The organism is Kordia aestuariivivens (assembly GCF_014397005.1).
GTDB classification, from domain to species: Bacteria; Bacteroidota; Bacteroidia; order Flavobacteriales; family Flavobacteriaceae; genus Kordia; species Kordia aestuariivivens.
In genome coordinates this window covers 1-57,671 of the sequence record NZ_JACGWS010000019.1, presented here as the reverse complement: position 1 = coordinate 57,671, position 57,671 = coordinate 1, and the positions used below count along the sequence as shown (strand labels likewise).

The window sequence follows — 57,671 nt, the reverse complement described above, 5'->3', positions numbered from 1 at the left end:
GATCGTCATTTAGGAAGCCTACCAATACTTCATTTCCAATTTCTGGCAGAAAGTGTACACCGTATTCTTCTCCTGCGTGCAAGCTTAGTACACGCGCCCAAACGCCTTCTTCTTCAGGACTTATGATGGGTAATTTTACTTGTATTCTGTGTTCTTCTTTTGGATCGCCTTCTAAGGCAGAGACAACTCCGATTTGCAATCCGCTAATAGCTGGCAACATACCAGAAGCTGGTAATTGACTTACTTTATAGGTTTCTGAGAACCATTCTGGATCTAATCCGAATTTTGAAGTTGTTGTCCAGTTTCCGTTAGTTATGGTATGATGTACGCCGCTTACAAATACGTCACCGTTGAAACGATCGCTCATTCCTGCAAGTGTGATCATGGTTCCTGGGAGAATTACTTCTGTTCCTTGTACTTGCACTGTTCCGCAGATTTTAGCCAATTGTTGATACATGCTTTTTCCTTCTGCCCATGACGTTAGTATTTCGTCAGGAATGTCTCCAGTATGTGTTAGTGCAATGCTACTGCTTCCAGCAACTTCTGCTAATGCACCAGAGTCTAGGTTTCCAGCCGAATTCAAGCCGCTATTTTCTGCTGTTTTTGTGATGACTTCTTGATCAGAATAGTTCCAAGATGATGCTTCAAATGTATCGTATTGATTTCGTGCGTCAATTTCGGCTTCAAACGAAAACACATTGTCTCCGTAGGTTGCTGTATATACACTTCCCGCTGATAATTCAGGCGGTTTTATAGCTATATTTCCATCTTCCACAAAACACATCATATTGTTGATTTGTGCTCTACATTGAATGAAATCCCAATCTGTTGCTTGGTATTGAACAATTTCATTGTGCATGTGCGATGTTGCTTCTGCGCTTCCGCTTAAACCGTTTTCACTGATAATTTCATCTATAACATCGCTTTCCGTTACTTCATAGAAGATTTTGTTTTTGCGTCCAAGCGTCATTTTGAATGCTTCATCTTTACATTCAATCAGTAAGTAACTTGTTTTAGCAGTTGCTTTTATAGCATGTTTAGTGATGATTCCTTCAAATATTGGTGCGTCTTCAAATTCATATCCTGCTTCAATTACTATTTTTTCTCCAGGCGCAAATTCGGCTGCATTACTTGCTTCAAATTCTTGTATGGTTCCGTCTCCATCTACTAATAGTAATGTCGCTGTCGGAATGCGATTGCAAGCACGGTGTACCGTAATCGTTTTTACACCAAAGCTCGCACTGACATCAGTTTTGGCATCGCCAACTAAAATTTTGTACGTAACTAAGCTGTTTTCCTGTGTGGATATGTCAGCAACTAGACTCATGCGCTTTGTGTTTTATCTAATGGTGGAAATATGAGTTCCGTTCCTGGTGTTAGATTTCTGAAATTGAGTAAATTGTTTGCTCTGGCTACTTCTAGGTAATATTTTGAATTCCCATAGATTCTGTATGCCATTAGTGGCAATGTATCGCCTTCTTTTACGGTTCTGATGTGTGTGAGATCGGGAGAAGATTTTTTCTCCTTCGCTAATCGTAAAACTTCACTTGTGCTTTGTTTACACGTAAGTGTTGCAAGTGCTCGTATTGGAAATCCTTGTGGATTGAAGAGTTTGTAGTCAATTTCTAATTTTGTTAGAATACATTTGAGTTCTAAAGCTCCCCAATTTATTTGTAGTTCATAAGGTTTGTGAATGTCACCTTGATAGACTACAAATTCTTTTATTTTTTCAACTTCTTCTACGATATTGTTGTTTTCAGCTTCATCATCTTGAAAAGGAATAAACCCTGAAATGTCTGCCGCAATGCTACTAAGTGTATCTGCCAAGTTGAGTCCGACCACATCAAATATTCCTGTGGAATCGAACAGTAGTTTGAAAGAGTAATCTCCTGGTTTTACTTTGACAAATTTTGGTGCTTGACCACCAGAGTTGTTTTGCTGATCATCGTTATATTCAACAGTGTATGATTCTTTGTAACCATCTGGATTGATCAATACTTCAATTGGTTCACCTTGTGGTGCTCCATCTTGATCCAGTTTGGATATAATCATTTTTTCTAATTCTCCTAAAAAAGCCATGTTATCGTTCTTTTTTATTTGTCATTATTTTTGACACTGCGTCGATGATTTCGCCAGAAGTCCAGTTCGTCCGTCCTTCTTCTACTTCAGGCGTTTCTTCTTTCTTTTGAGCATTTACGTTTACCTTTATCCGCAAGTTTTTTATTTCTATTGCCATTATATTAATGCTTTAAAATAATTATACTTGAGTTCTAAGGTTTCTATGAGGATGCTATTGGTTTCTGCATTGAATTCTCCTAATTCGTATTTGATAGGATATGCGCCTACCACATTCCATGTTTTTATTGGAATATGATTTTCGCTTAGTAACATTACGATTAGATTCAATGGCTTAAAAGCAAAGCTTTCATAGGCATCTTCACACCATTTTGTGAGTGATGAAGGCGCACTTTTTAATCCTCGTTTTAGCGTAAGCGTACTGAATTTTAATCCTTTTGGTATTTCATGGACAAATCTATTTTCTCCGCCTTCGGCAAAGGGTTCTGTTTCTACAGTAACACTTAACCCAGATACTGATTGAAAACTCAGATCTACAGGGTTTGGCAGTAGCCCATTGAAATAAACTACAAAGTGAAAGCCCGAAACCGGATATTTAAAACTGTCAAAAAGTGCCATGTGGATTATCCTTCATTTACAACTGTTAGACCTTCGTGTACTAGTGTGATTGATTCCACTGCTACTTCGCTTGCTTCTGCTTTTAAATCCGTTGATTGAATTTTCATAGCCCAAGCATTTAGCACTTTCCAAACTACTACTGGTGCATGGTTTTCGTCTAGTAGACTGATGGTGATATCACGACGTTCTGCGGTGTTTAACTTGTTAGTTTTCATCCACTCGTAAAATTCGTTATCGCCTTTGAAGACACCTCTTTTTAATACAATATCTGTGTATTTGATCATTCCTGGCATGTTAATTTTACTGTATTCAGGACTCGACCCTTCTCTATATTCTAGCTTTTCGAATTCAAAATCTAACCCAGTTACTTCTTGAAAACCGATTTTAGTTCCTCCCCATTCTACTTGGAAGTGAAACTTTGGTAATGGATATACTGCTGACATAATTTTATGTTTTTAAATGTTTTGTTTTATGCTTTTTTTATGAAAGCCCTATTGGGCATTTGGCATGCTTCAACTAAAATTTATTTATGATTCTTGCATTTTGTGAGAGAACTTCAACACGATGAATTCTGCTGGACGCACTACTGCCATCCCGATTTCTACATTCATAATTCCGTTGAGGATATCTTCTGCTGTCATTGTTTGGTTGAGTCCAACTTTTACATAGTATGCATCATCCGTCGTAGCTCCTGCTAACGCACCTGCTTTCCATTGATTGGTTAAGAAATTTTCGATCATTGATCGGATACGAACCCACGTGTTTGCATCATTTGCTTCAAATACGAATTGATCACTTGCTTTTTTCACAGATTCTTCGACCATGTTAAAGAAGCGTCGTACTGATACATAACGCCATTCGTTGTCGTTTCCAGCGAGTGTTCTTGCTCCCCAAACCATCACGCCTTTTCCTGTGAAGGAACGAATTGCATTGATTGATTTTCCTGCAGTTGTATCTACATTTAAACCATCTTGAATGTCGTTTGTGACACGAACTGTTGGTTTTACCACATAGTTTAATGATACATTTGCGGGTGCTTTCCAAACGCCTCGTGTACTATCTATTCGTGCATATACACCTGCAATTGCGCTACTTGGCGGCAATTCCATTGGTAAGTTATTGATCGCTGTTTTTATTTTGTTATAGGTAGCATTGTCCTCAGCTTCTAGTGAACTTAGACTTCTACCGTGCATTGATCCGTTGTTGGTATCTTTTACAATTTCAGTATCAATCGCAAGTTTTAAAGCATCCCAGTTGGTAATGACATCATCAAATAATGTTGGAACGCCATCTGCTGGTGTGCTGTAATCAAACGTCGCATCAAGGAAACCTTCAACTACTTCTAAAATGTTAGAATCATTGTCTTCAACAATCCCTTCAACTTCAGCTTCATCGCCTCCATCAGCAATTACAGTGTTTAGTGAGTTTGTTAGTTTGCGAAGTTCATCGTATTTGTCTTCAATGGTATCATCTGCTTCAAATAGATCTGTTAATGCATCTATTGCGGTTTGCAACGTAGCTAATTCGCCCACAGATAATTCGCCTTCTAAGGCAGATTTTGCAGCGCTACCTTCTACTTTTGCTTTGTTTTTTAGTATGATTACTTCTTCTAAGCCATCTAATAAGTCTTCTAATTTTTCAGCTAAGGTTGCTGGTCTTGGCGAAGCAAAGTTTTTGTTATTATCATCTGCATCACCAATATTGAATCCTTCATTAGGTACATCAGAATCGTCATTGTATAGATAGTCTAAAACATCTGCTAGTTTTCCTGAGAAACCATCCGTTAAGAATGTTCCTAAGTTTTCTAAGACGCTATCTACTTTTCCACTGAAACTTGCATCAATTGACGTTAAGTTTCCTGTGATTTCATCTGCAGCTCCGGCCGCTTCATGATTGTCTATGTGTTTGATGATGATTCTTTCTGCATCAATTTTATAGTTTAGGATGGTTTCTAAGTGTGGATAGTATACCGCTCCATATTTTGCAAAGTCTTTTTCTGAGCTTATGACTCCTCTAAGATCTATAACGTTTTGATCTACACTCGTACTTCCGTCGTAACTTAATGAATCAATGATCGTAAATCGATCTTGTAGTTTGTTACATTGTGCTAATGCTTCGTTGTATAGTCCATAAAATTCAGCAGGTAACACTCCGTCAGCTCTTGTTGCATCTGGAAATAAGAGCAATGTTGGTTCGTCAACTTTTGCTACTTCATTTAAACCATCTGTTAATTTTACGGCAGTTACAATACCACTGTAATCTCCAACGGAGGTTATGTAACATGGTCCACCACCATTTGCAAAGTATAATTGTAATGAATAATACATTATAAATGGTTCTTTGCTTTTTGGTTGCGTTACGACAATGGATTGATTCCCATCTACATCGTCCGTAACGTTGACTTCAATTGTCGTTTCTGATTTAGCTCCTCCGAAAAATCGCTCATATTCTAATAGCGATGTGATTCGTGTTGGAACCATACTTAGGTCTCCTTCAATTTTGTTGGTAGCTTTTTCTGTATATCCAATAAATGCAGGAATAGCCGTTTCAACTTGTGCGACCGAAGGCGGAAATTTTACAATTTCCTCAATGTAAACCCCTGGTGTTTTTAATGTACTAGCCATAATATTTATGATTTAAAAAGTTTTGTTAGTATTATATTATATTATTTTCAAAAGTTAAAGTGGTCGGTGTTTCTATGTTTGCCTCTTTTATGTTCAATTGCAGAATTGCGTCTGGTTGTATGCGTTCGTTTATGTTATTGTTTATGGTAATGGTTCCTTCTAAGTCAGTAGCACTGTATACAACAAAATCTTTGAGTGCTAAATCATTCCAATTGGTTGCGTTTCTATATTCTTGATCCGCAATTGCGTAAAATTCTAAGTCAAAGTCTACAACGTCAGGAAGCCAGTTTGAAAATGTACGATCTGGCGATGTTGATACGTATCCAACAATTCGTTTGTCTATGACTTCTTCTCCATCAATGATTAATACTTCATCAACCGTTTCAGCTACAAATGCTTCTTGCTTTTTATAGATGACGACCAATCCTTCAGGAATCATTTTTATAACAAGTTTATATTTTGCTATGAGTGCTGCTGTTTCCTTACTTGGATATATTTTTACATGTTTTTCAGTTTCCAACCCATTTGTGTGCTGTAATTTTATGGTTGCCAATGGCGCGTATATGTAATTGAACCTACTCATTTATGTTTTTCTTCCGCTCCGATGGAGGTAATTACAGATGTTAATTTTTCTATGTCTCTTTCGAGTGCTGAAACTCTCGCTTTGTATATGACGCTCGGAATTTGCTTTCCTCCTAACATTCCCCATATATTATTGAGCTGTTCAAAACTTGGTGAACAGAGTTCCATGTTGAGTTCTATATCATCTTCATCAGCCTCAAACGCAAATTTTCTTTGATGTTGAAAGAATTTTACGGTTTTATAGATGACCGCCACTGCTTTGTCATATTGTAGCGTACAAGAGAATAGTAAGTAATAGTTTAAGTGGATTTTCGGAAAACGTTTGTCTAGCTTATATGTTCCTTCACTTTCAACTAATCGTTTGTTTGGAAAGTTTTTTAAGGTACTTTCTTCTTCTATTCGCACAATAGTTACCAAGAGATTGTCTCCGTCAAAATTATTTTCGTCGGATTGAGTATCTGCAACGTTCTGCGCTCCTAGTTTTACAGTAATTCCCTGTAAGGTATTGATGTAAGTAGCGAGTCCATCGGTATTTAGCTTTTCTACGAATTTGTTGATCATTTTTGCTTACTTGATTGCTCTGTACTGATTTTAAAACAAAGCTATCGATAGTAATGCCTTTTTTATAGAGTCTATTAGCTAATTCCGCACAGGAAAAACACGGTTTTATTTAGGGAGAAAAAATGATTTATTTTAGGTAAAACACGGTTTTTTGTATTTTTTTAGAAGATTTCACATGAAATAATATGCTTATTTACAAGGATTTGGTTCGTTATGAAACAAAAAAATCGCTTCAATTGAAGCGATTTTTTATAATTGTATTTTATGTATATTGTTTACTACTGTTAGATTTCTTTTTGCAAGACCTCCCAAAGTGCTTCTGAGACTTTTTCAGGTTTTTCATCACCGTTTACAGTAACAATATGTTCACTTTCTTTTAGTTTTTGAAATGCTTTTTGGTATTGTGATTGTACTGCTTTGAGATTGTCTAAGGTTTCGTAGATTTCTATTGTTTCACGATTTGCGTTGATACGTTTCATGGCAACTTCTGGAGAAACATCTATAAATATGTTTACATCAGGTTTTAAGATTGAAGCAGCCATTTTGTTAGATGCAATCACCCAATCCATATCTATATGTGCGCCGTGATAGGCATAAGATGAGAAGTAGTAACGATCGGTGATGACCGTGTAACCGTCCGCTAGTTTTTTGAGGATTCCGTTGGTTTCGTGTAAAATATGATCGAGTCTGTCTGCCACAAATAGTGCTGCAATGACTTTTTCATCGGCTTTTTCTTTGCCGCCAAGAATGCTTCGGATCATTTTTCCGATACGCATATCCGTAGGTTCAAATGTTAGGTATACTTTGTGTCCTTGAGCTTCTAGGCGTTTGGCAATGTTTTTTGCTTGCGTACTTTTTCCGCTTCCATCAATGCCTTCAATCGCAACGAATATGTTTTTCTTCATTAAGTTTTGCTTCTAGCTGTCAAAAATAAACATTAAATTATAGCAAAGTAGCATCTTAAATAAAATTACTTTTGAGATGATCTTTAGAAAACTATATTTTAAAGTGTTTTATTTAGCGAATGCGTTTTTTAGGGGATTTTGTTGATTGTTTTTTCTGATTAAAAATCTGGGGACAATTCTATTAATTTTTTTTGAATTCCGTAAATAACCAATCCGGCTACGTTTTTAGATTCTGTTTTTAGTAATAGATTGTTTCTGTGCCCTTCTACCGTACGTGGACTAATGAATAGCTTGTCGGCAATTTCGTTGGTTGTGTATTGATTGCAGATAAGTTCTAAAATTTCTTTTTCCCGCTTTGTCAATAGGTTGTTGTCTAAATCGCTTTTGATACGTTTGCTTTTTGCGGATAGTAAATTTTCATGAATTATTTTTAATACGCGTTCGTCATAGTAAAATCCTTTTGCGAATACTTCATTGATCGTGTGTACGACCACTTTTGGGGATGTGTTTTTGAGTAAGTATGAAGATGCTCCAACATCAATCATGTTTGTAATAAACGATTTACCATCATAACTTGTGACAGCGATTACTTTGATTTCTGGATATTCTTTTTGTAGAATTTTAGTGCTTTCAACACCATTTAGCAATGGCATTTTTAAGTCCATCAATACTACATCGGGTTTCTCAGTAGCTACTTTTAACTTTTCGATTAAATCTGCGCCATTTTCAGCTTCAAAGACAATTTCAAAGTTTTTAACTCTTGTAAGTATAAATGATATTCCTGCTCTGAATAAAGCCTCATCATCGGCAATAGCTATTTTTATAATTGGTGTATCCATGATGTTGTGTATTATAGTGTAATTTCTACTTCAACTCCTTTTAATTTTTCACTTTTATAAGTGATTTCTCCTTTTAGTAAAGAGACTCTACTTTCTATGTTTCTGAGTCCTAATCCTTTTTGTATTCCAATGGTACTCGTATCAAATCCTAGTCCATCATCTCGGTAAGATAAGGATAAGTTTTCTATTTCTGATTTGAAATTTAGTGCTATTTCTTTAGCTTTTCCATGACGCATAGAGTTATTCATTAGTTCTTGTATAATTCTGAATACATGTAATTCGTCATCTTTGGACAGTCTTTCCGCTTCATATTCAATTATAGATATAACATTTACTTTTTTACTCTTGCTAAATTCGTCACATAGTTCTTCTAATGCAGCTCCTAAACCAAATTTTTCGAGTATTGGCGGTAATAAGTTGTGTGCAATTTTCCGAGAGCTTTCAATCGTTTTGTTTGTCACTCGAAGTATATGATTGATAATTTCTTCTGTTTCTTTTGGTGTAACACTTTCTTCTTCTATCAAAAAGTTAGCACTAAGTGAAACTACATTCAGTTTTGCGCTAATATCATCATGCAAGTCTTGTGCTATTCTATTTCGTTCTGCTTCTTGCGCTACAATCGTAGCTTTGAGCATTTCTTTTTGATGGTTGAGTTCTAGTGTTTTCTTTTCGAGTTCTTTTTGAAGAAGTTTTTTTCTGGACAGATAAAAGAATAATATCAGTGTGAGTCCCATTACTAATAATAGTATGACACCAAAAATTACAATCGTTATGACGCCATCTTCTTCTAAAAAGAGTTTATCCATTACATACTTTTATTTGATATATTATTTTTTCTAAGATCATGAAACCATTGTGTAGTAATAATTATTTGAAATACTAGATAGATAAAAGCATTTAGTATCCACAAAGCAATTTCTATATCACTATCTAGTTTTAATCCAATATTTGCAATTGAAAATAATAAGATAGTTCCAAGTAAATAGATCAGTATCCCACTATTTACTAGATAAAGTTTTAATTCACTATCAGATATATAATGAAAAAAGTAAATTATTGAATATAATATTAATACACTAGATGTTACAATAATTCCAATTGTATTATACTCGAAAAACAATTGAGGAGTCCAAGCATATTGGACTCCTAAAATTGTTGATATTATAGCTAGTGCAATCAGTATTAATTTTCGCTGCTTTTTACCTTCAAAAATTGCATAATAAAAAAGACTGAGCATTAAGAATTGAGCGACCAAATACGTGTTCGCAAGAAATATGTTCGTTATTTCCAATTCAAATAGAATAGTGCCTATTACTTGATTGATTGCCATAAGCAACAAATAAATAGACAAATATCTATAAGCACAATCTTTAGATATTATAAATTTTGAATATAGTACAGCGTTTAACAATAAGACTACTGTTGAGCTATAAGAAAAAATTTCCAATAATGACATTCGTTAGACTCCACCATTTAAAACATTTGCTTTCCCACACTGTTGTGGACAAGGTAATGTATGGTCATACACAAATTGACCATTGGCTTCGTCAATCATGTCATTACCACTAGCATCAACAGCTACAATAAGAAGGTGATTTTCTCCTTCACCATCAATACCTAAATATCCTCTCATATTCGTAATTCCTGCTTCCAACATAGCTTCAGTAATGTCACCCATCGGAATTAAATACCCGTTAACATCTTGCATAACTTTTCTATCTCTCCAGTTCTGTGCCCATATAGCAGCTGTTGCTAAAGGGATCGCTTCAGGAGGATAAACAATTCCGCCTTTTTGTTCACTAAAATTTGATTTCATAATAGTATAATTTTTGTAGTTAGTATGGCTTAAAAATAGTAAAATATATTGTTCTATTTTCTACATTTCTTACTAAAAAGAAAATTTTCTTTTAATAATTACGTACTTCTACCTGTTTTTCATTTTGAGTGATTTGCACTCTAAAATATATACCTATAAAGCTATATATTTGGTTCGTAGCATTTAATAAAAAAACGCTATATTTATATTTTTAACCTTATAAACTATATTTTTATGGATCCATTTATCGGACAAATCGTTATGTTTGGTGGTAATTTTGCACCAAGAGCTTGGGCATTTTGTGACGGACAACTGTTAGCAATCTCGCAAAACACAGCGTTATTTTCAATTTTAGGTACTACTTACGGTGGTGATGGTAGAACAACTTTTGCTTTGCCAGACTTAAGAGGAAGAGCTGCTATTCACCCAGGAACAGGACCAGGACTTTCAACTATTAAATTAGGACAAAGAGGCGGTGCTGAGTACCACACATTGACTGTTAGTCAAATGCCGAATCACGCTCATAGTGGAGCAACTATGAAAGGTTCTATTTCTGTTAATGAAGAAGATGGTGTAGAAGATGATCCAGCTGGAAGAAATTTAGGTGTATCATCTGCGGGAACGCCATACAACACTAATACAAATGATAAGTTAATGGCTCCGAACTCAGTATCGATCTCAGGAAACACATTGGCAACAGGAGGAAACCAATCATTTTATATGAGAAACCCATTTGAAGGAATCAATTATATTATTGCATTGTTTGGAACATTTCCATCTAGAAACTAAGGAATATTTAAAATTTAAAATTATTAACATTAAAAATATATATTATGAATCCATTTTTAGCGGAAATTATAATGTTTGGAGGAAATTTTGCACCAAGAGGTTGGGCATTTTGTGACGGACAATTATTATCAATAAACGCAAATCAAGCATTATTTTCTCTTTTAGGAACTACTTATGGTGGTGATGGAAGAACAAGTTTTGCACTACCTGATTTAAGAGGAAGAAATCCAATTCATCCAGGAACTGGACCAGGACTTTCAACTATTAAATTAGGTCAAAGAGGAGGTAAAGAGGAAATAGGATTAACGGTTTTAAATTTACCTAATCATTTTCATAATGCAGGTACTCTGAAAGGTACTATCATGTGTAATGAAGAAGATGGTGTAGAAGATGATCCTGCTGGAAGAAACATCGGTGTGTCTTCTTCAGGAACACCATATAATAACAATCCAAATGATAAAGTTATGGCTGCAAATGCAGTTGGTATCTCAGGAAACACATCAGCTGCTGGAGGACAACAACCATTTAATAGTAGAAATCCTTTTTTAGGAATCAATTATATTATTGCAATGCAAGGAACTTTTCCTTCTAGAAACTAGAAATTTCTAACATAAATTTTAATACTTCTAAAGTAAAATGTAAAAATTTTCTTTAGGAGTATTTTACTTAAACTTACTATTAATATCCCTTAGTGCTTATAACATTAAACTAAAATTTAGTATTTTTGCACAAACACTAATTCTAAATATTGACATTATGAAAATAAAATTACTTACTATATTGGTTGCATTACCAATTTTTTTAACAACAAATGTTACATTTGGCCAAACAACTTTGGCTGCTGGTGACATAGCTGTATTTCTAAATCAGGCAGATACTCCAGATGATTTTGCATTTGTAACTTTTGTAGACATTGCTGCTGGAACTGGAATTTATTTTACTGATTGTGGTTCTACTACTTCTGGATTTATTGCATGTACAGAAGGTGCTTTAAAATATGTAGTTCCTGCTGCAGGATTAAGTGCAGGAGATATTGTAAGGTTCAGTGCTAGTGGAGATTTTTCAGCATATTCAGATGCATTAATAACTGGAACACTTTCTTTGGCAACAACTGGAGATCAAATTATTGTTTTCCAAGATGCTGCAAGCGCAACTGGAGGAACAAATGCTTCTGCTAATCCTACATTTATTTTTGTAATAAACAATGCATCTACATTGTTTACTGGGAATCCACCTGATTCAAATGAAACAAATTTGCCTCCAGGCTTAAGTGACACTGGGTTGCCAAGAACAGCTTTAGGAGTTGGTGCTGGTACTGGTGTTGATGTTGAATTTGACAATACAGTATACACTGGAACTTATGATTTTTCTGGGTTTGCTACAACTGCTGAAGCAATATTAGCTGCAAAAACTGCAATGACAAATCCTGCAAACTATACAGGAGCGAATCTTATAACTACTACGGCATATGCTAATGCTGTTGCAGCTATTCCAAATAGTCCAGCTGCATTAAACTTAATGACTTTATCTAACGATGAGTTTTTAAGCAATTCATTTGCTGTGTATCCAAATCCATCGAATGGAAATATTACAATCAGAAACTCAGGTGTTGCATTACAAAATGTTACGATTACTGATTTGAATGGTCGTACTATGGGAACTTACGAAATGAACGGAGTTACAGGAAATGCTGATTTAAGTTTAAACTTAAATACTGGAATGTACTTCATGCAGTTAACATCTAACGATGCTTCAACAACTAAGAAATTAATTATCAAGTAATTCTTGATATTTTATAAAAAATTGAAAAGCGGATACACTAGTATCCGCTTTTTTTATGCCTTGTTTTGAGATTATTTATGGAGAAATATACTTCTAGCTGTAACTTCAAAAGAAGCTTCTCTCCTTTCCCTATTTGTCTTTTTTGTTGTGTACAATCAAACCCTGATCAACTCAAAAATAATTATTGTAGCGTTCATAATTGGTTGTATTAAAAGACTAATTTATAATCGCAACGAGAACCTTCTCACGGAAGTGCACAACAACTTAGTATTGAAGAAATTAAGGGAATTTTTGATGTGTTTTTTAAATATAGAGAAATTCAAATTTGAGTATCACTAAAAAAACGAGCACTGTAAAAGCACTCGTTTGTATATATTGTATGTTGTAAATTTTAGTTTTTACTAGCAATCCATTCGTCAACTAAATCGCTTAAAACGTTTAATGGAACTGCACCATTGCTGAGTACAACTTCATGGAACTCACGAATGTCAAACTTTGCTCCTAGCTTTTCTTTGGCATTTTTACGAAGTTCAATGATTTTGTTCATTCCAACTTTATAAGCTGTTGCCTGACTTGGCATTACGATGTGACGTTCTACCATTTTTACAGCATCAGATAATGCATTTGGTGTATTTGTTACGTAGTAATCAATTCCTTTCTGGCGTGTCCATTTTTTGGTATGAATTCCTGTGTCGACAACCAATCTACACGCGCGCCACAATTCCATTGCCAAACGTCCGAAGTCTGAATATGGATCGCTGTAAAAGCCCATTTCTTTCGGAATAAACTCTGAGTATAATCCCCAACCTTCAACATAGGCAGTATAACCACCCAATTTTCTGAACATTGGCACATTTTCTAATTCTTGCGCTATGGCAATTTGCATGTGATGTCCCGGAATTCCTTCGTGATATGCCAACGCTTCCATTTGGTAACTTGGCATTGCTTTCATTGCGTACATGTTTGCATAGTAGGTTCCCGGACGCGAACCATCTAACGCAGGCTGCTGATAGAATGCTTTTCCAGCAGATTTTTCACGGAATGCTTCTACAGCTTTTACTCTAATATCAGCTTTTGGTTTTGTGATAAATAGTTCGTCCAAGCGTGATTTCATCGTATTGATGATTTCCGTTGCTTTGTCCATGTATTCCTTTCTTCCTTCGGCTGTTGCCGGAAAATAGAATTGGTTGTCATTCTTCATGAATACGAAAAACTCTTGTAATGAACCTTTGAATCCAACTTGATCCTTTATTACTTTCATTTCATTGTGAATGCGCGCTACTTCATCCAATCCAAGTTTATGAATTTCAAACGCCGTCATTTTGGTGGTGGTCGTTCGTGCTAACGCATTGTTATAGAATTCTAATCCGTTTGGAAATTTCCATGCGCCATCATCATTGGTTGCAAGCTGTTTTTGTTCTTTTAGTAGTACTACCAACGAACTGTATGCAGGTTTTACAGCGTTTATAAGTGCATCTTTTGCCTGTTTTTCTAAGGTTTTACGATCAGCTTCTTCTAATTCTAAAGTTGCGATTTTAGAGGTGAAATCTTCCCAAAGTGTACTATTTACAGTACTTGCATCAAATGGTTTTCCTTTGACAATGTTTTCTGAATCACTAATAATATGATCAAACACGAATTTAGGCGGCAGTATTCCTGCTTTTTCGCGTTCTTTTAAGTTTGCTTCTAATTGTGCGAATAAATCTTTTAAACCGTTTAAACGTGCGATATACGCTTCTGCATCACCTTTATCTTTTATTTGATGCATATTGATTAAAAACGCAGGAATTTCGGCTTGCATTCCGTGCATTTGATTCAATGGATAATTGTACAATCTGTATCTATAGTCGTTGATGTGATTGCTCATACGTTGCATGTACAACTTATAACTTAACGCAGCAGATTTGTCCAAACCAGCTACATCAACATTTTCATTCAGCCATTTTAACCGATCTTTTGCTTTTTGAAGATCCTTCGCTTCCCCTGCTGGCGAAATATCATTCCATTTGTCATAATCAGTTTTATCACCAATGTAGGTTTGCATTTCTGGCGAATCTTTTAAGTCAAGCTTAAATTGTTCCTGAAACCAATCATTCAAGCGTGTTGAATGTTCTGTAACATCGGCTTCTGTATACGTTTTTTCACCTTCTTTTTTTTCGCCTTCACAAGCGACAAAGCCAGCTAGTATCAATACTAACACTATACTTTTCGTTACTTTTTTCATATAATAGGTTGGTTTAGTTTTCTTTCTTGAATTTATCAATGCCGTCTTGTAGCCACTTTTCATACGTTACAGGATCTGGTGTGTAAGCAACAGCTTCTGTTAAGTCGTTTCCGTTTACATCTTGTATTACATATAACGGTTGTGCATTGGTATTGTAGCGAACTTGTTGAAATTCTTTCCACTTATCTCCTATTGTACGCACTCTATTTCCTGTAAGTTTTGACTCGTATTGCTCTTCTTTGGGAAGCTTTTTCATATTATCTGCGTACAAAGAAATCAATACAACATCATTACGAATCATGCCAAGAATATTTCCTTCTGTCCACACTTGCTCTTCCATTTTACGACAATTTACGCATGTTTTCCCTGTAAAGTCAATCATGACTGGTTTGTTCACTTTTTTAGCGTATTCCAATCCTTTTTCATAGTCTAAAAAGGCAATGAGTCCGTGCGGTCCTTCATGCGAAACTTCTTCTTCTATTTTTAGTACATTTTCTTTTTTTACATCCGAATAATTTACACTTGCTTGTACTCTCTTCTTGTACCCGACTCCATACGGCGATTCGCTATTTCCGTTCATCGGTGGCGGAAAACCACTAATTAATTTTAACGGCGCGCCCCATAATCCCGGTAACATATATATGGTAAATGCTAAAGTTAGCATTCCTAAACATGCTCTTCCCACAGATATTTTCTGCAAAGGACTGTCATGTGGCAATTGAATTTTACCGAATAAGTACATCGCTAAAGTTCCAAAAATCGCAACCCAAATTGCTAAGAATACTTCTCTATCTAAAATGTGTAAGTCTAAAACAATATCAACCATTGATAGGAACTTAAACGCAAATGCCAATTCCAAAAACCCTAACACTACTTTTACGGTATTTAACCAACCGCCCGATTTTGGTAAGGAATTCATCCAACCTGGGAAAACCGCAAATAATACAAACGGAATTGCAATAGCACATGAAAAACCAAGCATGCTTATAATTGGTGTAATTCCTCCAATGGTTGCGGCTTCTAACAAAGCGGTTCCTGCAATTGGAAATGTACAAGAAAACGAAACTACGGCTAAAGCCAACGCCATAAAAAAGATTCCGATAATTCCACCTCTATTCGATTGTTGATCAACTTTATTCATCCAAGAATTTGGCAACATAATTTCAAATGCACCCATAAATGAGAATGCAAAGATGAGCAACACAAAAAACATGATTAAGTTAAAAGGTACACCTGTAGACAAGTCGTACATGAAGTTAGAACCAAATAATGCAGACATTGCCGTTCCTAATCCTGTGTAAATAACAATGATGAATAATCCGTAGAGTAATGCATTTTTAATTCCCGCTGCTCTTGTTTTACTTTGTTTGGTAAAGAAACTCACTGTCATAGGTATCATTGGAAACACACAAGGTGTTAGTAATACTCCAAATCCTAAGAAGAATGCAATGAAAAACGTTGCCCATAAACTTCTTTGTGATTTGTCTTTATCTTTTCCCGCTTTACTAACTACGGTAGCTTTCTTTATGTCAAACTTAATCTCTTTTACAGTAGGTGGCAGACATTTTTCATCGTCGCACACCATAAACAATACTTCCGCAGTAATGTGTTGCGTTGTTGCATCTGTTACTTTAATCTTTTGTGTAAACGTTGCTTCTCCTTCATAGAAAGAGATATTTTTTTGAAATACTTTATCAAATACTTCTTTGGTTTTCGATTCTTCAACTTTCCCGACAGTTGCATATCCTTTGCCAGCTTCTAAAAACGTGAATTCTGTTGGAAATGGGCCATCATCACCATAACTACGTTGTGAATATAAGTGCCATTTGTCTTCTACGGAAGCTTTCATGACCAATTCATATTCTGTTTCAGATAGTTTTTTCACTGTTCCTTTCCATTGTACAGGATCAAATACTTTTGGTTGTTCGTTTTGAAAAACAGTTTGGGTTGGCGTTGCTATTGCTGCTTCTTGTTTCTCTGCTGCTTTTCCAGATCCAGGAAGTTGAAAGGTAAATTCTTCATCGCCCAACACACATTTTTCATCATCGCACGTCTGATAAATAACTTCCGAAGTAATGGAAGTCAAGTTCGGATTAGTGATTTTTACTTTTTGTGTAAATGTAGCTGTGCCTTTAAAATAGGTTAATTCCGCCTGAAATACTTTGTCAAACTTTGTAATTCCTTTGCCTTCTTTATTTTTTCCAACTAATTTAAAGTCGTTAATTTGCTGAATGGAATCGTACATGAATTCTGTTGGGAATCCACTATTTTCAGCTAAATACTGAGAATATATACGCCATTTATTTGCAACTTCTGCTTTGTAAATTAAGTTGAATTCTGTATCCGAAATTTTTTCAATTTCCGAAGTCCATTGCACTGGATCGTCAATTTGTGCATTCACAGCAAAACTGGACACACATAAAAGTAGTAACGTAATTAGTTTTTTCATTTGTAAAAAAGTGTTGTTTTAGTTGTCAAATGGAATTCGCTAAGCGTATTTCATCGCAATGTAAACTTAATAATTGTATTTGTTGGCTTGGTTAATTTATAACGGTTATCGGAACGTTTTCCAATGATCCAAATAATAGTTTCTTCGCTGCACAGCAGCCATTGGTTTTCCTTATCAATCAGTGAGTACTTTTCATCTTTAAAGTATTTGCTTACTTTCTTTTTCCCTTTCATTCCAACTGGATAAAAATAGTCTCCATTTTTCCATTTTCTTACGATTAAAGGAAACTTTAACATCTCTTTTTCAACATAGAAAACGTTTTTTCCTTTGTCTGTGATGTTCGCAACTTCTTCAATGTGTAACCGAATTGGTGTTTCTATGCTAGATTCTAAATCGTTTATCACCACAACTTCGGATGTTTCTTCAATTTTATTGTGCTTTTGTAGCAAGAGGTATTTTCTATCTTTTATCAATCGATAATGCTCTGAAAACAATTGCTTTCCGCTTTGTCCATCAAGTAATGACTTCAAATCATTTCGGACAGTAAAACCATAATTTCGCATCAATTCATAAAAATAGGCTACTGGATATGCTGATTGTTGCACTGCTTTTAGTTCAATTTTGAAATTTCCGTCTGATACTTTTGCTACAAGCTTTTTGCGAAATGTTGAAAGACTGTGACTGTTTATTATTTTGCTTTCGCGTAAATGTTCTTGCGTTGCCTGAAAGTTTGCTAAGAATGTTGGATGTAGTTCCTTTAAATGCGGCACAATATCATGTCGAATTTTATTTCTTAGATATTTTGTAGAAGCATTGCTGCTATCTTCTCGCCATTGCAATTTTTCTTTTTCTGCGTAGTGTTTGATTTCACTTCGCGTGAAAGGTAACAACGGACGTACAATGTTTCCGTTTCGTTCAGGAATACCTGTCAAACCATCGATTCCAGTTCCGCGTGACAGATTAATTAAGAAGGTTTCCAGCGCATCATCTGTGTGATGAGCTGTTAAGATATAATCGTATTGAAATTCAGTTGCAAGCTCTTGAAACCACTCATACCGCAAGTTTCGTGCTGCCATTTGAATGGATTCTTTCTGCGCATTCGCGAACGTTTCTGTATCAAATTTCTTTACAAAAACCTCAACATTTAACGATTCTGAAAATGCTTTTACAAACGTTTCATCTTCGTCACTTTCTTCGCCGCGCAATTGAAAATTACAATGTGCAAAACCGATCGTGTACTTCAATTCATAAAACAGTTTTGCCAACACAACGCTGTCCAATCCGCCACTAATAGCAATTAGCAGTTTCTTGTCTTTTAAAAACGGTAGATTCTCAGCAATATGTTTTTCTAAATTTCCTAGCAAACGAATAGATTAAACAGAGTAAAACCCTTATGATTCATACGATTCCCAAAGATAATTAAATAGCCGAATTATCAAGAAAAACGACCTGAAAATGTTTTTACTCCAACACTTCACGCATCGCTTTTGCCTTTATCAAACATTCTTCGTATTCTTTCTCAGGAATGGATTTTGCCGTAATAGCGCCGCCCACAGAATAGGAAACGTACTTTTTGGTACTATTGTATAGTATAGATCGAATGACGACGTTGAAATCGAAATCATTATCTGGTGTAAAATAACCAATGGCGCCCGAATAAATGCCGCGTTTGGTTTCTTCTAGGTTTTCAATGATTTGCATTGCCGAAATTTTTGGAGCGCCTGTCATGCTTCCCATTGGAAAGGTAGTTTGCAAGATTTCCACCGGATTTTGTGTTGCTGAAACTTCCGAAGTGACCGTAGAAATCATCTGATGCACCTGATTGAATGTGTATACTTTACACAACTCTTCTACCTTCACACTTCCTTTGATAGCGGTTTTCGCAAGATCATTTCTTACTAAATCGACAATCATCACGTTTTCTGCACGTTCTTTTTCATCTTTTTGCAACGCTGCTGCTATTTCAGCATCTTCTGTTGGATCTTCTAAACGTTTTGCAGTTCCTTTGATCGGTTGCGACGTAAGTTTTGTCCCTTTTTTCTTGATATACCGTTCTGGCGAAGCCGAGAGAATGTATTTGTCATTCAATCGCATGTAGGTTGCAAAAGGTGGTTTTGAGATCGAATTTAGATGTGTATACGTTGATAATGGATCAATTTCTGAATCTTCTGCGTAAAATTCTTGACAAAAGTTTGCTTCATAAATATCCCCACGATGAATATGTGATAATAAGGTCGTTACTTTTTCGTGATATTCATCTTTGTGAATACGGAGCTTTATTTTTGGTCTGTGTTCCTTATTAGAATCATCATGTGTAAAGACTTCTTGATCTATTTTAGTGTTGAGGATTGTTTTAATGTCTTCATCCAATTCATCATCAACCATTCCTAAATAGTGAAGTTCTAGCGTATTTCCTTTGAGTAAGAATATTTTTTTAGGTTGAAAGAAATACAATTCCGGAAAATCTAAACCATCATAGTTTTGAGAGATTAAGTTTTCGACATCGTTCTTTAAATCATACGATAGATAACCAAAAATCCAATCGTTAGTTATTTTTTGGTATTCGTCTAATTTCTGAAAAGCATTTACATGATCCGTTTGTATCAGTGTGAGTGCATCAACGGCTAAAACAGCGTCAAAATCACGCGTATGCGCTTGGTAATCATTTGAATCAAGCCAAGCAACATCATGATATTGTTGACTCCACAACAAGAGTTGTTGTTTTATTTTTGCAGTACTTTCTAGGGAAATTTTTAACGTGACTCTCAAGAATTCAAGTTTAAGCTGCTAATTTCCTAATTAAAGATCGTATTGCCAAATGTTTGTTGGTTTTGTTAGCCTTTAGCCTTTAGCCTTTAGCCTTTAGCGAAAATACTTTTATATTTTATATTAATTATTTAATATTCGATATTCAGTTGTTGGACTTCGAGTACCTCAGTCCTCTTAAACAGAAATAGGAGTCTGAGGTTCTCGATGACTCAGTAATCGGTTGTTTATTAAAAAAATCTTGTACATGCCGTTATAAATCAGAATACGTCAAGAGATACCGCTTTTTCATATCTTTAATTACCGATACTACTTGTTGTGAAAAATAGGGTTCTGGCGGTAAATTCGTATCGTCTGCTCTGATGATTTCAATAATGTCACATAGTCGATATTTTCCAGAACAAAGTTCATAGATTTTTCCTGCCATATCATTAAAAATTATGGGACCTTGCGGAAACGCTACTATGGCAAATTTATTATCTATGGTGCCTATAGTAGCTGAACGACGAGGTATGATCTGCATGAGTTCACCATCTGTAATGTTATCCATCGGTTTTTGTCTCTTTCGAATCTCTTCACATTTTTTAATACATGGATACACTAGATAATGATTAGAATTTAGAGTATTCATTCCATAATCCCTCAATCGCAAATGTTCCTCAATAAGTTCAATAGATACATTTGCAATACCCGCTAAATGATGTTTTTGTAATTCAGTATAAAAGCGAGTGTACTGCTTTATTACCCAATGTTTTGTTTTTCCTTTTGGTACTACCACAGGATGTTGAAGCGAGATCGTCGTCATCACTTCTGGATCCAAAATTTCTAAATCATATTTATCTGGATGTACTGTTAATTCAGTACCAGGGAAGAGTGTTAAAAAAGAAGCTCCGCACTCCATTCTTCCAACGGCTTTATCATATAGTGTTTTTACAAGTGCTATACTTTGATCAATGGTTTCGTCCGTTTCGTAAGGTCCACCAATTATAAAATTGCCGTATATGGAAGGAATACCACAGGCAGTAAGAATTTCTACTGCTTGAATAATTTGTTCAATTTTTACTTTTTTATTATAGGTATCCAACACTTTTTGACTTCCTGATTCAATCCCTATTTGAACTCTCACCAAGCCAGCTTTGCGCAATAGTTTAAAAAGTTCAGGATTTCTGATAATGAAATCTACTCTACTTTCGCAGAACCATTTAAGTTGCTTCGTTTCTCCATATTCTTTAATGAGCCCTTTTGCAATTTCTTCAACTCTTTTTCGATTTACCAAAAATGTATCGTCAAGAATACTTAAATAGGTGTGTGTTCGTGTTCCTACGATATTTCGTATTTCGTCAAGTACAGATTTTGCTGAACGAAAACGATATTTAATACCAATGATTCCTTCCGCACAAAAAGCACAATGATACGGACAACCTCTTCCAGTGAGTATCTGATAGGCTGGATATTTTTGTTCTTTTATTAGAAGACTTATATCTGGAAAAGGCAAACTATCTAAATCTTTGATAAAAGGCCTGCTTGGATTCCGTATAATATCATTATTATCATCGAGATATGTGATCCCTTTTATATCTTCTATCTTGCCTTCATTCCGAAGAAACCATCGCCCTATTTCGGGTGCTGTGAATTCGCCTTCACCACGCACCACAATATTCCCCCAATTTTTGGCAAGTAATTCTTTATCTTCAACTGAAACATGCGGTCCTCCAAATATAATTAAATCGGGTGCTTCGCCAAGTTTACGTAACAACTCTATGACGCGTCTAACGACAGGAACTGAATCTGTATTGACATGAAACCCAAGAATTCGCGGCTTATTTTTTCTATACAATTCAATAAATGAAGCTGCATCAAGTTCGCAGTCATCTATAACTTTTACGCTAAAACCCTCTTGTTTCAAACTTGTGGCTACACAAAGTAAACCAAGTTGGAATGTTTGGCTTATTGGACCTTCTCGAAACGGAAGATGCACCAATAGAAAATCAAGACATTCCAACGTTGGTTTAGTAGCTATACTATCTATTACTTTTTTCATTAAACTGATAATTAAGTTATACTACGTTACAATACTAGAAACTTCAATGCTCTACAGCTTTAATTTCTACAGAAAGATTTCTAGCGCGACTCCATTCTACCAACGATATCTCCGGCTGTTGTTCCAGCTTCTTCGGCTGCTACTTTAACAGCGTCTGCAGCAAAACTTCCAGCTGTCGCAGCTAATATAGGATGCATTCTAATTACATTATTATCACCTAAATTATACATGTTTTTCAAAAGATTTGGTTGTAGATACCCTATTTTATAGCGTGGTAAATCGCTATCTGTTACAACATTTTCATTAGAATCCTCCATACTACCCGTAAATTTAATGAACACCATATCATACGCAAATAACATCGCTAAATTTGCTTTAAGCTGATTGTACATTTTATATTCAGTTGCTTTATCTTCTTTAGCTATAATACTATATGCTTTTTCAACGGTAAGATTTCCATTGCTGTCAATAGCTTCTTTTGCTAAAGGCGGAATAGTTACATTTTCTGTATTTGAAATTTTGAAATTTAGTAACTGACGTTCCCACATGCTTATGCAAAAAGCAGTAGATTGAAAAAATCGATCATTAAGTTCTGTTTCTAATTGAAAGCTTTCCAAGGTTTCATCATTAATACTCTCAATTTTTGATCCTGCAAAAGCTTCCGCTACTAGGTTGCTAAATAGTTTTTTTCCATCTGCTAATGATAAAATTTTACTTGCAGTCGTGTTGATGAAGTACATCATTGTCTTCTCACTATGCCATACTTTTTTATTCATGATTTTTACTTTTAAATTTGTTGTGCCTACTCTAAATCGGTTTTCAGCTTCCCCGTAAATTTTAAATCCTTTTAAAATTTAAAATTGGTTAACTTAAATTTGTATTGATTTACAGTACTTAAAGGTCAGAAATAAAGTTGATTTATTTTATGACTTTTATCATGAAGTAAGATTTAAACCGCAAAAAAAGCATTGATGCTAAGGACCTTAGATAGTTCTCTTTTGTATGGAAGATTTTAAAGATGTTTTCTTTAGCTTTTAGCGAAAATAGTTTTACATTTTGGGTTTGACTTTTTTTAATCATTTGCTATTTCAACCTTTCAATTCAAGAAATAAAAAAAGCCCCGAACGTTTCCGTTCAGGGCTTTGTATGAAATAAGTTGCTTTCGTATTAAGAAGCAGCGTTTTGTATTTTGATTAAGTTTAAGGCAGAACCTGCATTGTACCAGTCAATCTGACTTTGGTTGTACGTATGGTTTGCAACGATAGTATCTTTGCTTCCATCTGCATGCACAACTTCAATGGTTAATGGTTTTCCTGGCGTAAATTCGTTTAAGTCTACGAAGTTGAAGGTATCATCTTCTTGAATTAAATCGTAATCGCTTTCCGTTGCAAATGTTAATCCTAACATTCCTTGTTTTTTAAGGTTTGTTTCGTGGATACGTGCAAATGACTTTACAATCACTGCTGCTACACCTAAGTGTCTTGGTTGCATCGCTGCATGCTCACGTGAAGAACCTTCTCCGTAGTTATGATCTCCAACTACTATGGTTTCAATTCCTGCTGCTTTGTATGCACGTGCTGTTTTTGGAACTGCGTCGTATTCACCATCTAACTGACTTTTCACAAAGTTTGTTTTCATGTTGAATGCATTGACAGCACCAATTAATGTATTATTTGCAATGTTATCTAAATGTCCACGGAAACGCAACCACGGTCCAGCCATAGAGATGTGATCCGTTGTACATTTACCATGTGCTTTGATTAATAGTTTTGCTCCTGAGATGTTTCCGCCTAGTGGCGTAAAAGGTGTCAATAATTGTAAACGCTCAGAGTTATCTGCTACTGAAATAACTACGCCGCTACCATCTTCTTCTGGCGCTAAGTATCCATTATCTTTTACTTCGAAACCTTTTGGAGGCAATTCCCATCCAGTTGGCTCGTCTAACATTACTTCTTCTCCGTTTTCGTTGATTAGTGTATCAGTCATCGGATTAAAGTCTAAACGTCCTGCAATTGCAATTGCAGCCGTAATTTCAGGAGACGCTACAAACGCGTGAGTGTTTGGGTTTCCATCTGCACGTTTTGCAAAGTTTCTATTGAAAGAATGTACAATGCTATTTTTTGGTGCGTTTTTAGGATCTGAATATCTAGCCCATTGTCCAATACAAGGTCCACAGGCATTTGTAAATATTTTAGCGTCTAGTTTTTCGAAGATCTCTAGGATTCCATCACGTTCTGCTGTGTAGCGTACTTGTTCTGATCCTGGATTGATTCCGAGTTCAGACTTCATTTTTAATCCTTTGTCTAATGCTTGTTGCGCAACAGAAGATGCTCTTGATAAATCTTCGTAAGAAGAGTTGGTACAAGAACCTATTAATCCCCATTCTACTTGCATTGGCCAGTCGTTCTTTTGTGCTCTAGCGCTCATTTCTGAACCAACTGTTGTCGATAAATCTGGCGTAAACGGTCCGTTTAATAATGGTCCTAATTCTGATAAGTTGATTTCTATAACCTGATCAAAGTATTGTGCTGGATTTGCATATACTTCATCATCACCTGTTAAGTATTCTTTTACTTCATTTGCAGCATCTGCTACATCACTTCTATCCGTAGCACGTAAGTAGCGTTCCATAGATTCATCATATCCGAAAGTAGATGTTGTTGCGCCTATTTCTGCTCCCATGTTACAGATGGTTCCTTTTCCTGTACAAGACATTCCAATGGCTCCAGGTCCGAAATATTCTACGATAGCACCTGTTCCTCCTTTTGCAGAAACAATTCCAGCTACTTTTAAGATTACATCTTTTGGTGCTGCCCAACCAGAAATTTCCCCTGTTAGTTTTACACCTATTAGTTTTGGAAACTTTAATTCCCAAGGCATTCCTGCCATTACATCTACTGCATCTGCACCACCAACTCCGATGGCAACCATCCCTAATCCACCAGCATTTACGGTGTGTGAATCAGTTCCAATCATCATTCCACCTGGGAATGCGTAATTTTCTAATACTACTTGGTGAATGATACCTGCGCCTGGTTTCCAGAATCCGATTCCATATTTGTTTGATACTGACTCTAAGAAATTGAATACTTCACTACTATTGTTCATGGCAGCTTGTAAATCACTCGTAGCACCAACTTTTGCTTGGATTAAGTGATCACAATGTACTGTTGTTGGAACTGCTACTTTAGTTTTTCCTGCTTGCATAAATTGCAATAAAGCCATTTGTGCAGTTGCATCTTGACAAGCGATACGATCTGGAGCAAAGTCTACATAGTCTTTTCCTCTAACGAAAGCTTTAGTTGCCGTTCCATCCCATAAATGTGAGTATAGTATTTTTTCTGAAAGTGTTAATGGTTTACCAGTAATTTCACGCGCTTTGTCTACACGTTCCACTATTGTTTCGTAAACCTTTTTTATCATATCAATATCAAAGGCCATATATTCGTTTTTTTAGTGTTTTGAAAGTCCTGCGAAATTACGAAATTATCTTCATTTTTAAAAATCAACAGTATACCTTTATTTTCAGTTCATTATTTTTATTAAATCTTCTTTTTTGTTGCATTTAATTTAAAAATAAACAAAAACAGCATCTCAAATTATGTAATTCATAATTTGAGATGCTATTTTTTGATAATACTAAATATTGGGTATATACCGTGATGACGGTAGAAGTATAAAAAAAGTTTTTAGAACAAACTTTTGATAATTTTTTCAATGGTAATTCCTTCTGCTTCCGCTTTATAGTTTCGGATGACTCTGTGTGATAAGATTCCGATCGTAACCGCTTGCACATCTTCAATATCAGGAGAAAATTTTCCGTTGATTGCCGCATGCGCTTTTGCTGCTAAGATTAGGTTTTGTGACGCTCTTGGTCCTGCTCCCCAATCTACATATTGTTTTACTAAATCGGTTGCACTAGGTTCTTTTGGACGCGTTTTAGAGACCAATCGAACTGCATATTCTACTACATTGTCTGCTACAGGAATTTTACGAATCAATTGTTGAATCGCAATGATTTCATTCGCATTGAATAATGCTTTTACTGTATTTTCAACATTTGTAGTTGTTGCTTTTACTACTTGCACTTCTTCTTCAAATGATGGATACGTCAAATGAATGGCAAACATAAAACGATCCAATTGTGCTTCTGGTAACGGATATGTTCCTTCTTGTTCTATTGGATTTTGTGTTGCTAATACAAAGTATGGTAAATCGAGTTTGTAATGATTTCCCGCAACTGTTACAGAGCGTTCTTGCATTGCTTCTAGCAACGCCGCTTGTGTTTTTGGCGGTGTACGGTTGATTTCATCTGCCAAGATAATGTTGGCAAATATCGGTCCTTTGATGAATTTAAAGTTACGAGATTCATCTAGGATTTCACTTCCTAAGATATCACTCGGCATTAAATCTGGTGTAAACTGAATTCGTTTAAAATCGAGTCCTAATGTCGTAGCAATGGTGTTTACCATTAATGTTTTAGCTAATCCTGGAACACCAATTAATAAGGCGTGTCCTCCAGAGAATATGGAAAGTAATATTTGATCTATTACACTTTCTTGACCAACAATAATATTAGCAATTTCGTTCTTGAGTTCCTTGTGCTTTTTTACAAGATTTTCAATAGCGGCAACATCTGACATAGGGAAATTATTTTTTTAACCAGTTATTTGTGAATTCACATTTACGATTATCACTATTTACGTTGATATACGTATCCTCGATTTTTTGTGTGATCCACTTTCCAACTTCTTTTAACTGCTTTTCTTTGAGTGCTAAGCTTTTTATTTTGATATAATCTTTAGAATAATCAGCTACGTGCTCGTTATAACGATTGGTTACTTTTAGTAATTTGAATCGCTTTTGACCTGTTCTAGTTTCGTCAATTAATGGAATTGAGATTTCATTTCCTTTTAATGGCTCTATTTGCGAATATTGCTCAGGATCCATTTTTGTGAGTTCAAAATGTGTATCATACGTTGCAGGATTGATCAATTTACCACCATTGTTTCGTGTTTCCTTGTCATCCGAGAATGAACGTGCTGCCTCATCAAAAGTAAGTTCGCCAGCCATGATTCGTTGACGTAAGGTATCAATTTCTTTACGAGCTTCTTCAAGCTTTTCGTTGGTAATTTCTGGAATTAATAGAATGTGACGTACATCTCTTTCTTGTCCACGAACTTTATCAATCATTACAATATGCCATCCAAATTCAGTTTCGAATGGATCAGATATTTCTCCTTGTTGTAAAGAGAAAGCGACATCTTTAAATTCTTTCGCTAGTGACATTCTTTTGTTGATCGCCATTAATCCGCCTTGACGTCCAGATGCTCTATCTTTAGAATATAAAATTGCTTTGGTTCCAAAACTTGAACCTGCTTCTACTTCTGCTTTGATTCCTTTTAGTTTGTCAATTACTTTGTCAACAGCTTCTTTTGAAGGTTCTGGTGCAATGATAATTTGAGCTACTTCCAACTCTACGCCAATTACTGGACGTTGATCTACTGGAATTTTCTCAAAGAACTGACGTACTTCTTCTGGAGTAATTTCTACATCACGTACTACTTTTGATTGCATGCGGTTAGTCAAAAATTGCACTTTCGTAATTTCCGTTAAACGTTCGCGCAAAGTAGCTTCATCTTCCATCGCATAGAATTTTAATAATTCTGCCATTCCATTTGTTTGTTGACTGAAATATTCAATATTTTGATTTACACGATCTCTGATTTCTCCTGGAGAAACTTCAATACTATCTTGTATCGCTTGGTGCGCATACAATTTGTCTTCCATCAGTTTTCCTAGTAATTTACATCTAGTAAGTCCTTCCATAGAAACACCTTGTTGTTGGAAATCTAAGAACGTTTTATCAATATCTGATTCTAAAATAATATAGTCACCAACTACTGCGGCAACACCATCAATTTTGATTCTTTTTGAGGTTGATTTTGTTGAGTCTTTTGTTTGTGTTTTCGCTTCCATGATGGTTTCAGAAACCATTGTTGCATCTTCCTTTTCTTGCGCTTGCATTCCAAATGCTACAAGCAGCACAAGTACGTATATACTTTGCTTCATTGTGTTAATTGTAAGTTTCAAACTGTTTTTGCTTAACTGCATCTTTCGTGATGTCTTTTTCTAATTTTCTGATAAATTCAAGCTTTCGCTTATTGAGGATGATTTGTCGTACTGTAGGACGTACATACGCAAGCGGCGCAATGTCGTTTCTACCGATTTTATCCTCAATTCGCACCAAATATACTTCTAATGAATCTTCTATCTGAGAAAATTGTGATTTTTTTAAGTATTTATCTTTGTTTTCATTAGTGATTACAGGAATTTTATTAAACACCTGCGTCTCTTTTACCCAAATAGAATCGTTGAGTGAGTAATTGTTGAATTGAATTGCTAATGAATCTAATATTTCTTTGTCTTCAACATTAAAACGCTTGAAACGCTCTGTAATTTCTTCAATGTTTGAATTGTCTTTCCCAATGTTGATGTAACGTAGTTTGAGCAATTCTTCATTGAGTTTGAAGTTTTCTTTGTTGACATTGTAATACGCCGCTTCATCAAAAGCCGTAACAGTAGTATCAATTGTTTTTTTGACAATGGCTTCTTTGTATGCTTCTATGTATAAATCTTGGCGATATTCGGCAACCAACTCTTCAAAAGCATCTTGTTTTTCTTGTGTTAAGTTGATTTTTGCACGCTGAATGAATAGTTCTTGCGTTGCCCATCGATTGATGTAGTTGTTTACAATAATCGTACTGTCTTCCGAAGATACAGTTTCGGAAAGTAGCGGTTCTAAATCGCTTTTGTATAAATAACTTTCACCAACTCTAGCAACTGGTTCGCCATCATTCGATGATTGAAAATATTCACATGAAATACATAAAAAGATACTGACTATGAGACTTAATTTCTTCAATATGAATTATTTAATATATTTTTTTAGTTTACGATATACTTTTTTATTGATGTCAACTTTGTAATTTTTCTTCAAGGTTTTTATCCATTCTTCTTCAAGATATACTTGATAGTCGCTGATTACTTTTCCTTTGATTTCAGAAAGTTCTTTGTGACTCGCTGGAATAATTTCGTTCACTTTTACAATTGTAAAGTCTGTTTTTCCATCGTTATATATTGTTGAAACTCCTTTTTCAAATTTGAATCCTTCCGGAAGGTTTCGATGTGCTTCTTCATATACACCTGGCGAAAAGATAACGTTTACTTTGCTGTCTTTATTGACTGCTTGCTTGATATCTTCCAAAGATTTTCCTTCTTGTAGTAATTGTTGTACTTGTTTCGCTGCATCTTCTTCCGTGCAAGAAGCAATAACAGCTTCTACACGCTTTTCCCATTTGTAATTTTCTTTGTTTTCATTGAAGAATTTTTCCAAACCTAAGGTATCTATTTTTGCTTTCTCCCAAATTTCAGTTTCCATTAAATCAAATAGCAACAATCCATCACGGTATTCTCCATAAATAGCTGCAAAATCTTCATTTACGTTTTCTAAATCACTTTCATAGAATGCTAATAATTTCGCTTCCATGAATTGTGTGTACTGATAATTGATAAAACTTTTAGGATCTTGTTTTTTATTCGCAAATCTCGCATTCGCTTTTAGCAGATAAGAAGCAAATTCGTCGTATTTTATTTTTGTGTCTTTTACTTGAACTAATGTCTTGTTTAAAAAAGTAGGATCCGTTGGTTTTTTCCAGTTTCTACTGAAAAAGTTAGGATCTGCAAGCGCAATAAAATCTTCTCTAGCATCTTTACTTTCAGTAATTGTGTAGAGTTTTTTAATTTTTTTAAGAATAGACGTATTAATTACGTTCGCTCTTTTGTCACCTTTAATTTTTCGTTCTAAAACACCTTTTTCATCTTCAAAGCTTTTCATTTCGTGTTTGGAGATCAACTTTACAACATGCCATCCAAATTCTGATTTGAACGGTTTTGAGAATTCCTCAGGTTTAGTTAATGAAAATGCTACATCTTCAAATTCTTTTGAACGCAATCGCCCACGACCAAATTTTGGCAATTTACCATCATTTACGGCTGTGCTTCTATCTTCTGAAAAACGTTTTGCTAATTTTCCAAAATCGCTTCCCGATTGTAATTGTGTGTAAATGTCTTGTATTTTATCTTCAGGGTTTTCCTTGTTTTCGCCTTCTTTTTTATCTAGTAATAAAATATGTGCCACCGTAATATCTCCCACATTCGCACGAACATCCATTACCTTTATGATGTGATATCCAAATTGGGTACGAATTGGCATAGAAACGTCGCCTATTTTTGTGTTGAACGCTGCTGATTCAAATGGATACACCATTCTAAACGCTGAAAAATAGCCAAGATCACCTTTGTTTGGCTTTATTTTTTGGTTTCCTTTGGCAGAAGGGTCATCTGAATTTTCCATTGCAACTTCACCAAAATCAGCTCCATCAAGGATGGATTTACGAATTTTCATGATTTTATTGTAGGCTAGCAATGTATCTTTTGGAGCAGCATCAAGCGTAACGTTAATTAAAATATGACTTGCCCTTACTTCTTTCTGTAAACGGTCGTACGCTTCTTTTACTAATTGTTCCGTTGCGTTATTATCTGTTAAATAATTGCTAGACAGTTGCTTTCTGTATCCTGCAAGCTCTTTCTTATACGTTTCTTTTTCGTGAAGATTAAGATTTCTAGCTTCTTTTAATTTTAATTTATATTGAAGGAATAAATCGAAATACTCTTCGATGTCTTTTTGATCTTTTTTATCAATAATATCAAGGTTCTTTTTATACACTCTTGAAAATTCGGAAACGTAAGTTGGTTCTCCTTCAATAGAAAATAATACTTTATCTTTTTTAGACTGCGCAAAGCTCGTCAATGAAACCAAAAGAATAAGAACTAATTGAATGCTATTTTTCATCTGTTACTATTTATTTTTTTTACTACTGTCAGATGGAACTCGCCAAAAATTACATCGGTTGATATCGACATAATTGTCATGGCTCATTTCATTGTATTTTTTTTTGAGAAAGACAAAAATAAGAATTCATCAATAGTACACAACAAATAAAGAGACCTAATTAGTATATACTTTATATTTTTTGGCTTGATATTTGGTATTTTAACATATAAAGGGATTTCCTTTTTTGAATTAGATGAGTTAGAAACCGATAAATACTGATGTATATGAAGAAGTTTTACATATTTATTACGGCATTGATTACGACCATAAGTTTGTTTGCACATGAGACTACTACGACAAGACTCATAGATGCGTATGGTATTGAATATTCAAATATTCAAGAGCAGAATGATCAAGATTTGAAAAAGATAAAAGCCAGTTATAGTAATGGGGAACTAAAGATTAGTAGCCTAGAAAAAACGGCAAATGTTGCCATTTATAATTTGCTCGGTCGTAAAGTAGTTGATTTGAAAAATATTACCATCAACGGAAGTTTTAATAGGTATTTAGACTTGCCAAAGAATAATATTTACATTGTAAAAATTTCTTTACCAACCTTCTCAAAGACATTTAAAATTGTAGCGAAGTAGTTTAGCTAGTTGCATATCTATTTAGAAGCGAATGAAAATCATTCGCTTTTTTTATGCTTTTATAGTTTGTTTTTCAACAAGATGACTAATTTTGTGAAAATTATATAAAATATGGCTAAAGTAAAACTGATTTGGGATTTTAGAGGTCCAGCAGCGAAACGTACAGCTGAACATCATTGTATTCACTTAAATGAATTTATTGCGTTAGAAAGCATTGAAAGCGAATCAATTACAACAGAAGAGTTTTCAGAGATGCATGTATGTGCATTATTGATTATCAATGAAGATGATGTTCCATTTATGCGTGAAAAGCTAAAGCCACACAGAGGCCAATTAGTTAAATAATCATGTGAAAAAACGTTAATTTTATGTGATATCGTTTTTTTGGTATGATGTTTTCATTACATTAGCCAACTTTGAAAAAATAAAAAATTAATTAGATGAGAATTAAACATTTACTTTGCACAGTAGCAATCGTATTTTTTTCGTTTGCAGCTTCTGCTCAAACAAAAGTAGGAACTGTTAATATTAATATTATCGTTTCCCAATTACCAGAAATTCCTCAAGTTCAAAAAGGAATTCAAGATTATGAAAAGCAATTACAAAGCGATTTGAAATTAAAGCTTGATGCTTACAGTAAGGAAGTTGAAGAAGCGAACAAAATCTTTGCTACAATGACTGAAGAAGCGAAGAAGAAAAAACAACAAGAGATTTTCGAACTTGAATCTGATATTCAGAAGTTTAGACAAAACGCAGCACAATTAGCTCAATTGAAACAAGACGAGTTAATGCGTCCATTGTACAAGAAAGTTGGTGAAGCAGTTGCAATTGTTGCACAAGAAGAGAAATACACACAAGTTTTCACATTGGATGGAAACGAATTGGCGTATGTTGATCCGTTATATGATCTTACAATGAAAGTTGCTAAGAGACTAGGATTAGATATTGAAGCAAAAAAGAAGTAACGTATTTTTAATACGTATCTAAAACGCCCTGTATTTCAATGAAGTACAGGGCTTTTTTTGTACTTTCTACCGATGTCAAATTCATAAATTTGAGGCTATAATTTTCATTTCTTAACATTGTTTTCTTCTTTTAGAAAATAGGATTTAATATCTTGTTGTCAATTCAAAACTATATATCATGAAAAAAAGAAAATTAAGTCAATCGCTTAGATTTAAAAAAATAACAATCTCTACACTTTCGGAAAAAGAAATTAAAGGTGGAACTTTTGGAACCTACTTTGTAGATTTATGTTACGGAGCGCAAACTAGCTATTTTGGTGTGTGTGCAGCGCAATGTCCACCTCCGGGAAGATAAACAAAATTCAACATAATACTAAAGGCTATCAATTACTACTGATAGCCTTTTTTATGCTTATTTCCTAGTTGAAATTATCTTCTTGAATAATTTGGTGCTTCTTTGGTAATAGCCACATCATGTGGATGACTTTCGTTAATTCCACTTGCCGTGATTCGTATAAATCGTCCTGTTTCTTTCAAGGTTTCTACGTCTTTTGCGCCACAATAGCCCATTCCAGCACGCAGTCCACCAATAAATTGATGAATGCTTTCGTCTAAATCTCCTTTGTATGGCACACGACCTACAATTCCTTCTGGAACTAATTTTTTAATATCTGCTTCAACATCTTGGAAATAACGATCTTTTGAACCTTCTTTCATAGCTTCTACAGAACCCATTCCACGATATGATTTGAATTTTCTTCCTTCGTAAATGATGGTTTCTCCAGGCGATTCTTTCGTTCCTGCTAATAGTGAACCTAACATTACAGAATCTGCACCAGCTGCAATGGCTTTTGGAATGTCTCCTGTATATCTAATTCCTCCATCTGCAATTACTGGAACGCCGCTACCTTTGATGGCTGCTGCAACTTCTAATACTGCTGAAAACTGAGGAAAACCAACTCCAGCCACAACTCTCGTTGTACATATAGATCCTGGTCCGATTCCTACTTTTACAGCATCTGCACCAGCTTCTACTAAGTATTTTGCTGCTTCGCCTGTGGCAATGTTTCCAACGATTACATCTAAGTTTGGAAATTTTGCTTTTACGGCTTTTAGTACGTTTACAACACCTTTTGTATGTCCGTGCGCTGTATCAATCACAACGGCATCAACACCTGCTTTTACTAAAGCTTCTGCTCTTTCCACAGCATCTGCTGTAACACCTAAAGCTGCTGCAACGCGTAAGCGTCCGAACGTATCTTTATTTGCAATTGGTTTCTGTGTAACTTTCGTGATGTCTCTGAATGTGATTAAGCCTTTTAGTTTGTATCGATCGTTTACAATTAAAAGCTTTTCAATTTTATGTTTTTGAAGAATTGCTTCTGCGTCTTTTAATGAGGTGCCTTCTGGAGAAGTGACTAAGTTTTCGCTTGTCATTACCTCAACTATTGGACGTTTACTATCGTGCTCAAAGCGTAAATCTCTATTAGTTACAATTCCTTTCAGCGTACCTTCTTCATCAACAATCGGAATTCCACCAATACTGTGTTCTTTCATGTTTGCGTTAGCATCAGCAACAGTTGCTGTTAACGGTAAGGTTACTGGATCGATGATCATTCCGCTTTCCGCACGTTTTACTTTTCTAACTTTTTGCGCTTGTCGTGCAATTGTCATGTTTTTGTGTAAAACACCTATTCCGCCTTCGCGTGCCATTGCAATTGCCATAGACGATTCGGTAACCGTGTCCATCGCTGCGGAAACAATCGGAACATTGATCGTTATATTTCTAGTAAATTTTGTTTGAATATTGACTTCTCTTGGAAGTACTTCGGAGAAAGCGGGAACTAATAATACATCATCGTATGTAAGTCCTTCGCCTAAAATTTTGTTGTCGTGTGCTGTCATGTCGCAATTAAGATATAATTGCATGCGAATATACCACTTTTTATACAATTAATACCATAAGACATTGTAGATAACATTTTGTTAATGTGATTGTGAAATTCCGCGTAAAATTAATTTTAAAGTGCTGTATTTTAATTTTGTTTGATAGAAAAACTCCTCAATCGCAACAATTGAGGAGTTTTACTTTGATTAAATATTTCTATTTGCGATGATACAAAACTGTAGTACTTGATAGAAAATACATCACAATAGTTATATTAACCTTTCTTTCTTTGAAGTTGAGAAAAGAAAGTTACATTTTTATTGAAAAGAGTAAGAGATTTGGCAATTCCATCTTGCAAGCCTCTTTGAAAAACATCCAAAATGACCGTTTCATCCTTTTCATCAATTTGTTCCTTCGGATTTCCTATTTCATCCTTTATTCTTGCTACTCCAAGTCCAACAGCCATCGCTATGATTGGCTTACAACTTACAAATTGATTGTGTATGAAATCTTCTTCTTGTTTTCTTTCTTGATCCCAAACATCAATTTTAGTGGCTAATTCTGGAGATACAGATTCTAACATTGTTAGCTTAAATTGAAGCGCATCTGCAGGTGTAAAATCACTTTTAATCACATCAATGACATGTTCTCCTATTGCGTATAATTCGTCATCTGGAATAGCGTCTGCTTTGATGTCTAAATCTAAAATATTAGCTTCCATGATTCTATCAGAAAACATAGCATATATTAAACATCTATGATAAAAACATAACATTCTTTTTGCTCTAGTCATCCATCGTGCAATATTTTTATAGTACTGTAACACGATCTCAAAAGTAGGTTTCGCGAATCCGTCTAAGTTTATATTCACAAAATGATGCCATGTAGAATCGATTGCGATTCTACCAACACTTGCAGATCTTCCATCAAAAACGCTAATCGATGCAAAACAATGTGGCTCTGTAGCGGCTTTAAATCCTGCTGTATTTCCCGCAGTTACAAAGGACATTGCTATATTTTGTGATCGTATGGTATGTGAGTTTCCTGTATTTGGATTTACCAGCGTAAAATCTGTTTCTGGTTTACATTCGCCTTCATGCGGATGATCGGGCATGATGTCTATAATTCCTGAAGGTTTGATAGCTGTACTGATGGATAATAAATAATGTGGCAACAAATTTGGAGCTGCTCCATATACTCTAGCATGAATATTTTGCGGAATAGCATCACCTTGATCAGCAAAACTAATTGAACTAGGATTCCCAGAATGTGGCGTATTGGTATCATTTCTTCTGTTTCCTCCCATACTAACTTCTCCGCCTCCAAAATCTTGCCAATGACGCATATCTTTGACTCTTGTAATGTTTCCACAAAGACCAATACCTATATTTCCATGATCACCTGTAGCAAAAACACCACCACCTTTGTTCATATATGCTTCAATAGCACTGATTTCAGTAGAAGCTATTGGCGCAGTACTAAAACCGAATAACCAAACTTGGTCATATTTTGAAGTTGTAAAGTGAGTCGCATCATCAAATTTGAAGTTTGTAATTTTATTCACGAAATTTGGATTTGTACTTTGCATTCCAGCACTTCCAGGATTTCCTCTGTGTCCTAAAGTCACATTATATTGTAAATTCGTATTGCTTTCCGCTTCTAATATTTTAAATATTGTTAAAAAATTAGATAGGCCAAAACCGCCTATTCCAAAATCTAATGCACCATCAGTTACCACTAATACATTTATTTCACAACGAGTCTTAAACCACCATGGTCTTAATAACTCAGGGCTGTGTTGCAGTATTTCATTCCGAAGGCTTAACTGCTCATCTTTAGTAAGTTGATTAATATTTACTAATCTACTTGCAAAATCTTTAGTTTCCATAATTTATAAAGTTTTATGATTAATATCTATTTACGATACAACACAAAGTTTATTTTAATGAAAGTTTTTTACGTATAATTTAAGGAGGTTTTTCCCTTTTAACAATTAGTTTTATCTTTCATTTAAGAATTGTAAATTTATTTTAACAGGAACAGGAAAAGTAAAATATTAGTTGTGTAGAGATTATGGAAATAGCCGTTCTTAAAAAGCTTCACAATACTTTTCTAAGTTTATGAATGTGTATTTTTTCTCTTGTATCAAGAAAATAATTAGAAAAGACACTTTTAGAACTAATTAGAAACAAAGAATATGTTTCTGCTTATGCAGGAATGAACTCTACTTAAAACTGAAATTCTAGTGATATTGATTGAAAATCTTTGAAGCTTCATTGTAAGACGATTCAAAACTCATTGCTTGAATGCCTGTATTTGCTTTTGCCGCCGTGAAATACGAAACCATTTTTTCGGTTGGCATATTTCCTGTGAGTTCATCTTTTGCCATCGGGCAACCGCCAAATCCTTGAATAGCGCCGTCAAAACGTCTACAGCCTGCTTTGTAAGCCGCATCTATTTTTTCATGCCATAAACTTGGTGTGGTGTGTAAGTGTGCGCCAAATTCGATTTCTGTGTACTTAGGAATTAGGTTTGCGTATAAGTAATCTATCACTTCTGGTGTAGAAGAACCAATTGTATCAGAGAGTGATAATATTTTCACGCCCATGTTGGAAAGTTTCTCTGTCCACTCGCCTACGATTTCAACATTCCAAGGATCTCCGTACGGATTTCCAAATCCCATCGAGAGATACGCAACCACTTCTTTGTTGGTTTTATCGGCAATGTTTAGAATTTCTTGTAATGTTTCTATGGATTGTGCAATGGTTTTGTGTGTGTTCCGCATTTGAAAGTTCTCAGAAATGGAAAACGGATACCCTAAGTATTGAATTTCTGGATGCGTACTTGCATCATTCGCACCGCGAACATTTGCAACAATTGCTAAGAGTTTACTTGTTGTGGTAGATAAATCAAGTTTGGATAAAACTTCCGCAGTATCAACCATTTGCGGAATGGCTTTCGGAGAGACAAAACTTCCAAAATCGATCGTATCAAAGCCAACACGCAACAACGACTGGATGTATTGCACTTTTTTTTCCGTAGGAATAAACATTTTGATGCCTTGCATAGCATCTCGTGGGCATTCTATTATTTTAATGTCTTCCATAGATTGTCAAAGATAATCAACGAAAACGTTTTAGGAAATTTTTTTTAAATAGAATAAGCAATAAAAAAAAGCGAGCATTGTGCTCGCTTTTATACTCTACTGTATTATCCACAATAGTACGATTGGCAACCTCCAAATCGTGAGTCGCACCAATTCACTCTTGTGTCTCTACATCCACCTTGTCCTAATCTAGTTACAGGTTCTGGATCCGCTGGCTTACAAGATAAAGCTCCTGAAGCATCAGCTCCACCTCTTATGATTTCTTGTAAATCACTAACTGTCTTCTTCTTTAATGTCAATGCTTTTAAATTTTTTTTCTTCATAATGTCTAAGTTTAAATAGTTAGTTTATGAAAACAAATCAATAACAATTAATGAAGAAAACAAACTTAAGCTTGTGAGGTTTTATAAAACATCATTGCAATAAATAACACTCAATATACTCACTATCAATTAATTAAATAAAAATAAGTAATGTTTCTTATTGAGAAAACAGCCAAGGACCTAAATAGTTAAACCATAAAATAAATCCTGAAATGCTTCCCAAAAACCCAGAAATAATGAACGTGAATCTGTATTTTAATGGAATTATTTTAAAGATTACATACACAGCTATTATAGTTCCAAACACTCCTGTTAGTATAGGAATGCTCCATTGATGAACGTCTAAATAACTTGAAATCCTAAATTCATCGCCATGAAAATTATTAGTTCCATTTATAAAATAGGATACCGTAGCCATAAACGTATTGAATACTTCACGCAGTACAAAGAGTGATAGAAAGATTGCAATCCAATCGTATCGCTTGAATTCCCTACGTTTTTTTGATTTCCTATAAGTCAGAATGAAAAGTCCTAAAAAAGAAGTTAGGATTGTTTGTAATGGACCGCCAAGTGTGACTAAGAAGCTATGTGTTTCATTGTATGGAAATTTTTCATCAATAATCGCTTGTAGTTGATCCGCATGTTTTTTGTCAGCTTCAGTAAAATTTTTAAACGAACCATTCCTATCATAAAATGCATCTAGTTTTTTTACATCTGCATCTTCAAAATATCCTTTGTGATAATACGTCATACTTCCATAATACAATTCTGTTTCGTATCCTAGACTTTGTGCTACTGCTGCATGTCCTAATTCGTGAGTTTGTGTACCTACAATTGTACATACCACAAATCCTAGTGAGAAGATCACTACCCATTTCCACAAAATTTTAAATTGAATCATATTAAGTGATCATAATGTATGCAGCAATTCCAACAAACACAATAATTTGTACCCATTTGAGATAGATTCCGATGTTTTTATTTTTTTTAATCGTATCCGAAATGATTCCTGCTAAGATGGCAATTCCACTAAAGATAATAAAAGACACTACGATAAAAAGGAATCCTAAAATGTAAAATTGAATAACTTCACTCATCGTATCACTAAAAAGAAACCCAGGGAATAAAGCTAAGAAGAAGAGTGTCACTTTCGGATTGAGCACATTCATGATGAACCCTTGTTTGAATAATTGGAAGACGCTTTTTTTGGGAATTGCGCCGTTTCCTAATTCAATATCGCCTGAACTATTAAATACCTTGTACGCAAGATATAGTAAATACAATGCGCCAAATAGTTTGATAATGAAAAATAGAGTAGGATTTTGTTTGAGAATTGTTGAAGCACCAAACGCAACCACAGATGTATGAATGATACAACCTGTCATGAGTCCTAAAACTGTGGCAATTCCGTATTTACGACCGTTTACAATACTTTGCATTAATACATAGATATTGTCGGGACCTGGTGTAAGTGCTAAGAGTGTCGTTGCAGTGACAAATCCTATGAGTATTTCTATATTCAATATGGCAATTTTTTGAGTGTATAAAAATATGTTTTTTTAATTTAACAAATATGAGTTCAATTTAACTTCTGTTAATAAGAACCTCAATAATTATTCAAGAACAAAATGAATTAAATTTACCTTTATTAAACTTTTATTCTCTTTTGCTTTGCTCGCACAAAGAATACTGAATCAAGTTCAGCACAGGCTTCAACAAAAGAAAGTGCGCTTTTCCCAGAGGTGTTTTTAGCAGAAAAAGCTAAAACCGCATCTATTTTTCTAAATTTTCTCCAAGGCTTCAAAAATTCTTAACGAAAAATAGCTACTACACTGCGGAAAAAGAATTCGTTATGTATATTTTATTTCTCGAATTGAAGTTAATTGTCGCTATTAGTAATGAAGACATCACTTTTACGACTTGTTTAGTAAACAATGTCCATCTTGCCATGAAAAATTTCTATTTTATTTCGCGAATTACCTTTTATATTTTATTTTTTCTCTCAACTTCAAACTCCCTTTTTGCACAAACGCAAACGGCTAATTATACCGTTACATTTCAAGGTACTTGGAGCAACACAACACATCCTATTGCAAATTTTCCGTCAAGTGCCCATTGGTCAGATTTGGTAGGCGCTACACATAATAACAGTATTGTTTTTGTAGCTCCTGGAACACTAGCAACTTTAGGAATCGAAAACGTGGCAGAAGGCGGCATAGATGACGATTTTAATTTGGAAGTACAAAATGCAATTATGGCAGGAAACGCAGATGTAGCAATTGATCAACCTTTTGCATCATTTTCGCCAACAAGTAGTGCTTCCGTAGCTATTACGGTTGATAAAGATTTTCCGTTGCTTTCGTTAGCATCGATGATTGCGCCTAGTCCTGATTGGATCATTCAAGTGAATAGCTTGTCCATTATTGATATTAATGGCGATTGGATTCCGAGTATTGTTATGGATTTGTATCCGTATGACGCAGGAACTGAAGAAGGCACCACGTATTCTTTTGCAAATCCTGAAACGGTACCACAACAACCAATTACGAGTTTACAGAATATCGCTCCTTTTTCCAATGCAAAAGTTGGCACACTTACCGTATCATTAGTTTCTTTGGGAATAGACGATATTGATACACAATCAACGATTCACATTAGCACAGATGCAGCTAGTAAATCAATTCAAATTCACAATACAAACCGAGAAAATATTCAACAGATTGAAGTGTATAATTCCTTGGGAACTATGGTGAAGCAGTATGCAACTCCCACAAAGAAAGCTATGTATAATTTTTCTTTTCCAACATTAAAAGACGGCTTGTATTTTATTAAATTACAATCAGAAAGAGGAATTGTAGTTAAAAAGTTATTATTATAATTTATACCTTTTATTCACATATTCACCTGACTTGTAAATAGATAGCAAAATATACTCGATAAACACCTAAACATCACAGAAACCAATACTACTAATTAGTTCCATATTTTTTATATATTTAGTTTAACTAATAATCAAATATTTATGAAAACTATCGGTACGTACTTAGCAATTTTTGGGGCTGGCTCCATTATTTTATATTTTTTTGAAATGCAATTCAAGCTTTTGATGTGGATTGATAGTTGGGGAGAAACCACAGGTTGGGCAATCCGAATTGGAATGATTGTCGTAGGTATTGTACTGTTTTTTATAGGAAAAAATAAGCAGCAAGATGAAGCACCTGAAGAAGCTTCTGAATAAAGAAAATTAGGATAAAAAAAAGTCCAATGAAATACAATTCATTGGACTTTTTTTATTGAAAGTATTATTATAATTCTTGAAGAATTTTCTTGTTGATGTCTTTGATGAGTTTTGGACCTTCGTATATAAACCCTGTGTAGAGTTGTACTAAGTCTGCACCAGCTGCTAGTTTTTCTAATGCATCTTCCGCAGAGTGAATTCCTCCTACTCCAATGATTGGAAAGGCTTTGTTGCTTTTTTCTGCTAAGAAGCGAATGACTTCCGTAGAACGATTTGTTAATGGTTTTCCACTTAATCCGCCCATTTCTTCTTTGTCTGGCGATTGTAAACCTTCACGAGAAATCGTGGTATTTGTAGCAATGACACCTGCAATTTTTGTTTCAGCAATGATTTCTATGATGTCTTCTAGTTGCTCGTTGGTTAAATCGGGAGCAATTTTTAGTAAAATTGGTTTTGGAGCATCTTTCGCATCATTCATCGTTTGCAACGTCATTAGTAACTTTGTCAACGGTTCTTTGTCTTGTAATGCGCGTAAGTTTGGCGTGTTTGGCGAACTTACATTCACCACAAAGTAATCTACATGTGGAAATAAGGCTTCAAAACAGATTTTGTAATCTTCCACCGCACTTTCGTTTGGTGTAATTTTATTCTTCCCGATGTTTCCACCAATTAAGACACCTTTGTTTTTCTTTAAACGTGTCACCGCATCATGAACGCCACCATTATTGAATCCCATACGGTTGATGATGGCTTCGTCTTGCTTTAAGCGGAATAATCGTTTTTTAGGATTTCCTTCTTGCGGTTTCGGTGTCAATGTTCCGATTTCGATAAAACCAAATCCAAAGTTTGAGAGTTCATTGTAGAGTTTTGCATCTTTGTCAAATCCGGCAGCTAAACCGACAGGATTTTTAAACGTTAAGCCAAAAACCGTACGTTCTAAACGTTTATCATTTACACAATACATTCCTCTGAAAATGTTTTTCATGAAAGGAATTTTAGAAAGTGTTCGGATGAGTGAAAAGGTAAAATGATGCACTTTTTCAGGATCAAAGCGAAAAAGTATAGGTTTTACAAGAAATTGGTACATGTTGTATTGTTTGTGCAAAAATAATCTAATTTTTAGAAGACAAATATTTTTACTTCGTATTTTATTTTAAAAGTTATTTCTTTTTGAAACTTTCATTAAGTTATATAGGTCTCTATTTTATAAAGCACCTATTCCTCTAGTCTTATTGAAGTAATTTACCTCTTTTATTATACTTATAATTCATAAAAACAGAGTTATTAAACTTTCTAATTGTAATCTTTTTTCTTACTTTAAGATCACAAACCAAATAAATTTATTAATTATGAAAAAAAAGAATTTATCATCTTTATCGCTTAACAAGAGATCAATCTCTAAAATCCATGGTCAAGTACTTAATGGAGGAAGTAGCGCAATTACTGGAATTTGGCAAAGTTGCAATGCTCTTGAATGCATTTCGAATGATTGTCCTTCGGGTGACTGCTTTGCCAGAGAATCTGAAAACCCAACTTGCACTAGCCAAAATTAAAAAAATCATTTAAAGCGTCCTTGGGGTTCGTTTTTCTGAGCTAGTAAAAAATTAATTCTCAGCGTTGAGTAGGTTCGAAAAATAAAAAAATCATTTTCACCTCACTTGGCTTGTAGATTTCTAAAGCGGCTTAGTCATCTACACAAAAAATAGTATAAAAAAAGGCTCCAAAATTGGAGCCTTTTCAATAGTATTAAAATATTTTGTTCTTATAAAGATAAACTTAATCGTGCAAAAACGTGTCTTCCGTTTGTTCCAAACTGAGTAGAACGTCTAGAATATAAGAATCTACCACTTGATTGAAATGCTGCATCAGATTCATCTGGATACACATCTAATAAGTTGTTTGCTCCAACAGTTACTTTTAAGTTTTCGTTTACACTGTATCCAAAACTTAAGTCTGTTACAATTTTACCAGCATAAAGTCTTTCTACAGTTGGATCCGTATTGTTTGTAGCTTCTTCTACTTCTCCAAAGTAACTATTTCTTAAAAAGATGTTCCACTTGTCTCCTATTTTAAGATTGTGTGATAAGTTACCTTTTGTTCTTGGCACAGAAGATTCTAAAAATATTCTACTTGTTGCATCAAAATAGGTGTCAGATAACCCTGCATTTGCTACTGCAGATGGAATTATTACACTTTCTACAGAAGTTTCTGAGAATGTAAATGCTAGCGTATTTGTCAATCTTAAATTGTCAGATAACGTTACTTTATGATCTACAACAATATCAATTCCTTTTGTTTGTGTATCCACTGCGTTTGCAAAGAAAGCGGCTCTACTTGCGTTTGCTTGCGCAAATAAACTTGCTAATTCTGCATTTCCATTATCGTCAAACTGACCAGTTAAGACAACTCTATCATCAATATTGATAAGATATCCATCGATGGTAAGTTTTAAGTTTGCGCTTGGAATTTTTGCTGTGAAACCTAAAGTGAATCCTGTAGATGTTTCTTCTTTTAATGCTTCTATTCCTAATAATCGCGCTACACGAGATGTGTTTGAGAAAATTCCAACTTCATTAGGAACTCCATCTACAAATATGGTAGACGTTGAGTTGTAATGGATTTGGTGTAATGAAGGTGCTCTAAATCCTGTTTGGAATCCTGCTCTAATGTTAATATTGTCAGTAGCTTTTAATCTCGTTCCTAATTTGAAATTTAGTGTGCTTCCAAAATCCGAAAAGTCTTCAAAACGTATTGCTGCTGCAACCATGAAAGATTCCGTAAAATCTGCTTCTACATCAACGTATCCTGCAATAGAGTTTCTAAATGCATTTACTTCATTTTCTGGCTTGAATCCAGGAAACACTTGAATTCCTCCTGGTCTACTGTTTCCAAAGAAATCTGTTGGAACTACTGACGTTGGATCAGTTGGATCATGAATGTTTCCTAATGTATTATATTGTGCGTACGAAGCTTCTTCTCCAGCTACGATTGCATAGTTTTCTACTCTGTATTCTGCTCCAAAAGCAACGTTGAATCCAGCAAAAACATCTTCATAAAATTTACTAAGATCCACATTACTTGTGTTTTCACTGTAATTGAATCCTCCTGAATCTGCTTCAAATGGAGTAGAGTTTGCTAAAGAAGCATTGTTAGAGTTACTAATTCTATAGTTAAATGCATTCTTTCCAAAGTTGTTACTAAAATCTACATTCCAGTCACCTAGTTTTCCTCTAATACCAACAGCAATTGCTTTGTCCGTTATGTTTGAGTTAATTTCTGGTAAGAAACCGTTAGCATACGCTGGCGTATACGCTCTACTTTGATATGGCAATCTATAGAATCCTGCAGCATTTCCATTTTTGTATCCGATACCTCCAAAAGCATAAAAGTCTAAATCTTCTCCTAAAGGAATTTCCATGTTTCCAAAAAACTGTGCGCCTCTTAGTTCCGATTGTCCAACTCTCATGTTGTAATCACTACGTTGTTGTCCTCTAGCGGCTAATTCACTTTGTGTAACATCAGCTCCTAATATCGTTCTAAGTTCGTCTTGTGTTTCCGTTCCTGATAAGGTAATTCCGGCAGCACCTGCAAAGTTAAAAATATCATCAAAGTCACCATCTAATAATAAAGACGTATCATATCCTGCATTGTCAGCAACTCTTTCAATAGAATTATACGCATTGAATATTTGTCCTTGCCATTCTTGCATTCTGTTTGTAGCACCTCTAAAGTTAAATTCTCCTGTAAAGTTGATAAAACCACCTTCGTCTCCAATTGGAAGTCCGTAGTTTACACCAATGTTTACTTTTTCTCCATCAATGTTTTTGTCTGGTCCACTTTCGCTTGTAAAGTTCGCTCCGGTTGTTAAACTTAATTGAAGTTTATTGGTATCTTTCTTTAAAACGATATTGATAACTCCTGCAATGGCATCAGAACCATATTGTGCAGCAGCACCATCTCTTAAAATTTCAATTCTGTCAATTGCATTTGATGGTATTGCAGATAAATCAGAACCTACACTACCTCTACCAAAGGTACCATTTACATTCACTAACGCTGTTTTGTGTCTTCTTTTCCCATTTATTAACACCAATACTTGATCGGGTCCTAAACCTCTTAAAGATGCAGGTGCAATGTGATCCGTTCCATCAGAAATTGTTTGTGGATTGGATGAAAAAGAAGGCGCAGCATAGTTTAAAATTTCTGTCACTGTTATTTGCGGTGATCTTTCTTTTAATTCAGAAACGTCCAATATATCTACTGGAACAGCTGTATCTGTTGCTGTTCTGTTTGCATTACGCGATCCAATCAATAAAACTTCATCCAAACCAAGTCCGGATACCATTGTTACATTGACTACCGTTCCGTTTACGGTTACTTCTTGAGTTTCATAACCAACATAAGAGAATATTAATACATCTCCTTGTTTTGCATCAATTTTGTAGTTTCCATCAAAATCAGAGATGGCTCCTTTTGTTGTTCCTTTCACAACAATAGAAACGCCCAGCAATGGTGTAGAACTGTCATCTACGACTGTTCCCGTAATTTGGGCATACGAAAATGTTGAAAACAAGAGTGTCATCAACATTAAAATAAAGTAATTTTTTAACATATTATTTGGGTTTTTTTAGTTGGTCTAAAGTAATCCTTTTATTCCAAAAAAATACAAAAGATAAATTATAGTTCATTTTAGTTGAGTCAAAATTGAATTAAACTGGAATAATAAAGCATCATAATTGTTTAAAAATTATAGCCCAACATTATATGAATATTCAAAAATCCGCTATTTTTGAAAAAAAGATCACAGATGCAACATATTATAGATAGATTCATCAGTTATGTAACGATTGATACAGAATCAGATGAAACTTCAGAAACAACACCAAGTACTGCCAAACAATGGGATTTAGCTAATTTGTTAGTAGCTGAATTGAAACAAATTGGATTGTCGGATGTTACGATTGACGATAACGCATACATTATGGCAACCTTACCGAGTAATGTTGATCATGACGTTCCTACGATTGGATTTGTGTCACATTTTGATACATCGCCCGATTTTACTGGCGCAAATGTAAAACCGCAAATTGTTCCAAATTACGATGGAAAAGATATTATCCTAAACGCAGAACAAAATATTGTGCTTTCACCAGATTATTTTGAAGATTTGTTATTGTATAAAGGACAAACCTTAATCACCACTGACGGAACAACACTGCTTGGCGCAGATGATAAAGCTGGAATTTGCGAGATTGTATCTGCTATGGAATACCTCATCAAGCATCCTGAAATTAAACATGGAAAAATTCGTATTGGCTTTACACCAGATGAAGAAATTGGTCGTGGCGCGCATAAGTTTGATGTAGCAAAATTTGGTGCTGAATGGGCATATACCATGGATGGAAGTCAAATTGGAGAATTAGAATACGAAAACTTTAATGCGGCAGGTGCAAAAATTGAGATTAAAGGTAAAATTGTGCATCCAGGTTATGCCAAAGGAAAAATGATCAACTCTATTCTGATTGCAAACGAAATTATAAATGCATTGCCTGCGCATGAAATTCCACAAGAAACTTCGGGTCGTGAAGGTTTTTATCATTTACACACTACAAAAGGAAGTATTGAAGAATCATCTTTGGAATATATCATCAGAGATCACGATAAAGACAAGTTTGAAGCGCGAAAAGAATTGCTAGAAAAGATTGCGGCAGATATTAATAGTCGGTACACGTATGATCCAATAACCTTGGTGATTAAGGATCAATATTACAATATGAAAGAAAAGGTGGAACCCGTTTTTCATATCATTGACATTGCCGAAGAAGCGATGAAATCATTAGGCATTACGCCGCTTATCAAACCTATTCGTGGTGGAACAGATGGTTCGCAATTATCATTTATGGGCTTGCCGTGTCCGAATATTTTTGCGGGTGGACATAATTTTCACGGACGTTATGAATATGTTCCTGTGGAAAGTATTTTAAGTGCTATTGATGTAATTGTAAAGATTACGGAATTAACTGCTGAAAAGTATAAAAAGTAAGTTTTATGAAAAAGTATGCTTCTGTCGATGAATACATTGCTGATTTTCCCGAATGGGAAGAAAAATTACGTTTGTTACGAAGTATAGTGCTAAAAAATCCTTCTATTAAAGAAACGATCAAATGGAACATTCCGGTGTTTACGGTTGATGGAAAAAATATTCTTGGATTGAGTGCTTTTAAATCACATGTTGGATTGTGGTTTTTTCAAGGTGCTTTATTGAAAGATGAAGCGAAAGTTTTAGTGAATGCGCAAGAGGGAAAAACGCAAGCCATGCGCCATTGGAAATTTACAGCATTAGATGCGATTCCTGAAGCTTTAGTAAAAGTTTACATTGACGAAGCTGTACAATATCAAAAAGATGGGAAAACGGTTGTAATGACCAAAACCAGCACCTTTGCTCTTCCCGATGAACTCAAAACTGCTTTTGAAGCGAATTCAAGTTTAAAGACTGCATTTGAAAAATTATCAAATTATAATCAAAAAGAATACGCTACATATATTACGACAGCAAAAAGAGTTGCTACGAAAGAAAGTAGACTTCAAAAAATCATTCCGATGATATTAGAAGGCAAAGGCTTGAATGATAAGTATAAATAAGAGCTTTTCATACTTTTAAAAAATATAAAAAAACAAAAAAGCATCGTTTTCACGATGCTTTTTTTGTGCTTGTTGTAAGCGTGTTTTTTAAGAAGGCTTGTTGAGTTTAGCCGTAGCTTCTACTGAAAGTGCTGCGCGCTCAAACTTAATTTTCCCAGCACCTGTTTCAATTATACAAGTGTGGTCTTTATCATTAAGTTCAACAATTTTTCCATGAATTCCACTTTTGGTAATCACTCGATCACCTTTTTTAATGGATGCCATGAAGTTCTTCTCTTTTTTTTGTCTTTTAATGCTTGGTGCTAGTATAAAAAAGTATACTACGACTACCATTAGCAATATTGGTAAATATTGTTCCAATCTTCGTATGAATTAATGGTTGTGTCCTTCGTGACCTGTTTGAGTTGAACCAGTAGTAGTTGTTTTACCAGCTGCTTTTTGTGCTTCTTGCTGAGCTTTCATTCTAGCTTCTCTTTCTACTTTAGCCTTTTCTCTTTTTGCTTCTAACACTGGGTCAGGTGTAGCAAATGCTTTGATACGTACAATTTCTCTACCTTTTTCAGTATTAGCCGTTACCGTAACAGTATTTGTTTTTAGGTTTGGCTTGTTTGTAGAGTTATACTTTACAGTAAATTCTCCTTGAGCTCCTGGTGCGATAGGCTCTTTTGGCCAATCGTTAGGAACAGTACATCCACAACTTCCTTTAATTCCTGTAATTAATAAAGGTGAAGTTCCAGTATTTGTAAACTTAAAAGTTGTTTCTACTTGGTCACCTTCTTTAATAGTTCCAAAGTCATGCTCTGTTTTATCAAAAGTCATTGCACCAAAGTTTTTTGCTACTGCATCTCTTTGTGCTGCTTGCGCTACGTTTTCGCTTTTTACTTTTTTCGTTGCATCGTCTTTACATGATGTGAATAAGACAAGCGACATAGCTCCTAATAAAATAAATCCTTTTCTGATCATAGTACTTAAAATTTTGAATGGGTAAATTTAATAATTGTTTTCGTTACATCAAACCGCGACCGATTTTATTTAACTTATTTTCTTTTTTATACTCTTTAATTAATTTGTCTAAAATTCCGTTTACAAACATACTACTTTTCGACGTAGAATATTCTTTTGCGAGCTCAATATATTCATTTATCGTGACTTTTGCAGGGATTGAAGGAAATTTTAAGAATTCACAGATCGCCATTTTGAGTACAATTAAATCTAAATTAGCGATTCTATCCTTGTCCCAATTGGGTGTTTTTCCTTGAATTTCAGTCGTTAACATCTCATCATTTAACATTGTTTTCATGAATAAATCCTTCACAAACTCGCGATCTTCGTCATCTTTGTACAATTCTGATAGAAAAATACGCTCTTTTCCAGGCTTAGATTGCTTGATTGATTTCAGAATTAACGTATTGACAACTGGTAAATCATCAAGCCATGTTAATTTTTGATCTTCAAAATATTCGTATAGTTTTTCATTTGGCGCAATCACCTCTGAAAATAATTTTGCCACAAATGTGCGATCTTTTTCATAAGAGGTTTCTTCCGAATCCATATATTCCTCATAAATATCGCTGGCAAGCATTGCATCAAATATCACACGAACATATTCGTCGTTCAATTCCCAATCGTTCAATTTGCGATTGTAAACAGCCGCTTTTAAGTCTTCATTTTGAATTAAATGTTGAATGATAGCGTTTTGCAAAAACTTCTTATTTGGATTTTTTTCCGCAGAAGTTGCTAAGTATTTCTTTTTTGAAAGCTCAATTTGCTTTTGTGCTAATTCGCTTAATTTTACAAATAAGTCTAGTGTAAGGATATGAAGATCATGCATATTCGCAATACTCATATTGATAAATTTTAATTCTTTATCAACCTGATCACTTTGTGACTGTGACAATGCATAAATGGACTGCATTACTTTAACTCGAATATGTCTTCTTGTTAGCATCTAAGTAAGAACTTTAATTTTAAAAAAAATACGAACCCAGGGTAAATCCTAAATTTTAGGAATCGACACGAGGATCGAAATAGTAAACATAAGATTCCGCTTTTCAGCGGAATTAGTTCAACTAGTAATTTTGAATTCATCTTTCAGACTTTTCAAAATTAAGTTTCACTAAAAATGAAAGGCGAAAAGAATGAATCCTTTCGCCCCGCAAAAATATAATTATTTTAAAAGAATGCTACTATTTATTCGCTTCTTTTTTTCTAGTTTCAATTCTGTCCAATGCAATATTCAATGCAGCAGTATGTGTTGTAGAATTATTTTCTTCTGAATGTTTAAATATTTCCAAAGTAGTATTGTAAATATTTTCCGTTTTACGTATGATTTCGGTTTTACCGTATCCTTCTAATTCAGCATATACATTAATGATTCCACCAGCGTTAATTAAGAAATCTGGTGCATACGCAATTCCTCTATCTCGCAACATGGCTCCGTGTTTTATTTCATCTTGCAATTGATTGTTAGCGGCACCTGCAATTACTTGCGCTTTCAATTTATGAATACTACCATCATTTACGGTTGCTCCTAACGCACATGGCGCATAAATATCCATGTCTTCTGCATAAATATCTGAACCTCTATAAATTTCTGCTCCGTACGTTTTACTTACTGTTTGTAAACGCTCTTCGTTGATGTCTGCAATGATTACTTTGGCTCCTTCGTTAGATAAATGCTCCACTAACGCTTCTCCTACATGTCCAATTCCTTGTACATATACAGTTCTGTCTTCTAAAACTTCTGAACCAAATTTATGTTTAGCGGCAGCTTTCATTCCCATAAAAACACCATACGCCGTAATAGGCGATGGATTTCCTGCGCCACCTCTAGATTCTGAAATTCCAGTTACATAAGGTGTTACATCACGAACGAGATCCATATCGCTAGTTTCCATTCCGATATCTTCTGCTGTTATATAACGTCCGCTTAATGAATGCACAAATTCACCAAACTTTTTCATTAACTCAGGTGTCTTCTGTGTTTTGGCATCTCCAATAATTACGGCTTTTCCACCACCAAGGTTTAATCCTGTAATTGCTGATTTAAAGGTCATTCCGCGTGATAAACGAAGAACATCATTCAAAGCTTCCCATTCATTATTATATTTCCACATTCGAGTTCCCCCCAAAGCTGGTCCTAAAACTGTGTTATGGATTCCTATTATTGCTTTTAATCCTGTATCTTTGTCGTTACAAAAAACAACTTGTTCGTGATTATCAAAAGACAGTTGTCCGAAAACTGGATCTACCTTGTGTAATTCATGTGCGTTTATGACGTCTGAGACCATATATACTTTATATTACTTTTATATTATATATAAAAATTAGAGTACAAAAATAGTGATAATTAAATTTTATGCAATAAAGTTGTTGTTAAAATGAATATTTTTCAAAATAAATCAAAAAAAACGTTTGCGAATTATAGCTAATGAAAGAATTACAGCATTTAAATAAATATTTTATAAAATATAAGGGACGATTACTTTTAGGAATATTAATCACTATCATCGCACAAGTTTTTTCTTTGTTCGCTCCAAAACTTATTGGAAATTCCCTCACAGTTGTTCAAAAATACATTGATAAAGAAATTACAGACCTTGCCATTGTAAAGGATGAACTTTTTATGAACATTCTCATTATCGTTGGTGCTTCTGCCCTAGCTGCATTTTTTACATTTTTAATGCGTCAGACGATTATCAATATTTCTCGATATGTGGAATATGATTTAAAAAATGAAGTCTATCAGCAATATCAAAACCTCTCTACAAATTTTTACAAAAAGAATCGTACAGGAGATTTAATGAATCGTATTAGTGAAGATGTTGGAAAAGTGCGTATGTACGCAGGTCCAGCAATTATGTATAGTATTCGTACGATTACGTTATTTGCCTGTCTGATTCCATTAATGTTCATTACAGCGCCAAAAGTGGCAATATATACGCTACTTCCATTGCCTATTTTATCATTTTTAATTTACAAATTGAATCGTGCTATTCAGAAACGAAGTACCATTGTACAGCAGTTTTTATCAAAATTATCCACATTTACACAAGAATCATTTTCGGGAGTTTCTGTAATTAAAGCCTACGGAATTGAACCGCAAATCAAACAAACCTTTGATGAAATGGTTTTAGAAGGAAAACAGAAAAACATGGACTTGGTAAAAGTAAATGCTTGGTTTTTTCCGATGATGATTTTATTAATTGGTGCCAGTAATATTTTAGTCATCTATATTGGCGGAAAACAGTTTATCAACGGTGAAATTGAGTTTGGTGTCTTGGCAGAGTTTATCATGTATGTAAACATGCTTACATGGCCAGTAGCAACGATTGGCTGGGTAACTTCTATTGTACAACAAGCAGAAGTATCACAAAAACGTATCAATGAATTTTTGGACGTGGTTCCAGAGATTCAAAATCAAATTGCAGAAGCGACTCCTATTCAAGGAAATATTGAATTTAAAGATGTTTCGTTTACGTATGATGATACCAATATAACCGCACTAAAAAATGTTTCGTTCTCGCTTCACTCTGGTGAAACTTTAGCAATTGTTGGAAAAACTGGTTCTGGGAAAACTACTATTTTAGATTTAATCAGCAGAATGTATGATACAGATCACGGTGTCATTGAAATTGACCAAATAGCTATTAAAAACCTCAACCTAAATAGTTTACGAAACGCTATAAGCATTGTTCCACAAGATGCATTCTTATTTTCAGAAACGATCAAAGAAAACATTAAGTTTGGTAAAGAAGATGCCACGGAAGAAGAAGTAATTGCTGCGGCAAAATTTGCATCGGTTCATGAAAATATTATAGGGTTCAAAAAAGGATACGACACTATTCTTGGTGAACGCGGAATTACCTTAAGTGGTGGACAAAAGCAGCGTGTTTCTATTGCACGTGCCATCATAAAAGATCCAAATGTTTTATTGTTGGATGATTGCTTGTCTGCCGTAGATACTGAAACTGAGGAAGAAATATTGACCAACATTCAACGTATTACCGAAAATAAAACCACAATCATCGTAAGTCACCGTATTTCTTCTGCTAAAAATGCTGATAAAATTATCGTGCTAGATGATGGACGCATCATTCAAAATGGTAGCTATGACGATCTTATTGAAGAAGATGGCTATTTTAAAGAGCTCTATTTAAAACAACTTTCCGAAAAAGATTTGTAAGATTTTGTTGTTCAGTTAATTTTTTTTTTCCATTTTTGAGGGAGATTAACAAACAACTAAATTTTAGAAAAAGGGGATTATGAGTGAAAAAGAATTACTAGAGAAAGAAGAAATTTTCTCTAAAGTACTGAGGGCAGGAAGGAGAACTTATTTCTTTGATGTCAGAGCTACCAAAGCTGGCGACTATTACCTAACCATTACAGAAAGCAAAAAGTTTACGAATGACGATGGGTCTTTCCATTACAAAAAACACAAAATTTATCTATACAAAGAAGATTTTGCTGCATTTACAGAAATTTTAGATGAAATGACAGCGTACATTGTAGATGAAAAAGGAGAAGAAGTCATTTCTGAACGTCACCAAAAAGATTTCAAAAGAGAATATCCAACGGATGCAGTGACGGACGAAAACACAACAGATACTGGAAGTTTTACGGATGTAAGCTTTGAAGATATATAAAAAAAACAGTAACCAATCCAAAACCAAAAAAAAGCCACTTTATATAATTATAAGTGGCTTTTTACTTTTTTATAAATTAAATGATTGAATAATTAAAAAATTCAACATTTGCATTTCAATTATCCTTCCGGATGCATAAACGCTTGCTTTCCTAACAATTCTTCTTCTGTTTCTACAATATCTTCATCAGGCACACAACAATCTACTGGGCAAACTGCCGCACATTGTGGTTCCTCATGGAATCCTTTACATTCTGTACACTTATCTGGAGATATATAATAGATTTCGTCTGAAATTGGTTCTTGTGCTTCGTCTGCGTTCACTTCTTTTCCATCTGGTAATACAACAGTGCCTTTTAAAGAAGTTCCATCAGCATAACGCCAATCATCGGCTCCTTCGTAAATTGCTGTATTTGGACACTCTGGCTCGCAAGCACCACAGTTGATACATTCGTCGGTAATAATTATTGCCATTATTTTTTCTTTTCGTTTACAATCTTTTTATGAACTACCACTAATGCGGTAAAAGTTTTATAAATTCGCCAAATATTAAACGTTGGCTTATTTATCGAAGTGCAAAAATAACGCCAAAACTATTCATAAACAAATTCAGATGGCTTTAGCAGAAAGAATTAACGCTTTTGTAAAACTCGGTGCTTTTTTAAAACAATTCGCAACGGAACATCCAACACAAGACAAAACGATTCCTTTTAACGATGTTTTCTTTGATGGAATGCTGCATCAGCTGAAACTTACAGAAGAAAATAATCGTTGGTTTAACAAGGAAAATCTTCGTTTTGCTATTGGAAACTGGACAGAAGCTTTACAGCAAGAAAATCTTGAAAATTGGACAAATCGGTACAAGTTTGATGCTATTTCACCAAAAAAAGTTGCCATCATCATGGCTGGAAACATTCCATTAGTTGGTTTTCACGATTTTTTATCGGTGTTAATTTCAGGACATGACGTTTTGGTAAAACAATCTTCTAACGATAAACACGTATTGCCTTTTTTAGCTAAATACTTAGAATATGTAGATGAAAGCTTTAAAGGGAAAATTACATTTACAGATGAAAAACTAGAAGGATTTGATGCCGTAATTGCCACAGGAAGCAACAATACGGCGCGTTATTTTGAATACTATTTTAAAAACAAACCCAATATCATTCGTAAAAATAGAAATTCGGTTGCCATCTTAACAGGAAACGAAACGGAAGCACAATTAATCGCGTTAAGCGATGATATATTCACGTATTTCGGATTGGGTTGTAGAAGTGTTTCAAAACTATTTGTGCCAAAAGGATATGACTTTCAAGCCTTTTTCGGAGGAATGTATAGTAAGAGTGAGATTATGAATAGCGCAAAATACGCCAACAATTACGATTATAACAAAGCGGTTTATTTAATGAGTCTGTTTGATATTTTAGAAAACGGATTCGTCATGATTAAAGAAGACAAACAATACGCGTCTCCGATTGCGACGGTTTTTTATGAGTATTACGATGATATGGATTCGCTGCGTGAAAAATTGCGCGAAGACGCAAACAAAATACAATGTATTGTTTCTGATCTAAATGTACCAAATGAAATTGAATTTGGGCAAACGCAACATCCTGAATTACATGACTATGCTGATGGTGTAGATACTTTGGAGTTTCTAATTAATTTGAATTAAATAATATTTTTCTAATCATCTCATTATCAAATATTAATTTTCATTTTCTTTGCTTGCCCAAAGAAAACGAAACAAAAGAAAAGGCACTTTTTCTGGCAGGTATTTTTAGTTTTCTCGTTGGAAAACTAAAACCGAAAAGTTTTTACTAAATTTTCTCCAAGGCTTCGAAAATTTTTAACGCAAAACCTTTTCTATACTTCAGAAAAAAAATGGATTACTCGAAACACATTGTAATTTATTATTTTTGACAGATATGAATCTGCGCAAACTAAATTATTTAGCCTAATCATAACAACAATTCGTTCATAATTTAAGAACTTTACGCTCAAATTAACAACACACGACAAATACATACGATGAAAAAACACAACTTTAGCGCAGGACCATGCATCTTACCGCAAGAAGTATTGCAAAAAGCTTCAGAAGCGGTTCTTAATTTCAACAACGACAATCTTTCACTAATTGAAATATCACATAGAAGTAAGCCATTTGTAAACGTCATGGAAAATGCACGTAGTTTAGCATTGGAATTACTTGGTTTAGAAGGAAAAGGATACAAAGCACTCTTTTTACAAGGTGGCGCAAGCATGCAATTTTTAATGTCTGCCTACAACTTATTGGACACAAAAGCAGCTTATTTAAACACAGGAACTTGGAGTGATAAAGCGATTAAAGAAGCAAAACTTTTAGGTGAAATTATAGAAGTTGGTTCGTCTAAAGACAAAGGATTTACATACGTTCCAAAAGGATACGAAATTCCTGCGGATGCAAACTATTTTCATTGCACAAGTAACAATACCATTTTTGGAACACAAATGAAAAGTTTCCCCGAAACAAATGTTCCAGTGGTTTGCGATATGAGTTCGGATATCTTTTCGCGTCAGTTAGATTTTTCAAAATTTGATTTGATTTACGCTGGAGCGCAGAAAAATATGGGACCAGCCGGAGCGACGTTAATTGTTATAAAAGAAGATATATTAGGAAAGGTAAACAGAACCATTCCTTCAATGTTAGATTACAAAGTACACATTAGCAAAGACAGCATGTTCAATACGCCAGCCGTTTTTCCTGTGTATGTTTCGATGCTTACGCTAGAATGGTTAAAAAACTTAGGTGGAATTGCTGCTATTGAAAAAATCAACGAGCAAAAAGCGGCGTTACTTTACAATGAAATAGATAGAAATCCATTGTTTAAAGGTATTGTAGCTAAAGAAGACAGAAGTTTGATGAATGCTACATTTAGCTTAACAGATGAAGCGTTAAAAGAAACTTTTGACACGATGTGGAAAGATGCCGGCATTAACGGACTTAACGGTCACAGAAGTGTTGGTGGTTACCGAGCATCGATGTATAACGCATTGCCATTAGAAAGCGTTCAAGTATTAGTTGATACGATGCAAGCTTTAGAGAAAAAAGCATAATTTTTCAATCGTTCAATTATTTAATCTTTCAATTAGAAAAAAAATGAAAATATTAGCAAATGACGGAATTTCGCAAAGCGGAATTAACGCTTTAGAAAAAGACGGATTTGAAGTCATCACTACAAAAGTTGCACAAGAACAATTAATCAACTACATCAATAAAAATCAAGTAAATGCTTTGTTAGTAAGAAGCGCAACGAAAGTTCGTAAAGACATTATTGATGCTTGTGAAAGCTTAAAAATCATTGGTCGCGGTGGTGTTGGAATGGATAATATTGATGTTGAATACGCACGATCAAAAGGAATTCATGTGATCAATACGCCGGCAGCTTCTTCGAGTTCAGTTGCGGAATTAGTTTTTGCACACTTGTTTAACGGTGTTCGTTTTTTACACGATGCAAACAGAAATATGCCTTTAGAAGGTGATTCGCGATTTAAAGACTTGAAAAAATCGTATGCAAACGGAACTGAATTGCGCGGGAAAACTTTAGGAATTATTGGATTTGGTCGTATTGGACGCGAAGTAGCAAAAATTGCACTTGGTTTGGGAATGAAAGTCATTGCTTCTGATAAATTTATCGGGAAAGGAACGATCAAAGTAGATTTTTACAATGGACAATACATCAATGTAGAAATTGAAACAGAACCAATGGAAGACGTTTTGCAACATTCAGACTTTATTACATTACACGTTCCTGCTCAAAAAGAATACATTATTGGCAAGAAGGAATTTGATTTAATGAAAGACGGCGCAGGAATTGTAAATGCTGCTCGTGGTGGTATTATGGACGAAGTTGCCTTGATTGATGCATTAGACTCTAAAAAACTAAGCTTTGCAGGATTGGACGTGTTTGAAAACGAACCTACGCCAGCCATCAAAGTATTAATGAATCCATACATTTCATTAACGCCGCATATAGGTGCTGCAACCAACGAAGCGCAAGACAGAATTGGTTTAGAATTGGCTTCACAAATCAGTTCTATCATGAAAACAGAACTTTAAAACAAATCATTATAGGATATCAAAGAGGTCGTCTAAAAAGTAATTTTTAGGCGATTTTCTTTTTGGTCTAATTTTGTTTTGATCTCAAGCTTTGATTAATTGAGATTAAAAACGGTCACAATAAAAAAGCGAAGTTAGTTTACAGTGT

53 protein-coding genes (1 of these 53 running past the window's edge) are annotated in these 57,671 nt (G+C 34.7%); 16 read left to right on the top strand and 37 right to left on the bottom strand.

The window, feature by feature from the left end; translation table 11 throughout:
- From vgrG to H2O64_RS22045, 12 genes are all read right to left on the bottom strand, one after another.
- Nucleotides 1-1,327 carry the 5' portion of a type VI secretion system tip protein VgrG gene (vgrG, locus tag H2O64_RS22100; protein WP_187564418.1) on the bottom strand. The gene continues 419 nt to the left of window position 1, outside the view, so only the first 1,327 of its 1,746 coding nucleotides appear in the window; the start codon lies at nt 1,325-1,327; its stop codon lies beyond the left edge, outside the window.
- Entirely contained in the window at nt 1,324-2,079 is a 756-nt protein-coding gene (locus tag H2O64_RS22095; RefSeq protein ID WP_187564417.1) for a CIS tube protein, read from the bottom strand. The genes vgrG and H2O64_RS22095 overlap by 4 nt, the downstream gene beginning before the upstream one ends.
- A gap of 1 nt (nt 2,080) precedes the next feature.
- A complete protein-coding gene (locus H2O64_RS22090) occupies nt 2,081-2,236 on the bottom strand; it encodes a hypothetical protein (protein WP_187564416.1) in 156 nt (51 codons plus the stop codon).
- On the bottom strand, nt 2,236-2,694 hold the full coding sequence (locus H2O64_RS22085) for a phage tail protein (protein WP_187564415.1): 459 nt from the start codon (nt 2,692-2,694) through the stop codon (nt 2,236-2,238). The genes H2O64_RS22090 and H2O64_RS22085 overlap by 1 nt, the downstream gene beginning before the upstream one ends.
- A gap of 5 nt (nt 2,695-2,699) precedes the next feature.
- Entirely contained in the window at nt 2,700-3,137 is a 438-nt protein-coding gene (locus H2O64_RS22080) for a phage tail protein (protein ID WP_187564414.1), read from the bottom strand.
- 84 nt (nt 3,138-3,221) lie between these two features.
- Nucleotides 3,222-5,318, bottom strand: a complete 2,097-nt coding sequence (locus H2O64_RS22075) for a phage tail sheath C-terminal domain-containing protein (protein ID WP_187564413.1) — start codon at nt 5,316-5,318, stop codon at nt 3,222-3,224.
- 31 nt (nt 5,319-5,349) lie between these two features.
- Nucleotides 5,350-5,901 (bottom strand): hypothetical protein, encoded by a 552-nt coding sequence (locus H2O64_RS22070; RefSeq protein WP_187564412.1) that lies wholly within the window; start codon nt 5,899-5,901, stop codon nt 5,350-5,352.
- Nucleotides 5,898-6,461, bottom strand: a complete 564-nt coding sequence (locus H2O64_RS22065; protein ID WP_187564411.1) for a Pvc16 family protein — start codon at nt 6,459-6,461, stop codon at nt 5,898-5,900. Before H2O64_RS22065 ends, H2O64_RS22070 begins: the two co-directional genes overlap by 4 nt.
- A gap of 284 nt (nt 6,462-6,745) precedes the next feature.
- On the bottom strand, nt 6,746-7,366 hold the full coding sequence (tmk, locus tag H2O64_RS22060) for a dTMP kinase (protein ID WP_187564410.1): 621 nt from the start codon (nt 7,364-7,366) through the stop codon (nt 6,746-6,748).
- A gap of 158 nt (nt 7,367-7,524) precedes the next feature.
- Nucleotides 7,525-8,205 carry a response regulator transcription factor gene (locus tag H2O64_RS22055; protein ID WP_187564409.1) on the bottom strand — a complete coding sequence of 227 codons (681 nt, stop codon included), beginning with the start codon at nt 8,203-8,205 and terminating at the stop codon, nt 7,525-7,527.
- A gap of 11 nt (nt 8,206-8,216) precedes the next feature.
- Nucleotides 8,217-9,011, bottom strand: coding sequence for a sensor histidine kinase (locus H2O64_RS22050; protein WP_187564408.1), 795 nt, complete (start codon nt 9,009-9,011; stop codon nt 8,217-8,219).
- A 653-nt stretch (nt 9,012-9,664) separates the two neighbouring features.
- Complete coding sequence (locus H2O64_RS22045) at nt 9,665-10,021, bottom strand: hypothetical protein (protein ID WP_187564407.1); 357 nt, start codon at nt 10,019-10,021, stop codon at nt 9,665-9,667.
- 234 nt (nt 10,022-10,255) lie between these two features.
- On the opposite strand from H2O64_RS22045, the gene H2O64_RS22040 reads away from it, so the two are divergent.
- The 3 genes from H2O64_RS22040 (at nt 10,256) to H2O64_RS22030 (ending at nt 12,592) form a co-directional block, all read left to right on the top strand.
- On the top strand, nt 10,256-10,810 hold the full coding sequence (locus H2O64_RS22040; protein ID WP_187564406.1) for a phage tail protein: 555 nt from the start codon (nt 10,256-10,258) through the stop codon (nt 10,808-10,810).
- A gap of 44 nt (nt 10,811-10,854) precedes the next feature.
- On the top strand, nt 10,855-11,409 hold the full coding sequence (locus tag H2O64_RS22035; protein WP_187564405.1) for a phage tail protein: 555 nt from the start codon (nt 10,855-10,857) through the stop codon (nt 11,407-11,409).
- A gap of 157 nt (nt 11,410-11,566) precedes the next feature.
- Nucleotides 11,567-12,592 (top strand): T9SS type A sorting domain-containing protein, encoded by a 1,026-nt coding sequence (locus tag H2O64_RS22030; protein WP_187564404.1) that lies wholly within the window; start codon nt 11,567-11,569, stop codon nt 12,590-12,592.
- A gap of 391 nt (nt 12,593-12,983) precedes the next feature.
- On the opposite strand, the gene H2O64_RS22025 is transcribed toward H2O64_RS22030, so the two are convergent.
- The 11 genes from H2O64_RS22025 to H2O64_RS21975 form a co-directional block, all read right to left on the bottom strand.
- On the bottom strand, nt 12,984-14,816 hold the full coding sequence (locus tag H2O64_RS22025; RefSeq protein ID WP_187564403.1) for a DUF885 domain-containing protein: 1,833 nt from the start codon (nt 14,814-14,816) through the stop codon (nt 12,984-12,986).
- Nucleotides 14,817-14,829: 13 nt separating this feature from the next.
- Complete coding sequence (locus tag H2O64_RS22020) at nt 14,830-17,265, bottom strand: protein-disulfide reductase DsbD family protein (RefSeq protein ID WP_187564402.1); 2,436 nt, start codon at nt 17,263-17,265, stop codon at nt 14,830-14,832.
- Nucleotides 17,266-17,315: 50 nt separating this feature from the next.
- A complete protein-coding gene (gene tilS, locus H2O64_RS22015) occupies nt 17,316-18,629 on the bottom strand; it encodes a tRNA lysidine(34) synthetase TilS (protein ID WP_187564401.1) in 1,314 nt (437 codons plus the stop codon).
- 97 nt (nt 18,630-18,726) lie between these two features.
- Nucleotides 18,727-20,034: an aminodeoxychorismate synthase component I gene (pabB, locus tag H2O64_RS22010; RefSeq protein WP_187564400.1), complete on the bottom strand. Its 1,308-nt coding sequence runs from the start codon at nt 20,032-20,034 to the stop codon at nt 18,727-18,729.
- A gap of 250 nt (nt 20,035-20,284) precedes the next feature.
- The gene (locus H2O64_RS22005) at nt 20,285-22,072 is read right to left on the bottom strand and encodes a B12-binding domain-containing radical SAM protein (protein WP_187564399.1); all 1,788 of its coding nucleotides are present in this window, start codon (nt 22,070-22,072) and stop codon (nt 20,285-20,287) included.
- An 80-nt stretch (nt 22,073-22,152) separates the two neighbouring features.
- Complete coding sequence (locus tag H2O64_RS22000) at nt 22,153-22,848, bottom strand: hypothetical protein (RefSeq protein ID WP_187564398.1); 696 nt, start codon at nt 22,846-22,848, stop codon at nt 22,153-22,155.
- A 391-nt stretch (nt 22,849-23,239) separates the two neighbouring features.
- Nucleotides 23,240-25,513 (bottom strand): aconitate hydratase, encoded by a 2,274-nt coding sequence (locus H2O64_RS21995; RefSeq protein WP_187564397.1) that lies wholly within the window; start codon nt 25,511-25,513, stop codon nt 23,240-23,242.
- A 248-nt stretch (nt 25,514-25,761) separates the two neighbouring features.
- Nucleotides 25,762-26,715: an AAA family ATPase gene (locus tag H2O64_RS21990; RefSeq protein ID WP_187564396.1), complete on the bottom strand. Its 954-nt coding sequence runs from the start codon at nt 26,713-26,715 to the stop codon at nt 25,762-25,764.
- A 7-nt stretch (nt 26,716-26,722) separates the two neighbouring features.
- On the bottom strand, nt 26,723-28,144 hold the full coding sequence (locus tag H2O64_RS21985) for a peptidylprolyl isomerase (RefSeq protein ID WP_235983001.1): 1,422 nt from the start codon (nt 28,142-28,144) through the stop codon (nt 26,723-26,725).
- A 4-nt stretch (nt 28,145-28,148) separates the two neighbouring features.
- Nucleotides 28,149-28,997, bottom strand: coding sequence for a peptidyl-prolyl cis-trans isomerase (locus H2O64_RS21980; protein WP_187564394.1), 849 nt, complete (start codon nt 28,995-28,997; stop codon nt 28,149-28,151).
- Between the two features lie 6 nt (nt 28,998-29,003).
- Nucleotides 29,004-30,986, bottom strand: a complete 1,983-nt coding sequence (locus H2O64_RS21975; protein WP_187564393.1) for a peptidylprolyl isomerase — start codon at nt 30,984-30,986, stop codon at nt 29,004-29,006.
- A gap of 266 nt (nt 30,987-31,252) precedes the next feature.
- On the opposite strand from H2O64_RS21975, the gene H2O64_RS21970 reads away from it, so the two are divergent.
- The 4 genes from H2O64_RS21970 (at nt 31,253) to H2O64_RS21955 (ending at nt 32,938) form a co-directional block, all read left to right on the top strand.
- On the top strand, nt 31,253-31,618 hold the full coding sequence (locus tag H2O64_RS21970; protein WP_187564392.1) for a T9SS type A sorting domain-containing protein: 366 nt from the start codon (nt 31,253-31,255) through the stop codon (nt 31,616-31,618).
- A 111-nt stretch (nt 31,619-31,729) separates the two neighbouring features.
- Entirely contained in the window at nt 31,730-31,963 is a 234-nt protein-coding gene (locus H2O64_RS21965) for a hypothetical protein (RefSeq protein ID WP_187564391.1), read from the top strand.
- Nucleotides 31,964-32,058: 95 nt separating this feature from the next.
- Nucleotides 32,059-32,583, top strand: a complete 525-nt coding sequence (locus H2O64_RS21960; protein WP_187564390.1) for an OmpH family outer membrane protein — start codon at nt 32,059-32,061, stop codon at nt 32,581-32,583.
- Between the two features lie 178 nt (nt 32,584-32,761).
- Entirely contained in the window at nt 32,762-32,938 is a 177-nt protein-coding gene (locus H2O64_RS21955) for a hypothetical protein (protein WP_187564389.1), read from the top strand.
- A gap of 74 nt (nt 32,939-33,012) precedes the next feature.
- On the opposite strand, the gene guaB is transcribed toward H2O64_RS21955, so the two are convergent.
- From guaB to H2O64_RS21920, 7 genes are all read right to left on the bottom strand, one after another.
- Nucleotides 33,013-34,488, bottom strand: coding sequence for an IMP dehydrogenase (gene guaB / locus H2O64_RS21950; protein WP_187564441.1), 1,476 nt, complete (start codon nt 34,486-34,488; stop codon nt 33,013-33,015).
- Nucleotides 34,489-34,745: 257 nt separating this feature from the next.
- Nucleotides 34,746-36,359, bottom strand: coding sequence for a hypothetical protein (locus H2O64_RS21945; protein WP_187564388.1), 1,614 nt, complete (start codon nt 36,357-36,359; stop codon nt 34,746-34,748).
- A gap of 354 nt (nt 36,360-36,713) precedes the next feature.
- Nucleotides 36,714-37,577, bottom strand: coding sequence for a hydroxymethylglutaryl-CoA lyase (locus H2O64_RS21940; RefSeq protein WP_187564387.1), 864 nt, complete (start codon nt 37,575-37,577; stop codon nt 36,714-36,716).
- A gap of 104 nt (nt 37,578-37,681) precedes the next feature.
- Nucleotides 37,682-37,900: a hypothetical protein gene (locus tag H2O64_RS21935; protein WP_187564386.1), complete on the bottom strand. Its 219-nt coding sequence runs from the start codon at nt 37,898-37,900 to the stop codon at nt 37,682-37,684.
- 157 nt (nt 37,901-38,057) lie between these two features.
- A complete protein-coding gene (locus H2O64_RS21930; protein ID WP_187564385.1) occupies nt 38,058-38,801 on the bottom strand; it encodes a hypothetical protein in 744 nt (247 codons plus the stop codon).
- A 1-nt stretch (nt 38,802) separates the two neighbouring features.
- The gene (locus tag H2O64_RS21925; protein WP_187564384.1) at nt 38,803-39,423 is read right to left on the bottom strand and encodes a LysE family translocator; all 621 of its coding nucleotides are present in this window, start codon (nt 39,421-39,423) and stop codon (nt 38,803-38,805) included.
- Between the two features lie 125 nt (nt 39,424-39,548).
- On the bottom strand, nt 39,549-39,704 hold the full coding sequence (locus tag H2O64_RS21920) for a hypothetical protein (RefSeq protein WP_187564383.1): 156 nt from the start codon (nt 39,702-39,704) through the stop codon (nt 39,549-39,551).
- 48 nt (nt 39,705-39,752) lie between these two features.
- On the opposite strand from H2O64_RS21920, the gene H2O64_RS21915 reads away from it, so the two are divergent.
- Together H2O64_RS21915 and H2O64_RS21910 are read left to right on the top strand one after the other, a co-directional pair.
- A complete protein-coding gene (locus tag H2O64_RS21915) occupies nt 39,753-40,778 on the top strand; it encodes a spondin domain-containing protein (protein WP_187564382.1) in 1,026 nt (341 codons plus the stop codon).
- A gap of 144 nt (nt 40,779-40,922) precedes the next feature.
- Nucleotides 40,923-41,138, top strand: coding sequence for a hypothetical protein (locus H2O64_RS21910; protein ID WP_187564381.1), 216 nt, complete (start codon nt 40,923-40,925; stop codon nt 41,136-41,138).
- A gap of 67 nt (nt 41,139-41,205) precedes the next feature.
- On the opposite strand, the gene H2O64_RS21905 is transcribed toward H2O64_RS21910, so the two are convergent.
- Nucleotides 41,206-42,225: a quinone-dependent dihydroorotate dehydrogenase gene (locus H2O64_RS21905; protein ID WP_187564380.1), complete on the bottom strand. Its 1,020-nt coding sequence runs from the start codon at nt 42,223-42,225 to the stop codon at nt 41,206-41,208.
- 675 nt (nt 42,226-42,900) lie between these two features.
- Nucleotides 42,901-45,750, bottom strand: coding sequence for a TonB-dependent receptor (locus H2O64_RS21900; RefSeq protein WP_187564379.1), 2,850 nt, complete (start codon nt 45,748-45,750; stop codon nt 42,901-42,903).
- A 195-nt stretch (nt 45,751-45,945) separates the two neighbouring features.
- Between H2O64_RS21900 and pepT the strand changes: the two genes are divergently transcribed.
- Both pepT and H2O64_RS21890 read left to right on the top strand, forming a co-directional pair.
- On the top strand, nt 45,946-47,181 hold the full coding sequence (gene pepT, locus H2O64_RS21895; RefSeq protein ID WP_187564378.1) for a peptidase T: 1,236 nt from the start codon (nt 45,946-45,948) through the stop codon (nt 47,179-47,181).
- A 5-nt stretch (nt 47,182-47,186) separates the two neighbouring features.
- Nucleotides 47,187-47,780 carry a YdeI/OmpD-associated family protein gene (locus tag H2O64_RS21890; RefSeq protein ID WP_187564377.1) on the top strand — a complete coding sequence of 198 codons (594 nt, stop codon included), beginning with the start codon at nt 47,187-47,189 and terminating at the stop codon, nt 47,778-47,780.
- 87 nt (nt 47,781-47,867) lie between these two features.
- Here H2O64_RS21890 and yajC read toward each other — a convergent pair whose 3' ends face one another.
- The 4 genes from yajC to H2O64_RS21870 form a co-directional block, all read right to left on the bottom strand.
- On the bottom strand, nt 47,868-48,140 hold the full coding sequence (gene yajC, locus H2O64_RS21885) for a preprotein translocase subunit YajC (RefSeq protein WP_262890657.1): 273 nt from the start codon (nt 48,138-48,140) through the stop codon (nt 47,868-47,870).
- A gap of 12 nt (nt 48,141-48,152) precedes the next feature.
- Entirely contained in the window at nt 48,153-48,743 is a 591-nt protein-coding gene (locus tag H2O64_RS21880) for a DUF1573 domain-containing protein (protein ID WP_187564376.1), read from the bottom strand.
- Nucleotides 48,744-48,786: 43 nt separating this feature from the next.
- Nucleotides 48,787-49,695 carry a transcription antitermination factor NusB gene (nusB, locus tag H2O64_RS21875; RefSeq protein WP_187564375.1) on the bottom strand — a complete coding sequence of 303 codons (909 nt, stop codon included), beginning with the start codon at nt 49,693-49,695 and terminating at the stop codon, nt 48,787-48,789.
- A gap of 271 nt (nt 49,696-49,966) precedes the next feature.
- Nucleotides 49,967-51,070 (bottom strand): Glu/Leu/Phe/Val family dehydrogenase, encoded by a 1,104-nt coding sequence (locus H2O64_RS21870; protein ID WP_235982999.1) that lies wholly within the window; start codon nt 51,068-51,070, stop codon nt 49,967-49,969.
- Between the two features lie 140 nt (nt 51,071-51,210).
- Here H2O64_RS21870 and H2O64_RS21865 point away from each other — a divergent pair, with 140 nt between their 5' ends.
- Complete coding sequence (locus H2O64_RS21865; protein WP_187564374.1) at nt 51,211-52,965, top strand: ABC transporter ATP-binding protein; 1,755 nt, start codon at nt 51,211-51,213, stop codon at nt 52,963-52,965.
- Between the two features lie 79 nt (nt 52,966-53,044).
- Nucleotides 53,045-53,425 carry a PUR family DNA/RNA-binding protein gene (locus H2O64_RS21860; protein ID WP_187564373.1) on the top strand — a complete coding sequence of 127 codons (381 nt, stop codon included), beginning with the start codon at nt 53,045-53,047 and terminating at the stop codon, nt 53,423-53,425.
- 119 nt (nt 53,426-53,544) lie between these two features.
- Here the strand turns inward: H2O64_RS21860 and H2O64_RS21855 are convergent, their stop codons facing one another.
- Entirely contained in the window at nt 53,545-53,898 is a 354-nt protein-coding gene (locus H2O64_RS21855) for a 4Fe-4S dicluster domain-containing protein (protein WP_187564372.1), read from the bottom strand.
- Nucleotides 53,899-54,037: 139 nt separating this feature from the next.
- Between H2O64_RS21855 and H2O64_RS21850 the strand changes: the two genes are divergently transcribed.
- The 3 genes from H2O64_RS21850 to H2O64_RS21840 all read left to right on the top strand — a co-directional run bounded on the left by H2O64_RS21850 (nt 54,038) and on the right by H2O64_RS21840 (nt 57,523).
- Entirely contained in the window at nt 54,038-55,099 is a 1,062-nt protein-coding gene (locus tag H2O64_RS21850; protein WP_187564371.1) for an acyl-CoA reductase, read from the top strand.
- Nucleotides 55,100-55,455: 356 nt separating this feature from the next.
- Entirely contained in the window at nt 55,456-56,520 is a 1,065-nt protein-coding gene (gene serC, locus H2O64_RS21845) for a 3-phosphoserine/phosphohydroxythreonine transaminase (protein ID WP_187564370.1), read from the top strand.
- Nucleotides 56,521-56,563: 43 nt separating this feature from the next.
- Nucleotides 56,564-57,523 (top strand): D-2-hydroxyacid dehydrogenase, encoded by a 960-nt coding sequence (locus H2O64_RS21840; RefSeq protein ID WP_187564369.1) that lies wholly within the window; start codon nt 56,564-56,566, stop codon nt 57,521-57,523.
- Nucleotides 57,524-57,671 lie beyond the last annotated feature (148 nt).

What these genes read in the sequence shown, in the direction of transcription:
- H2O64_RS22095 (WP_187564417.1), bottom strand. Translation starts at nt 2,079, where the DNA reads ATGGCTTTTTTAGGAGAATTAGAAAAAATGATTATATCCAAACTGGAT.
- H2O64_RS22090 (WP_187564416.1), bottom strand. Translation starts at nt 2,236, where the DNA reads ATGGCAATAGAAATAAAAAACTTGCGGATAAAGGTAAACGTAAATGCT.
- H2O64_RS22085 (WP_187564415.1), bottom strand. Translation starts at nt 2,694, where the DNA reads ATGGCACTTTTTGACAGTTTTAAATATCCGGTTTCGGGCTTTCACTTT.
- H2O64_RS22080 (WP_187564414.1), bottom strand. Translation starts at nt 3,137, where the DNA reads ATGTCAGCAGTATATCCATTACCAAAGTTTCACTTCCAAGTAGAATGG.
- H2O64_RS22075 (WP_187564413.1), bottom strand. Translation starts at nt 5,318, where the DNA reads ATGGCTAGTACATTAAAAACACCAGGGGTTTACATTGAGGAAATTGTA.
- H2O64_RS22070 (WP_187564412.1), bottom strand. Translation starts at nt 5,901, where the DNA reads ATGAGTAGGTTCAATTACATATACGCGCCATTGGCAACCATAAAATTA.
- H2O64_RS22065 (WP_187564411.1), bottom strand. Translation starts at nt 6,461, where the DNA reads ATGATCAACAAATTCGTAGAAAAGCTAAATACCGATGGACTCGCTACT.
- tmk (WP_187564410.1), bottom strand. Translation starts at nt 7,366, where the DNA reads ATGAAGAAAAACATATTCGTTGCGATTGAAGGCATTGATGGAAGCGGA.
- H2O64_RS22055 (WP_187564409.1), bottom strand. Translation starts at nt 8,205, where the DNA reads ATGGATACACCAATTATAAAAATAGCTATTGCCGATGATGAGGCTTTA.
- H2O64_RS22050 (WP_187564408.1), bottom strand. Translation starts at nt 9,011, where the DNA reads ATGGATAAACTCTTTTTAGAAGAAGATGGCGTCATAACGATTGTAATT.
- H2O64_RS22045 (WP_187564407.1), bottom strand. Translation starts at nt 10,021, where the DNA reads ATGAAATCAAATTTTAGTGAACAAAAAGGCGGAATTGTTTATCCTCCT.
- H2O64_RS22040 (WP_187564406.1), top strand. Translation starts at nt 10,256, where the DNA reads ATGGATCCATTTATCGGACAAATCGTTATGTTTGGTGGTAATTTTGCA.
- H2O64_RS22035 (WP_187564405.1), top strand. Translation starts at nt 10,855, where the DNA reads ATGAATCCATTTTTAGCGGAAATTATAATGTTTGGAGGAAATTTTGCA.
- H2O64_RS22030 (WP_187564404.1), top strand. Translation starts at nt 11,567, where the DNA reads ATGAAAATAAAATTACTTACTATATTGGTTGCATTACCAATTTTTTTA.
- H2O64_RS22025 (WP_187564403.1), bottom strand. Translation starts at nt 14,816, where the DNA reads ATGAAAAAAGTAACGAAAAGTATAGTGTTAGTATTGATACTAGCTGGC.
- H2O64_RS22020 (WP_187564402.1), bottom strand. Translation starts at nt 17,265, where the DNA reads ATGAAAAAACTAATTACGTTACTACTTTTATGTGTGTCCAGTTTTGCT.
- H2O64_RS22005 (WP_187564399.1), bottom strand. Translation starts at nt 22,072, where the DNA reads ATGAAAAAAGTAATAGATAGTATAGCTACTAAACCAACGTTGGAATGT.
- H2O64_RS22000 (WP_187564398.1), bottom strand. Translation starts at nt 22,848, where the DNA reads ATGAATAAAAAAGTATGGCATAGTGAGAAGACAATGATGTACTTCATC.
- H2O64_RS21995 (WP_187564397.1), bottom strand. Translation starts at nt 25,513, where the DNA reads ATGGCCTTTGATATTGATATGATAAAAAAGGTTTACGAAACAATAGTG.
- H2O64_RS21990 (WP_187564396.1), bottom strand. Translation starts at nt 26,715, where the DNA reads ATGTCAGATGTTGCCGCTATTGAAAATCTTGTAAAAAAGCACAAGGAA.
- H2O64_RS21985 (WP_235983001.1), bottom strand. Translation starts at nt 28,144, where the DNA reads ATGAAGCAAAGTATATACGTACTTGTGCTGCTTGTAGCATTTGGAATG.
- H2O64_RS21975 (WP_187564393.1), bottom strand. Translation starts at nt 30,986, where the DNA reads ATGAAAAATAGCATTCAATTAGTTCTTATTCTTTTGGTTTCATTGACG.
- H2O64_RS21970 (WP_187564392.1), top strand. Translation starts at nt 31,253, where the DNA reads ATGAAGAAGTTTTACATATTTATTACGGCATTGATTACGACCATAAGT.
- H2O64_RS21965 (WP_187564391.1), top strand. Translation starts at nt 31,730, where the DNA reads ATGGCTAAAGTAAAACTGATTTGGGATTTTAGAGGTCCAGCAGCGAAA.
- H2O64_RS21960 (WP_187564390.1), top strand. Translation starts at nt 32,059, where the DNA reads ATGAGAATTAAACATTTACTTTGCACAGTAGCAATCGTATTTTTTTCG.
- H2O64_RS21955 (WP_187564389.1), top strand. Translation starts at nt 32,762, where the DNA reads ATGAAAAAAAGAAAATTAAGTCAATCGCTTAGATTTAAAAAAATAACA.
- guaB (WP_187564441.1), bottom strand. Translation starts at nt 34,488, where the DNA reads ATGACAGCACACGACAACAAAATTTTAGGCGAAGGACTTACATACGAT.
- H2O64_RS21945 (WP_187564388.1), bottom strand. Translation starts at nt 36,359, where the DNA reads ATGGAAACTAAAGATTTTGCAAGTAGATTAGTAAATATTAATCAACTT.
- H2O64_RS21940 (WP_187564387.1), bottom strand. Translation starts at nt 37,577, where the DNA reads ATGGAAGACATTAAAATAATAGAATGCCCACGAGATGCTATGCAAGGC.
- H2O64_RS21935 (WP_187564386.1), bottom strand. Translation starts at nt 37,900, where the DNA reads ATGAAGAAAAAAAATTTAAAAGCATTGACATTAAAGAAGAAGACAGTT.
- H2O64_RS21930 (WP_187564385.1), bottom strand. Translation starts at nt 38,801, where the DNA reads ATGATTCAATTTAAAATTTTGTGGAAATGGGTAGTGATCTTCTCACTA.
- H2O64_RS21915 (WP_187564382.1), top strand. Translation starts at nt 39,753, where the DNA reads ATGTATATTTTATTTCTCGAATTGAAGTTAATTGTCGCTATTAGTAAT.
- H2O64_RS21910 (WP_187564381.1), top strand. Translation starts at nt 40,923, where the DNA reads ATGAAAACTATCGGTACGTACTTAGCAATTTTTGGGGCTGGCTCCATT.
- H2O64_RS21905 (WP_187564380.1), bottom strand. Translation starts at nt 42,225, where the DNA reads ATGTACCAATTTCTTGTAAAACCTATACTTTTTCGCTTTGATCCTGAA.
- H2O64_RS21900 (WP_187564379.1), bottom strand. Translation starts at nt 45,750, where the DNA reads ATGTTAAAAAATTACTTTATTTTAATGTTGATGACACTCTTGTTTTCA.
- pepT (WP_187564378.1), top strand. Translation starts at nt 45,946, where the DNA reads ATGCAACATATTATAGATAGATTCATCAGTTATGTAACGATTGATACA.
- H2O64_RS21890 (WP_187564377.1), top strand. Translation starts at nt 47,187, where the DNA reads ATGAAAAAGTATGCTTCTGTCGATGAATACATTGCTGATTTTCCCGAA.
- H2O64_RS21880 (WP_187564376.1), bottom strand. Translation starts at nt 48,743, where the DNA reads ATGATCAGAAAAGGATTTATTTTATTAGGAGCTATGTCGCTTGTCTTA.
- nusB (WP_187564375.1), bottom strand. Translation starts at nt 49,695, where the DNA reads ATGCAGTCCATTTATGCATTGTCACAGTCACAAAGTGATCAGGTTGAT.
- H2O64_RS21870 (WP_235982999.1), bottom strand. Translation starts at nt 51,070, where the DNA reads ATGGTCTCAGACGTCATAAACGCACATGAATTACACAAGGTAGATCCA.
- H2O64_RS21865 (WP_187564374.1), top strand. Translation starts at nt 51,211, where the DNA reads ATGAAAGAATTACAGCATTTAAATAAATATTTTATAAAATATAAGGGA.
- H2O64_RS21860 (WP_187564373.1), top strand. Translation starts at nt 53,045, where the DNA reads ATGAGTGAAAAAGAATTACTAGAGAAAGAAGAAATTTTCTCTAAAGTA.
- H2O64_RS21855 (WP_187564372.1), bottom strand. Translation starts at nt 53,898, where the DNA reads ATGGCAATAATTATTACCGACGAATGTATCAACTGTGGTGCTTGCGAG.
- H2O64_RS21850 (WP_187564371.1), top strand. Translation starts at nt 54,038, where the DNA reads ATGGCTTTAGCAGAAAGAATTAACGCTTTTGTAAAACTCGGTGCTTTT.
- serC (WP_187564370.1), top strand. Translation starts at nt 55,456, where the DNA reads ATGAAAAAACACAACTTTAGCGCAGGACCATGCATCTTACCGCAAGAA.
- H2O64_RS21840 (WP_187564369.1), top strand. Translation starts at nt 56,564, where the DNA reads ATGAAAATATTAGCAAATGACGGAATTTCGCAAAGCGGAATTAACGCT.